This is a genomic window from Planococcus sp. NCCP-2050, assembly GCF_023708025.1.
Classification (GTDB): Bacteria; Bacillota; Bacilli; order Bacillales_A; family Planococcaceae; genus Planococcus.
This window is the reverse complement of the sequence record NZ_BRCX01000007.1, coordinates 1-56824: the sequence shown is the minus strand read 5'-3', so window position 1 is coordinate 56824 and position 56824 is coordinate 1. Positions and strand designations below refer to the sequence as shown.

The following is a 56824-nucleotide window of genomic DNA, read 5'->3' as shown; positions in this document are numbered from 1 at the left end:
ATATTCAAAATGGAAAATATTGCGCTCATACACTTTATCCTTATGGTTTGGGTAATAATTGTACTTATGCACTTTCCCGACAAATTCCAAAACGACACGCGGCAAGCCGGTTTCTTCAAGCACTTCCCGGTAAAGGGCATCGATCAGCATTTCGTCGTCTTCAATGGTGCCGCCCGGAACTTGAAGTCCTGCTTCTGGCTCACCTTTATGTTCAAATACTAATAATTCCCGATTCTCTTCTGGTCCTCTTGTAATGTAAGCAAATACTTTTCGTCTAGTTTCCATGATGCTTCACCCTTTTTTTTTATTCTAATTAGAATACTAAATATTTAGATATTTTACAATCTATATATACCCTCTTTTGTCACAAGTTATTCATAGCTGAGGGAAAAAGTCGAGGTTTCGGATGGTTTAAGAAAGAGAAGAGAAGGAGAGATAAGGTACAATAGGGGTATAAAAGGGTACGGGGGTACAGGGTTATTTTGAAAGGAGAAAACGTAAATGGTATTTGAAGATACTGCTTTACTGAGTCGAATCTTAACTTTATTGACGCTTTCTTTCCACATTATTTATGCGACGATCGGAGTCGGTGTTCCGCTCATGATCATGATTGCGCAATGGGTCGGCATTAAAAAGAATGACGACCATTACATCTTAATGGCTCGCCGCTGGGCGCGTGGGTTTGTCATCACAGTAGCGGTCGGAGTCGTAACGGGTACGGCCATCGGGCTACAATTATCGCTCCTTTGGCCGAACTTTATGCAAGTGGCAGGGAACGTCATTGCGCTGCCGCTGTTCATGGAAGTTTTCGCTTTCTTCTTTGAAGCTATTTTCCTTGGGATCTATCTTTATACATGGGACCGCTTTGAAGACCAGCGAAAACATTTGCTATTGCTGATTCCAGTAGCACTTGGAGCAGCAGCGTCCTCTGTTTTCATCACGATCGTCAATGCGTTCATGAATTCACCGCAAGGTTTTGAAGTGTTGAATGGCGAACTGGTCAATGTCAGTCCGTTCTTAGCTATTTTCAACCCGGCCATGCCGACAAAAGTAGCGCATGTTGTGGCAACAGCTTTCTTAACATGTGCATTCTTGCTTGCATCGATTGCTGCACTGCGCATGATCAGAGGCTCAAACCATATCTATCATAAAAAAGCCTTGCATTTAACGATGAAGCTCGGATTGGTTTTTGCGATTGCAACTGCCATTATCGGAGATTTCTCGGGTAAATATTTGGCTGAATACCAGCCGGAGAAATTAGCGGCTGCAGAGTGGCATTTTGAAACCGAAGAAGGGGCAGATCTCGTCTTATTCGGTGTATTGGATGGAGAAGAACCGAAATATGCGATTCGAATTCCTTATGCGTTGAGCATCTTGGCGCACGGTTTGCCGGATTCAGAAGTTACCGGGCTCAATGAATTTCCGAAAGATGAAGTTCCGCCGCTATGGATCCATTATCTATTTGATACCATGGTTTCCATCGGCATGTGGCTCGCTTTCATCTCTTTTGTGTATTTCGTCGCTTCTTGGCGAGGCTGGAAATTCATCAAGCAGAAATGGTTCCTATGGCTAACCTTGATCAGCGGGCCGCTTGCATTAGTCGCAATTGAAGCGGGCTGGTGGTTTACAGAAGTCGGACGGCAGCCATGGATTTTACGCGGGTATATGACCGTTGAAGAAGCAGCGACGACAAGTGGTCAAGTCGATTTGATGATCATCTTGTTTGCTGGCTTGTACTTTATTCTCGGCATCGGAACGATTGTCGTTCTGCTCCGCATGTACAAACGCAATCCGATCGAAAAAGAATTGGCTGACCGCGAAGCTCAAAGGGACGGTGGAAAAGAATGACTTTAACTTTAGAAATCATCGGGATTTCAGTTCTCTGGCTGTTTCTATTTTTGTACGTCATTGTAGCGTCGATTGATTTCGGCGCCGGATTCTTCAACGCCTATAGTGCTTTTACAAACAAACAGCATATTTTGACGAATATTATCCAGCGTTATTTATCGCCGGTATGGGAAGTGACGAACGTTTTCTTCGTTTTCTTCTTTGTCGGCATTATCGGGTTCTTCCCGCAAACCGCCTTTTATTACGGAACCACTTTACTGGTGCCGGCGAGCATCGCACTTGTCTTGCTCGCGATCCGCGGCTCGTATTACGCTTTTGCGACATACGGTGCGAAGATCAACCATAGAGGCTATATCTATATGTATGGCCTCTCCGGGCTTTTGCTGCCGGCAGCTTTATCGCCGGTGCTTGCCATATCAGAAGGCGGCTTCATCAATATGGTAGATGGAAATCCGCAGCTCGATTATTGGGCCCTGTTTACAAGTCCGCTCATGTGGAGCATTGTCGTTTTAAGTTTGACGGCTGTGCTTTACATTTCAGCCGTGTTCCTGACTTGGTACGCCAATAAAGCTGGGGACATAAAAGCAACCGACCTGATGCGGAAATACGCATTGATCTGGGCAGGACCTGCTATTGTTACTGCAACCGGTATTATATACGAGCTGCGCGGCCACAGCCCGGAACATTACGAAAACTTACTGGGGCTTTGGTGGGCATTCGCGATTTCATTCCTCTTATTCGTCGGAACGGTTTACTTGATCTGGAAGAGAAGAAATTACGGCCTGGCCTTTATTCTCTTGGTCGGACAGTTCTTCACCGCATTTTTCGCATACGGATTCTCGCATTTCCCGTATTTGCTGTATCCGTATTTGACGATTTATGACAGCTTCACGAATGAAACCATGGCGATTGCCTTGATTGTGGCGTTTATTGCAGGGCTTGGGCTATTGCTGCCTTCCTTGTATTTATTGTTCCGCCTGTTCCTATTCGATAAAGATTATGTTAAAGGAAAATCGGATTATCATGCATAAAGGAGGAAACTGATATGCAGGATTTCTTAATATTTTATGCACCATTCATTGTACTGATTGCGTCCATCGTCGTAGGTTTCTGGATTTCTCTGAAAGACGGAGCGGTGACGAAAGACGAACAAAAATAAACCTTCTGTTGAATAAGGCAGAAGAGCTGTTGATGATTTGGCAGCGGGAAGCGCGCGCAGGTTTTGCCTGCCGCGTTTTTTTATTGTATGATAAAGCAATGTGAAATGGAGTGAACACTTTGAAACCAGTACAAAAAAATGATCGGCTGTCTGTCCATGTCGAAGATTTGACGCATGACGGGGCAGGCGTTGCCAAAGTGGAAGGCTATCCGCTTTTCATCCAAGGCGCGCTGCCCGGAGAAGACGTCCAAGTCCATGTTTTGAAAACCTTAAAATCCTATGGCTTTGCCAAATTGATCCAAATAGAACAAGCTTCACCATTCCGCGTGACGGCGCCATGCCCGGTATTTGATACGTGCGGCGGCTGCCAAATCCAGCATCTTTCCTATGAAGGGCAGATGACTTTCAAACAAAAATTAGTGCGCGATGCGATTACCCGCATTGGGAAATTACCGGACGTGCCGGTGCATCCAGTGAAGGGCATGGAACATCCGTGGCGCTACCGAAACAAATCACAGATTCCGTTCGGTACCGATAACGGCCGAGTGGTAGCCGGTTTTTACCAGACGCGTTCGCATCATATTGCGGATACGGATATCTGTTTGATCCAGACCCCAGAAGCAGATGCGATCATGACAGGTTTGAAAAAAAGCTTGCATGAAATGGGCATTGAACCTTACGAGGAAGCAACGCACCGCGGCATGCTGCGCCACGTCGTGGTCCGTAAAGCGCGGGCAACCGGAGAAATCATGGTCGTCCTTGTGACGAAGAAAAAGAAATTCAAGCAAGCGGAACAAGCAGTTGAAAAGATCCGTTCACTGGTTCCGGAAGTGACGTCTATCATACAGAACGTCAATCCTGAAAAGACGAATGTCATTTTCGGTGATGAAACCTTGACGCTTTGGGGCAAAGATGCGATTGAAGACCGGATTGGCGATGTCCGTTTTGAAATTTCCGCGCGTTCGTTCTATCAGATCAATCCGGAACAAACGGAAGTTCTTTACGGTCAAGCACTTGAATACGCTAATTTAACGGGAAATGAAACCGTGATCGATGCGTATTGCGGCATCGGGACGATTTCATTGTTCCTTGCTAAACAGGCAAAATTCGTCATGGGTGTAGAAATTGTTCCCCAAGCCATTGAAGACGCAAAACGAAACGCCGAACTGAACGGCTTTTCCAATACCTTATTTGAAGCGGGTCCAGCTGAACAAGTGATCCCCCGCTGGTATAAAGAAGGGCGCACGGCAGATGTCTTAATGGTCGACCCTCCGAGAAAAGGCTGCGACGAGCAATTGCTTCGAACGATTTTGAAGCAACGGCCGAATCGCGTCGTTTACGTTTCATGCAACCCAGCGACGCTCGCGCGCGACTTGCGCATATTGGAAGACGGCGGCTACCGCACAAAAGAAGTGCAGCCGGTCGATATGTTCCCGCAATCCACTCATTGTGAAGCTGTTGCGTGGCTCGAACTTGCCGAGTAAGCAAGCTGAAGATAAATGAAAAGCAGACGGTCTAGTCAGGATATCCTGCGCTTTCGATGGCCGTCTGCTTTCCTTCTGAATTAGTAAGAGAATGAAAGGAATGAAATTCAACATGACAACTAATTTTTGGCGCGACTTGCCGCGTCCATTTTTTGTGCTGGCGCCAATGGAAGATGTGACGGACGTCGTATTCCGCCACGTCGTCAGCCATGCCGGCAGACCGGATGTGTTTTTCACGGAATTTACCAATACGGAAAGCTATTGCCATCCGGAAGGGATGAAAAGCGTGCGGGGCCGATTGCTGTTTACGGAAGACGAGCAGCCGATGGTCGCGCATATCTGGGGCGATAAGCCGGAATTCTTCCGCCAGATGAGCATCGGCATGGCAGAAATGGGATTCAAAGGAATTGATATTAACATGGGGTGCCCGGTGCCGAATGTTGCCTCGAGAGGAAAAGGCAGCGGCTTGATCCTTCGCCCTGAAGCGGCTGCAGAAATTATTCAGGCAGCTAAAGCGGGCGGATTGCCAGTCAGCGTGAAAACTCGCCTTGGCTATTCCGAGCTTGAAGAATGGCGTGACTGGCTGACGCATGTATTCAAGCAAGACATTGCCAACTTGTCCATCCATTTGCGGACGCGAAAAGAAATGAGCCAAGCGGATGCGCATTGGGAATTGATCCCGGAAATCAAGAAATTGCGGGATGAAATTGCCCCCGATACGTTATTGACCATCAACGGCGACATTCCAGACCGCGAAACCGGTTTGAAACTTGTCGAGCAATACGGTGTGGACGGCGTCATGATCGGCCGCGGGATTTTCAAAAATCCGTTCGCTTTTGAAAAAGAGCCAAAAGAGCATAACAGTGAAGAATTGCTCAATCTATTAAAACTGCATTTGGACCTTCATGATAAGTACCTGGAAGAATTGCCGCGTTCGATGTCGGGACTTCACCGCTTTTTCAAAATTTACGTCAAAGGGTTCCGCGGAGCGGGAGAATTGAGAAACCAATTGATGAATACGAAATCGACAGCTGAAGTGCGCGAATTGCTAAAACAAGCGGAGTTGGCTCCGGTTGAGTAATTGCAGCTAAATAATAAGAGAAAAGCTATCTATCTGCCGCGCGGCAAGGATAGCTTTTCTTTTTGAAAATAGCGGTAAGCCTGAATAAAAACAAAACGAGACATTGTAAAAAGTTGTCACAAATTCTCTTGCTTATAGGTTTTAAATCTCTTTTAGGAAGGGTAAAGAAAAGGGAAGACTTAACAAGGAGAGAATGGACATCATGGAACAAATACCTGAATCAAAATTTGAAGATAAACGTTCGAATGTGATTGAAGAGTTGGTGGCTCAAAACGTGTTCAAGATCAACGGCAGACAGCTTTACGAATTATCTCTTTATGAACTGATGAAAACATATACAGAGAAAGACCAAGTCGGTTAATCCCGGCTTTTTTCATTTGCCAAACGGGTGGACAATGCGGGTGAAGATGGGAGGAAAAAAGATGCATGATAAAAAACTGGAAGCTTACCGGAACGAGCGGCTGGATGAAATGACGCTCGCTGAAATGCAAAAAGAGCTAAAAGAAGGAAAAGTCACTTCCGAAGAGCTCGTTTTAATGTATAAAGAAAATATTTCAATCCGCGATTCTCAAACCAACGCCATATTGGAAATAAACCCGGACGCTCTGCAGATTGCCCAGGCGCTGGATTTCGAAAGGCAGACAAAAGGCGAGCGCTCGCCTTTGCATGGAGTTCCGATTCTGATCAAAGACAATATGGATACGGACGATAAAATGCATACGAGTGCAGGGTCGCTGGCCATGAAAAATCATTATGCCCTTGAAGACGCATTCGTCGTTAAAAAATTGCGGGAAGCGGGGGCGGTCATCTTAGGAAAAACAAATATGACCGAATGGGCAAATTTCATGTCGGATAAAATGACCAATGGCTACAGTTCCCGCGGCGGCCAAGTGGAAAATCCATATGGCCCTTTTGATGTGGGTGGATCCAGTTCCGGTTCGGCTGCTGCGGTAGCGCTCAATCTAGCAGCAGCTTCGATCGGCACAGAAACATCGGGATCCATTATCAACCCTGCAGCCCAGAATAGTTTAGTCGGCATTAAACCGAGCATTGGCCTGATTAGCCGGAGCGGCGTTATTCCGCTCTCCCATACACAGGATATCCCGGGTACATTCGGCCGGACAGTGGAAGATGCAGTGTCGGTGTTTGCTGCGTTAATTGGGAAAGACGCGGAAGATCCCATTACAGCGTTTGCTGATAAGTTTGATGGCTATGATTGGTCGGCCCATTATAAAGAAGATGGGTTAAAAGGGGTAAAACTGGCAGTTCCTCGAGCGCTTTTTGAAGAAGCGATTCCGAACGAACAAATGAAGCTTTTTGAAAAAGCGATGGATGCGCTGCGAACCTGCGGAGCGGAGATCATCGACTCGATTGATTTGGGTGCTGATCAGGATGATCTTGGCTTTGCGGTTCTTCTGCATGAATTTAAAGCGGATTTAAATGCCTATTTGGCAAAATCCAATCCAGAGAATCCGATTCGTTCTATGGATGATGTAATTACTTATAACAACCAGCATGCTGAAACGATGCTGAAATTCGGGCAGAACCTGCTTGAACAGGCGAATGGCATGAGCGGAGAACTGACTGAGCGTGAATACGTGGAAGCTTTAGAGCGAAATCGGTATTTAGCAGCTGAAAACGGAATCAGTGCCACTTTGAAAAGAGCTGGGGCCGACGCACTCCTATTGCCACAGGATTTCGGCTGTAATGTAGGGGCTGCTGCAGGAGCGCCTTCTATAACGATTCCTTTCAGTTTCACAGAAGACAACGAACCTTTCGGGATTACATTTACAGGGAATGCATTTTCCGAACCGGCATTGATCGAGTATGCCTATGCGTTTGAGAAAGCCGTAAATGGACGGAAGAAACCATAAAAAAGAGGCAAAGCTGCTATCGCTTTGCCTCTTTTTTATGTTCTTGAAGAATAGTCCATATTTTTTCAAGGGCTACCACCAAGTCATGTTCATAAGAATGGCTGTTGGAAAGTGTAGCTAGCACACTTTCCATTAATGCATGTCTTGGCTCTTCTGCTACGAGTTCATCGGCCAGGAAAAGGACCAGCTCTTTGGCATCCGGCTCGTCTTCTTGTTGAATGAGTGTTTTTAAATTCTCGCTCAGTTCAGGTATCGTCATTTCGGGCATCGGGGAAGAAAGCGGCAAACTCGTCTTTTGGATAAAGCGGTCATTTTCTTTCACTTGATCGGCAATGGAGGTCTTCAATCTTCTCAACACGAAAGAAGACAGTTCCTGGGTCGGCAATTCATCCCCTGAGGTGATTTTCCAAAGATTGATCAGCTGCTGGATGGAACCGTGAACCGCTGCTGCATTATCCAAGGCATAAGGTTTGGCTTCGTCGCCGAAGACATCGATGATCCGCGTGGCAATCCAATTCAATTCGGTGATATAAACTTCGCGCGCAAATTTCTTTAACTCTTCGTCTTGCGAGTAGAAAATACTTTCGTATAACGCGAAAAGGTTTTTTTCGCGGTTCATCTGAATCCGGATATACAATTGCTCAGCAAGAACATTCAAGTCGCCGAGCGGTTTTCCGACCGATGCTGCTATGCGTTTTTGGCGGATTTCGCTGCCGACAGATTCCATGATGGCGATCAGGCATTCCGTCTTGGAAGAAAAGTAATTATAGAAAGTGCCTTTTGATACGCCGGCTTCATCCAAGATATCCTGGATCGAAGAAGAATTGTATCCTTGATTGATGAAAAGCTTGTACGCCGCGTTCGTAATTTTTTGTTTTTTTGAATTCATGTCATTCACCTTTATACTCATAGTCTAGTTTCATAATAGCCTGAAACCATTTACATATCAATGTTTTTGGACTACCGGTATATTTTTCTTGATTATATTGGACGGTCGGTATAGAATAATGCAATGGAGAAATAAAGAAACACAATCACGCAAGAAATTACGGAGGAATAAAAGAATGAAAGAACAGAAAAAACCGCCTTATGGCATTATTGCCATACTCTTTACTGGAGCTTTTGTGGCAATTTTTAACCAGACTTTATTGAACGTCGCATTGCCGTCGATCATGGCAGATTTTGAAATCGATGCTTCGACCGCGCAATGGCTCGTGACCGCTTATATGCTGGTCAACGGGATTTTGATCCCGGCCAGTGCTTATTTGATCCAACGCTATTCAAACCGCTCGATTTTCATCGTAGCGATGTCGTTATTTGCAGCAGGTACCTTATTAGCGGCAATAGCGCCTGCATTTAGCATCCTTTTAATAGGGCGCATGATCCAAGCGTCAGGTGCAGCCTTGATGATGCCGTTATTAATGAACGTTATGCTTGCAGCGTTTCCAGTTGAGAAGCGCGGACAGGCGATGGGCGTCTTTGGGTTAGTTATGGTCGTAGCTCCGGCTATCGGACCAACGCTTTCTGGATTTATCGTTGAACATTATTCATGGCGCGTGTTATTCTGGATCGTCTTGCCGGTGGCAGTTATTCCACTTGCATTAGGTATCTTTAAACTGAAGAATTTAACGTTCCAAGACCGCAATATCTCGCTTGACACCGGATCCTTGATTCTTTCTACTTTGGGCTTCGGCGGCATCCTTTACGGATTCAGTTCTGCCGGAACAATGGGCTGGACCGATCCAGTCGTCATGACTACGATTGCCGTAGGGATTGTATCGTTAGTCATTTTCATATTCCGCCAATTGAAATTGGATGAGCCTTTATTGCAAATCCGCATTTACAAATATCCGATGTTCGCCTTGTCTTCAGCGATTTCCGTCGTGGTATCGATGTCGATGTTCTCGGCGATGATTTTGATGCCAATCTACATCCAAAGCATCAAAGGGATTTCACCGATCAATTCCGGCTTATTGATGTTGCCGGGTGCTTTAGTAATGGGTGTCATGTCACCAGTAACGGGTCGATTGTTTGACCGCTTCGGCGCAAAAGTTCTTGCCGTTCCTGGATTAGTGATTGTAGCCGCCACCACTTACATGTTCAGCCAGCTTAGCATCGATTCTAGTTTTGTGAATATCATGCTCATCTATACACTGCGGATGTTCGGGATTTCAATGGTTATGATGCCGGTTATGACGAACGGTTTGAACACCTTGCCGATGAAATCGTATCCGCATGGTACGGCAATCAATAATACTTTGCAGCAAGTAGCTGGAGCTGTCGGTTCTGCATTCTTGATCTCCATTATGAATGCCCGCACAGAATCCGCAGCAAAAGATTTAGCTTTAAGCGGAACACCGCCGGAACAAATTTTGAATATGGCGATGCTTGAAGGCATCAACTTCTCATTCTTTGTTTCCACATTCATTGCATTAGTGGCATTGCTGTTGGCTTTGTTTATCAAAAAGCCGACGCGCCCAGCAACGGAAGCGGAAAAAGAAATTGTCTACAAGCAAAAGCAAGTAACCGAATAATCTTAGCCAGCCTGAAAATGGGCTGGCTTTTTTTAGGGCAACGAAACACTAGCGGGCATTCTTCAAAATGTCCAGCTAGGGCGCCAAATATGGTACACTATTAGCATCGAAAAGAAGGTGGAATAAGAGATGAATTTTATAAATGAATTGGATCCAATATGGCAAGAAAAATGGAAAAATGCAGGATTTGAACAAGCAATGCCGATACAAGAGCAGATGATTCCTGAAATGCTTGCGGGCAATGACATCGTAGCCGAGTCTCCGACAGGTTCCGGAAAAACTTTGGCTTACGTACTGCCGATTTTGCAACGCATCAATCCGGAGAAAAAATCCATCCAAGCGATGATAGTAGCACCTTCTCAAGAGTTGTCGATGCAAATCGTCAACGTATTGCGCGATTGGACTGAAGGTACAGACGTTACTGTCACCCAATTGATCGGCGGCGCGAACATGCAGCGGCAGCTGGAAAAGCTCAAGAAAAAACCGGCAATTGTTGTCGGGACCCCGGGCCGTTTGAGTGAATTAGTGAAAACAAAGAAATTGAAAATGCATGAAATCCGGATGTTGGTGCTGGATGAAGGCGACCAGTTGATGGCACGCGAACACCGCAACTTGATGAAGGACTTGATTGAAAAAACACAGCACGACCGCCAGCTTGTATTGGTTTCGGCGACGATTACAGAAGAAGTCGAACTAGTGGCCGATCGTTTGATGAACCACCCGACACGCCTTCGCGTTACTGCGGAAGACATGCCGATGCAAGGGAAAGTCACTCATTCATTCATCAAAGTGGACGAACGCGATAAGACGGATCTGCTCCGCAGAATTTCGCATATTGAAGGAATGAAAGGCTTGGCTTTCGTCAATAACTTGGATCAATTGCTGATGAAAGAAAATAAATTAAAATTCCGCGACGCCAAAATCGTGACTTTGCATTCTGAAATGAACAAAGACCAACGGAAAAAAGCGCTTGATTCGTTCCGTAATGGAGAAGTTTCCATTTTGATCGCAACGGAAGTGGCGGCAAGAGGTTTGGATATTGACGCCGTAACGCATGTTATCCATGTGGATGTGCCGCAATCGGTTGAACAATACATGCACCGTTCAGGCCGGACAGGCCGTGCAGGTGCAGACGGTGAAGTCTTGACGTTGCTCGCTTATGCAGATGAACGGCATTACAAGAAATTCACCAAAGAATTGCCGACAAAACCGGTCCAAAAAATTCTTCATGGCGGCCAATTGGTGGCAGGCAACAGCAAAACAATTTCTGAAAAGGGGAAAAAATAATGACTTTTCAAGAGAAAATGGAACAATACGCAGAACTGACAGTCCATGTCGGTTTAAACGTCCAAAAAGGGCAAATCATTTTGATTAATACAACGACAGATACAGTCGAGTTTACTCGCTTAGTTGTTAAAAAGGCGTATGAAGCTGGAGCCAAACGCGTCCATGTCAATTACGCTGATCCTGTCCACACACGTGACCATTACGAATTGGCGCCGGACGAAGCGTTCAACGAATATCCGGAATGGTCAGTCGTCCAGCGGGATGAAATCATTAAGACCGGCGGTTCATTCTTATGGATTGATGCAGAGGATCCGGATTTATTGACCGGGATCCCGACAAAACGTTTGTCGGACTCACAGAAATCAGCAGGAAAAGCGCTTGAGAATTACCGTCAGGCTGTCGGATCGGATAAAATTGCATGGTCAATCATTGCCATTCCTTCAAAGAAATGGGCTGAAAAAGTATTCCCGAATCTTGAAGGCGATCAGCAAATTGAAGCTCTTTGGGATGCCATCTTTAAAACAGTGCGCATTGGCGAAGGCGATGCGGTCCAAAAATGGACAGCCCATGTAGAACATTTAGAAACCCGTGCTGCACAATTGAATGAAAAACGCTTTGCTAAATTGCATTACACAGCACCAGGCACGGATTTTACGATTTCACTTCCGGAAAAGCATTTATGGCTGACAGGTGCAGCGAAAACGCCGCAAGGCAATTCGTTCATCGCCAATATGCCGACTGAAGAAGTCTATACAGTCCCGACTAAATACGGGGTGGAAGGTTTTGTCCGCAATACAAAACCGCTTGTATACCAAGGGAATATCATTGATGATTTCACGCTGACTTTTGAAAAAGGGAAAATTGTAAAAGCGGTGGCTGGTGTCGGCCAAGAACTTTTAGACGAGATGATCCAGTCGGATGAGGGGGCAGCTTATTTAGGGGAAGTGGCATTAGTGCCGCATGAGTCGCCAATTTCAGACGCCAATATTCTTTTCTATAATACCTTATTCGATGAAAATGCTTCGAACCACTTGGCAATCGGCGATTCGTATCCGACTTGCTACGAAGGAGCGCGCGACCTCGAACGTACGCAATTGGAATCGATCGGGTTAAACACATCGATTGTCCACGAAGATTTCATGATCGGCAGCGGCGAAATGTCGATTGACGGAATTCATGAAGATGGTTCAAGCGAACCGGTTTTCCGGAATGGAAACTGGGCATTTTAAGAGGTGAGCAAATTGAAGAAAACAGGAATCGCGTTGATGCTGCTTTTAATGTTTTTCGGTTCTTCGGTGCAAGCACAAGCAGCTATTAAAATACCAGCGGTCTATGTGGCGTTGGGAGATTCTTTGGCTGCCGGGCAAACACCCAATTCCCAAATTGATGCGGGCTACGCCGACATGATTGCGGGGGAGCTTGCACGCCATCAGCCGGTCGCTTTATTCACAAAAGACCTGGCATTTCCGGGATTTACGACAGAAGATGTATTGGAGAGAATCAAGTCTCCGGAAGCAAAAGAAGTATTGGCTTCAGCCAATATCATCACGCTATCTGCCGGAGCCAATGACTTATTGCGCTTAGTGCAGGTGGATCCAGCAGAGGGGTCGCTGACTTTCCAGCAAATCCAGGCTGATTTTGCGTTGAACCAAGCGCGGCAGAACATGGAAGCTATTTTAGCTGAATTGAAAACAAGAGCTCCGAAAGCGGATGTCTACGTCATGGGCTATTATTTTGCTTATCCGCATGTCCGGGATTCGCAAAAGGAAGGTACAGGCAAGCAACTGGACCGCTTGAATGCGATTTTAAAACAATCCGCTGCGAAAGCAGGTGCACAGTTTATTTCCGTTGACGCCGCTTTTGGTGCATCGCCAACCGATAAAGTGCCGAACCCTGCAGATGTCCATCCGAATTTCATAGGCTATCAAGCGATGGCCAATGCTTTTTTAGACCGTTACCAAAAAGGGTGGAAAGTTGAAAAAAACGAATTGCCTGCACCGAATCCGTTAAGCTTTGAACAAATTCTCCAAGCGCAGGAACAAGGTGCCGCACAAGAAGAGCAGGAGCCAGCGCTTGAAAATACTTCCGCTATGCGTCCATCTGAAGACATGGACGTGGATTATTTAGCTTTGCGTGAAGCTCTTCCTTATATCTGAACCAAAAACAAAGCCGCAGCGATTTTAATCGCTGCGGCTTTGTTTTTTATCGTTTGGAGTTTGGTGTCTTATAAGGTGTCGTATTTCCAGCTTTTCTGCTGTTCATTACTTTTTTAATAATTGGATAGGCAATAGGTGCAATTTTAATTGCCGTCTTCACGATACGTCCGATTCCCATATTCATCGCTCCCATCATAGATTCGCTAGTAAATGATTTCCCTTATTTCGTGAAACGCAAACCTCTTTCATTTTGTTAAGGCATGGGCTAAGAGAATATCTTTGTATTCATGGACGCTGGAAATTAAAACATATTCGGCATTGCCGTGCCAATCATCGCCGCTCGGACCAAATTCAATCGCGCCTTCACCGCCGGTAACCGCCGCATAGTAGCGGGTATCCGCAGCCCCGTGCTGGCCGAACAGGATCGCTTCCTGATCTGTCACCGTTTTAATCGCCTGCTGTAAAGTTTGGATATAAGGATTTGCTTGAGTGGTCGTTAAAGCTGGTGTAGAGCCGCTTGCTTTATACTCCATATCCACGTTTAACGTATCAGCGAGATCAGCCATCTGCCGGATGATTTCTTCTTTGTCTTGGCCCGGCATAAAGCGGATATCATAAGACATCTGGCAAATTTCCGGAACCACATTATAGCGGTCGCCAGCGTTGATGATCGGCAAGTTGACGGAAGGCTGCTCGTAGTATTCAGTAGATTCTTTTCGGAAAGGCAATTCGCCCATAGCCATATGGTATTTCATCGCAGACTCGATGGCGTTGACACCTTCCCATGGACGGCTGCCGTGCGCCGGCTTTCCTTTAAAGGTCAAATCCATTCGTAAGATGCCTTTAGATTGAAGCCCAACTTTTAAGCCGGTCGGTTCACCGCAAATGACGAAATCGCCATGGTAGCCTTGATCAACCAACCATTTCGATGTGTTGCGGCCGCCAATTTCTTCGTCAGTGACAATATGTAGTTGAACCGTTTTCTCCAAGGATGCAGCATCAAGTTCGACAAATGCCTGCATCATCGCCGCTACGCCTGCTTTCATATCAGCGGCTCCGCGGCCGTATAAACGTCCAAGTTCTTCAAACGGCGTAAATTGTTCATTGTGGCCAGGCACGACATCCACATGGCCATTCCATATCAAAGTCTCATCGCCAGAGCCCTTGATTGCGGTAAGCATCATGAAGCCGTTGTTTTCGTGGACTGTGACGGTTTCCCCTTTTTCTTTCAACCAATTGGCACAAAATACTAATGCTTCATTGGCACCTTCTTGGTCATCGCTTTTGATTTTAATCAAATCCTTTAGTAAATCGATCATGTCCTGAGCAGCAAAATGAATTCTTGCTGCTTTCACCACCCTTCAAAATGATTCGTCATTAAAAGTGTACCCTATGAACTGCGCTTAAAACGAATTGCTTTCACAATCGACCTTGTGTACAATGAAAGTTGAAAGAATAGTTATTGTATACACCACAAGGGGAGCTTTTGCTGAGAGTGAACACTTTTGTTCTTACCCTTCGAACCTGTAAGTTAACACTTGCGCAGGGATGTGGATAGAAACCTGCCCTTTATGCGGCGTCAGGATCTGTCCTGGCGCCGCTTTTTATGGTTTTTTTCTGCGGCCCTTCTGGTGATGTGCACAACACAAGGAGGAAGTCATGAGAAATTTACGTGTTTTGTTAATGGTGGAGATTGCGATATTCGGAGCACTCGGGTATGTGCTGGATTTTGTGGCATTTAAAATGCCGCAAGGCGGATCAGTCAGCTTGGTCATGATTCCCATTGTATTGATGGCGTTTAGAAGAGGTACGGCAGCCGGAATATTAACAGGGCTGTTAGTCGGGTTGCTGCAAATAGTAACCGGCGTCATTTCCGTTACGCCATTATCATTTGGTTTTGTCGTGATGCAGGTGATTTTAGATTACCTGGTCGCTTATGGAGTAGTCGGCTTTGCAGGGCTCCTGCGCGGTAATTATTTGAAAGCCCTTCAGCAAGGGAAATCAGGCGGCATGATTGCCGCTGTAGTAATCGGTGTATTGATCGCTTCTCTCCTGCGCTATTTGATGCATGTAATCACGGGTGTATTATTCTTCGGGATGTTTGCCGAAGGGAATGTGCTTATTTATTCGGCTGTCTACAACGCAACGTATATGATTCCCGTGTTCTTATTGGCCGCTGCAGTTTGTTCAGCTCTTTTCACCGCTGCACCGAAATTGGTGGATGCGGAAGTTCAATGAAAAAGTTAAAATGAAAAAAGGGGCAGCCGCTGGAGATGAAATTTCTCCAGCGGCTGTTTTAGTGGTCGGAGGCCCGCAGGATGCGGGTCATGTAAGCGTTGCGACACGATGTCGCGCTTTTAGCTCACCCTTTTCAAACGGGCGCTTCCGCTTTTCATTGTCTAGTCTCCAGCGGCCAGCTTCTTGGGATCTTAATGTGCACGGCTATGAAAATCAGGATTTCGGCCGCCCTGCACAGTAAGCCTGTCGAAGCTTAAATGGCCGTTTCCGCTTTTCTTATTGTCTAGTCTCCAGCGCCCAGTGCCTCGAGGTCGCTTCAACTTTTCCAGTCATGGCCAAGAACGCCATGACCGGAAAAGCTTCCAGCGCTTGTCGGAGGCCCGCAGGATGCGGGTCATGTAAGCGTTGCGACACGATGTCGCGCTTTTAGCTTACCTTCTTCAAACGGGCGCTTCCGCTTTTCGTATGCTATAATTTTTAGTAGACAATTTGAAAGAAGGGTATCAAATGATTGCAACGAATGAAAAAGATATCGAAATGCTGAAGAAAGCGGGGCGCATGGTAGCTGAGATTCGCGAAGCGATGAAAGCAGCGACGAAACCAGGTGTTACCACAAAAGAATTAGATGAATTGGGCGGCAAAATGTTCAAGGAGCTTGGCGGCGTGTCCGGCCCGAAAGCGGAATATGATTTCCCAGGCTTTACATGTATCAGCGTGAATGAAGAAGTGGCCCATGGCATGCCAGGCAAACGCGTCATCAATGATGGAGACATCGTGAACATTGATGTTTCCGGTTCTTATGAAGGCTATTTTGCAGATACGGGCATTTCTTTTGTAGTTGGCGAAGGCCATCCGGAAAAAGAGAAATTATGCCAAGTGGCTGAATCTGCATTTGACCGAGCAATGAGCAAAGTCAAAGCAGGTGCTAAGCTGAACCAAATCGGGAAAGCGGTAGAGCGTGAAGCGAAGCAGCAAGGCCTTTTCGTCATCAAGAATTTGACGGGGCACGGCATTGGAAAATCATTGCATGAAGCACCGCAGCACGTGCTGAATTATTATGATGCATGGGAAACGACGATCTTAAAAGAAGGCATGGTTTTGGCTGTAGAGCCTTTCATTTCCCAAAAAGCAGAGCATATTGTGGAATCTGGCGATGGCTGGACATTCATTACACCTGACCAATCATTGGTCGCACAGATTGAGCATACGGTCCTTGTCACAAAAGGGGAACCGATCTTGCTGACAAAATTAAATTAAACACAAAAAAAGATCCTGTCTATCAGGATCTTTTTTTGATGAGCAGAATGCCTGTTAAGATAACTCCGCTTAAAAATAAAGAAGCGGTTGTGACCAGCAGTTCGTTGGTGCCATGTTTCACGGCAATGCCGATAAATGCCCAAACGAAAACGAGTGCGTATGGAATGTCAAAATGATGGAAGCGAATATGAAGTGCTAACGCAGTTGCTACCGTAAGCATGATGACCGTCCATAACTGATCGCTCAGCCCCCAGCCGCTCCAGTTGTAAAAAGTTAAAACGAAGCTGGTGTTGGCAATCGCGGCGACGCTGAGCCACCCCATATTAATAGAGATCGGAAGGCGTTCCGTCAGTTTACGCTCGGAATTGCTGTATTGCAAATACAAGGCGATCAAGGATACCAAGTAGGCAAAGATCGCTAAAACAGACCAAGCAAAAAACTCATAATGCCATAAGTACAGCCAGGCAATATTAAATACAGCGCTTAAGGTGAAGAATAAAGTGATTTTGAGTGACGGGATTTCTCCTTTTTTATAACGGAGCCAAAACCCGACGATCCAGATAGCCAATAATATGTAAATAACGGACCAAATTGAAAATACATAGCCAGCTGGAGTAAAGAGAACCGGAAGGCGATTGGAAATCTCACCAGTGGTTTGTCCATTAAGCGGCAAAATATTCGCTAGTGAATTTATTACGATGATGCCGATATATGCGATTGTCATCAGCAGTATCCTAGCCATAAGAGATCCCTCCTCATATTTTAGTATACCTGTCAGGAAGCGGTTCAACAAACATCACTTCCAAGAATATTCATAAAAAGGAAGGTTTGTGAATATCGTGTGAGAGTTTCTTCAAAAAGCATTCCTTGCGAAAGTTCGAGTTGTTCCGACATTTTGCAGGAAATGGTATACTTATAAGTGTTTTTAGAAAATTAAGTTTACCAGGGGGTAAAACAATGACGGTTAAATTTCCGGAAGTATGGGATTTGGATGTGTTGTTCCAAGGGGGCAGCGATTCAAAAGAATTGCGGTTACATATGGACGAGGCAACGCCAAAGTTAAATGAATTTGAAAAAACAGCTCAGCGTTTTAAAGCGCCGACATCAACCAGTGATGCTGAAATGGTGGCAAACCTTTTAGAAGAAGTAAATGCGTTGATGCAGCATCTCAGCCAATCGGGTTCATTCATCGGCTGTTTGATGGCACAAAATACAGAAGATAAGAAAGCAGCAATTCTGCAGAGCGAATCGTCTTCGCTGCATGCGCGTTTTGATGCTTCTCTCCAGAAAATCCAACAGGATTTGACGAAAACGGAGGATGCGGTATGGGAGGAATTGCTTGCACACGATTTATTGAAAGAATTCAGTTTCTTCTTAAACGAATGGCGGGAAGAAGCGAAAATGCAGCTTTCCGAAAAAGAGGAGAATTTGATCACAGCCCTCAGTATGGATGGCTATCACGGCTGGAGCCAGCTCTACGATATGTTAGTGGGCGAAATTAAAATCAAAATGACCGTTGATGGTGAAGAAAAGACGATGTCTGTCGGACAAGCCAATAACTTGAGCTCCCATAAAGATGCTGAAATTCGGAAAGAATCTTATGAGAAGTTAGAAGAAGCTTGGACAGATAAAGAGGACTTTTTTGCCAAGACTTTAAATTCGATTGCGGGATTCCGTTTGGAAGTGTATAAAAAACGTGGTTGGAACAATGTCTTGCAAGAGCCTTTGCATATGAACCGCATGAAGCAGGAAACATTGGATGCGATGTGGGGTGCAATCAGCAAGAACAAACAGCCATTTGTAGCATACTTGAATCGAAAAGCAGAAATTCTCGGGAAAGATGGCTTGGATTGGTATGATGTGGATGCGCCTGTAACGGAAAGCACGCAGCAATTTACCTATCAAGAAGGCGCCGATTTCATCTTGGAGCATTTCGGCAAATTCGGGCCGGAGCTGCAAAAATTTGCACTTCAAGCATTTGAAAAGGGCTGGATCGAGGCGGAAGACCGTCCGAACAAGCGACCGGGCGGTTTCTGCACCGAATTGCCGATGGCGGAAGAATCCCGGATCTTCATGACGTATAGCGGATCCATGTCGAACGTGGCGACTTTAGCACATGAACTAGGCCATGCTTTTCATTCTTACGCGATGCACCCAGTCCACGGACTTAACCGATCCTATGCGATGAACGTAGCAGAAACAGCTTCGACTTTCGCTGAAATGATTGTTGCTGATGCAGCTGTGAAAAATGCCCAATCGACAGAAGAGAAAATTGCTTTATTAGAAGATAAAGTACAGCGCAGTGTCGCGTTCTTTATGAATATCCATTCACGCTTCTTATTTGAAACCCGTTTCTATGAAGAGCGCAAAAATGGTGTCGTGTCAGCAGCCCGTCTAAACGAGCTGATGAAACAAGCACAAAATGAAGGCTTTGCAGGCGGCTTGAAATCAACGCACCCGCATTTCTGGGCTTCGAAGCTGCATTTCTATATTACGGACGTGCCGTTTTACAATTTCCCGTATACTTTCGGCTATTTGTTCTCGCTGAGCATTTACGCAAAAGCATTGGAAGAAGGCGCCGATTTCGAAGGCAAGTATATGGCTTTATTGAGAGATACCGCTATTATGACAGCCGAAGATTTGGCGCTTAAGCATCTAGGGGAAGATATCACAAAAGAAGCCTTCTGGGAAAAAGGCATCGCCCTGTGTGTCAAAGATGCAGAAGAGTTTAATGCGCTAACATCTTCTCTCGAATAATATGAATCTATTATTCAACGGCAAGACTTGCTACCTTCGGACGCTTACTGTTGATGATGCGGAGGAGATGGTTCAATTATTGGTGAGAAACCGTGATTACTGGGCCATCTATGAACCGCGCCATCAAGACAGTTATTTTACGGCAGTGGTGCAGCGTGAAAAAATACGGGAATCGATTTACCAGGCACGTGAAAATCGGGAATACAGTTTTGGAATCTTTGAACACGGGACGAATAAAATGATCGGCCATATCTCCATGTACAGCATCAAACGCTTGCCGTTCCTCAGTGCGTTGGTCGGCTATTCAATCGATGAAGCTTTTATCGGCAAAGGCATTGCGACAGAAGCGGTGCGGCTGGTCAACACGTTCGGCTTCGAGCAATTGCGGCTGCACCGGATTGAGGCATACGTGTCCCCGAGGAATATGGGATCAATCCGAGTGCTGCAAAAGACCGGCTTCCTGAATGAAGGATTGTTGCGCGAATTCTTATACATCAATGGTGTCTGGGAAGACCATTATCAATTTGCTTTGCTTGAAAGTGAATTTTGAAAGGGCAAGGCCGCCTATAAAAGATGGTGGAAAGATGTTGTCCGATGGTTTTCAGAATAACAGCATCAGCGAAAGGAAGAGGAGAGATGGATAGAAAAGATTTGTTTTCTTATCATCAATGGGCGACTTTGGAATGTCTTCGGCATGTCCAGTCAATAGGGGGGGACCTCTATACCAAAATTGGCGATAACTCTTTTGAGTCGATCGAAAAAACAGTAGAGCATGTGATTGGTGTGGAAAAACTATGGCTGCTGCGGATGAATGGCGTGGAAAGTCCAGCATTTGAACGTTACGAAGTCTCAACGACGGAAAAAGCGATTGAGGCGTTTATGCTCTTGCATGCTGAAATGGAATTGTATTTCGCATCTCTTGGAGAAGAACAATGGCAGGAAATGCTTTTCTTTAAAAACCTGCGCGGCGATGAGTTTTACAATACGAGAGATGAAATGCTCTTTACGGTCATCAACCATGCTTCTTATCATCGCGGGCAAATCACTTCTTTTCTTCGTCAGTTCGGCAAAGCTGGCATTCCATTGGATTATCTTTATTATAAAAAGCAAAACAAAAACCGCTGAGATTTTCTCAGCGGTTTTCATTTCCATCAACCACAACATCGAGTTTGCCGGTTGTAGGATCTATCACAAGGCCATGGACAGGAACCTTGCTGTCTAGCAGCGGATGGTTTCTCACCATCTGAACACTATGTGTGACGCTTTCTGATACGTCTTCAAAGCCGCGCAGCCATCCTTCCAAGTCGACTCCGGAATATTGCATCATTTCAATGGTTTTCCGTTCAATTCCTCTTGCTTCCATTTTGGATAGAATGGATTGAGGATCGATTGCTGACATTCCGCAATCATGATGGCCGATAATATAAATTTCGTCTGCTTTCAGTTCATAAACAGCTACGATCAAACTGCGCATAATGCCGCCAAACGGATGATTGATAACCGCGCCGGCACTTTTCACGATTTTAACGTCTCCATTTTTTAAATTCATCGCTTTCGGCAGCATTTCAATAAGGCGGGTATCCATGCAAGTCAAAATGACCACTTTCTTGTCTGGAAACTTCGTCGTTATGTATTGCTCGTATTTCTTCTCTTTCACAAACTCATCGTTATAAGCTAAGATATCTTCCAACATCGACATAGTGAATCCTCCTTAAAGTTACTTCTTTTATTTTAAAACAAATTTTCCGAGAACACGACTGTAAACCTCCAATATTCAAAAAAACAGTTTGGAAGCGACGGCTTCCAAACTGTTTAGTAAAAAAAATTAACGAGAGATTTTTTCAATTTTGTTCAGCATGACTAGCGAACGGCCAGTGCCGATTGCAACAGATTCAAGTGGTTGGGGAGCAGTATGTACAGGTACGGAAATTTCTTCCGACAGCCATTGCTGCATGCCTTTCAACAAAGCGCCTCCTCCGGAAATCACAACGCCTTGGTCAACGATATCGCCGGATAGTTCAGCGGGACAGTTTTCAAGAGTAGCCCGGATGCATTCCAAAATAGAAAGCAAGGATTCTTTTAAGGTTTCTTGAATTTCTGTAGATGTTAGCGTGACGGTTTTCGGGAGGCCAGTCATGATATCGCGGCCGCGAATTTCCATCGATTCGGATTTATGCGGAATTAGCGCATAGCCGATTTCTTTTTTGATATTTTCAGCCGTCCGTTCTCCGATCAATACATTATAATGTTTGCGGACATATTGGACAATGTCTTCATCCATACGGTCTCCGGCAACTTTTACCGTATTCGCAGAAACGACCCCACCGAATGAAATAATGCCGACTTCGGTAGTGCCTCCGCCGATATCAACAATTACGCTCGCGATAGGTTCACTGACAGGCAAGTCAGCACCGATTGCAGCGGCAACAGGTTCTTCGATCAAGTGGACACTTTTTGCTCCACTTTGTTTGACAGCATCATGAATGGCACGGCGTTCAACAGATGTGGCTCCGCAAGGGGTGCATACCATGACGTTGGGTTTGCGAAGCGAACCGCCCATTTGCTTGGCTGCTTTTTGCATAACCATTTTCAGCAACTCGGTAGTTACTTCAAAGTCGGCGATGACGCCTTCTTTTAATGGACGCACAACCCGGATCGATCCGGGGGTTTTTCCAATCATTGCTTTTGCGTCTTCGCCGATCGCGATGACTTTATTCGTCTTCGTGTCTAATGCAACAACTGAAGGTTCATTTAAAATAATGCCTTTTGCTTTTGTGTATACTAAAATATTTGCTGTTCCTAAGTCGATTCCGATATCCGTTGAAGAAAACATGCCTAAACTCCTCCTATTATAAAACAATTACCATTCTGCATTTTACCATGTATTAGAAGGGTTCAAAAGCATGCAAAAATAAAATGATACATAAGAAAGGTCTATTGTTGCGGAAAATTACAAAAAGCCAGGTCTATAGATAGAGGATGTAATGGGTATGTAAAATAAATGATTTGAGAATGTAATGAGAAAGTCTTACGGAATTGAAAAAAGCCGCTTTCTCCAAAGGAGAGCGGCTTTTTCTTAAAATCTCTTTTTAGGCATCGGGTCTACTTTTTCTGCATCATGAGAGTGAAGTTCTTTCCCAAGGAAATGCAAAAGGGTGAAGAAAAACAAGAAAATAACGACCATAAAACCAAGTGTGATTGTTACACCTTCTAACATAATGATAACTCCTCTCTGAACTGTAATCATCATTACCCAGTATACATGATATAACGGAAAAAATTAAGTGTCCAATTATTGATGATTAAAAGGCCCAGTTGCCGTTGCGGAAAATGGGTTCGCGGGTGCCATCTTCGAGGATGCCGTCGATATCCATTTCTTCTGAACCGACCATGAAGTCAACATGGGTAATGCTTTGGTTCAATCCATGAGCCAGCAATTCTTCCTGAGACATGGTTTTGCCGCCTTCCAAGCAGAATGCATAAGCACTGCCGATAGCGAAGTGGTTTGAAGCATTTTCGTCGAAAAGTGTATTGTAGAACAAAATATTCGAATTTGAAATTGGCGAGTGATGAGGCACAAGCGCAACTTCGCCTAAGAAATGTGACCCTTCATCCGTAGCGATCAAATTCTTCAACACATCTTCGCCTTGCGCTGCAGATGCATCGACAATTTTGCCGTTTTCAAAAGTGATTTTGAAGTCATCAATGATATTGCCGCCGTAGCTCAGGGGTTTTGTACTGGATACAAAGCCGTTGACGCCCGTTTTATCCGGCACTGTGAAGACTTCTTCAGTCGGCATATTCGCCATGAAAGTTTTTCCTTTTTCATTGACCGACCCGGCTCCGCACCATAGATGGCCTTTTGGAAGCGCCACTTCCAAATCGGTTTTGAATGAAGTGTAATGAAGCTTCGCATATTTTTTGCCATTTAAATAATCCACTTTTGTGTGAAGGGTGTCATTATGTTTTACCCATTCTTCAATCGGTTTAGACAAATCTGCCCGGACTGCCTTGAAAATGGCATCCCATAAAGCATCCACTTGCTGATCTTCCGGCAAGTCTGCAAATACTTTTGCTGCCCAAGCTTTTGAAGGCGCTGCCAAAACAGTCCAACTGATTTTATCGGACTGGACGTATTGGCGGTATTTCTTCAATCCTGTTCCCACAGCCTTTTGATTGGCAGCAATTTTCTTCGGATCAATGCCATTCAATAAATCAGGGCTTTGTGAAATAATGCTGATAAATGCAGCACCTTGTTCTGCAAGCTGTTCGCGCTCTTGAATTTTCCACTCTGGATATTCAGAGAAAGAATCTTCAGGAGCCAGTTCATAACGAAGGCGAGAGATTTCATCGTCGTTCCAATCTACGTGCACTTGCTTAGCGCCAGCCTCATAAGCTTGTTTTGTGATAAGCCGGACTAGCGGTGCGGCATCAAGGGAAGCGGCAATATACAATTGTTGTCCAGATTGAATATTTACCCCCACTTTTACCGCCAATTCTGCATATTTTACTAATTTTTCATTAAAAGATGTCACGTAAATCTCTCCTTTCATCATTATTATATTAGCAATCTTCAGTCATACACTGCAAGGTTTATCATCACTTTGCCCATTTATACTTGCAATTATAAAAACAAAAGTTTATGATATAAACAAATGTTTGAAAAGGAGGGCGAGGAATTGAATCAAAAAGAAGCAGAACTCTTAGCTTTGATTCGCCGGGATCCTTATTTATCACAGCAAGAGATGGCTGATGCAATGAAACTTTCCAGGCCGTCAATTGCAAATTTAATATCAGGATTGATCCGGGAAGGGAAGATTCTCGGAAGAGCATATGTATTGCCAGAAGAAGGAACGATCATTTGCATCGGTGGAGCAAATGTCGACCGTAAATTCAAAATGAAGAAAAAGGCGATTATGGGTACTTCGAATCCGGCTTCAGCTACCGGAAGTGTCGGCGGTGTAGCACGCAATATTGCTGAGAACCTAGGCAGGCTAGGCCACGAAGTGAAATTATTATCGATTGCTGGAAATGATTCCGAGTGGAAATTGATCGAAGAAGTATCATCTCCATTTATGTCGACAGATTTGACCAAGTCCTTTGATGAATTTTCGACAGGTACGTATACAGCTGTTTTAGAGCCGGATGGCGAAATGCTGTTGGCTATGGCGAATATGGACATTTATGAAAAAATGACGCCAGCTTATGTTGCCCGAAATGAAAATGCCTTACTCGCAGCTTCATGCATCGTCATCGATTTGAATTGTCCAAAGGAGACGATCGAGTATGTTCGCAAGCTCGCAAAATCACGAGATATCCCACTGGCGGTCATCCCGGTTTCGGGTCCGAAAATGGAGCGCCTTTCCGAAGATTTGACCGGAATCACCTGGCTTGTATTGAACCGCGATGAAGCGGAACAATACTTGGGAAAATCGATTGAAACGCCAGCAGATTGGCAAAACAGTGCAAAGAAACTGCAGGAATTGGGAGCAGAAAATGTGTTGATTACTGGAGGCAAGGATGGCGTCATTGCCGCAAACCATTTGTCAGTCCAGCATTTCGATGCCTTTCAGGCAGAAACGCTGCAAGATGTAACCGGTGCAGGCGATGCATTTTCGAGCGGCGTTATCCACAGCTTCCTGCATGGCAGGGAGTTTGATGAGACGATCCATTCCGGCTTGATGAATGCAACAAAAACTTTGCAAAGTGAAACAACCGTAAGAACTGAACTTACTGCAGAGCAGTTAAAAAAAGAATTGGAGGAATTAAAATGACAACAATGATTTCATATTCAAAAGAAGTACAAGAAGCAATGGACCAGAAAAAACCGGTGGTAGCACTTGAATCGACGATTATTTCACATGGTATGCCTTATCCGCAAAATGTAGAAACAGCGCGCATCGTTGAACAAATCATCCGCGACAACGGAGCAGTTCCAGCTACAATCGCTATCATGGACGGCCAAATTAAAATCGGTTTATCTGATGAAGAACTTGAACTTTTAGGGAATAGCCCGGATGTAGCAAAAGTTTCGCGCCGCGATCTTGGCCAATTGATTGCGACGAAAAAAATCGGCGCAACGACGGTTGCAGCTACCATGATTTGTGCGGAATTGGCAGGCATCCGTGTCTTCGCTACCGGCGGAATCGGCGGCGTGCATCGCGGTGCTGAAACGACGATGGATATCTCGGCAGACTTGGAAGAATTGGCGACAACTGGAGTTGCGGTGGTCTGTGCGGGTGCGAAATCGATTCTTGATATCGGTTTGACTTTGGAATACTTGGAGACAAAAGGTGTGCCGGTCATTGGCTATCAAACAGATGAAATGCCTGCTTTCTATACACGTTCAAGTGGCTTCGGTTTGACGTTCAGTGCAGAAAACCCGGAAATCTTGGCGCAAGTTTTGAAAGCGAAATGGGATCTTGGATTAAAAGGCGGGGCAGTCGTTGCGAACCCGATTCCTGCAGAGCACGCACTCGAAGATGAATTCATCAATGGCATCATCGACCGTGCAATGGTGGAAGCTGAAGAGAACGGCATCAAAGGAAAAGACACGACGCCATTCTTGCTTGGCAAAGTAAAAGAATTGACTGAAGGAACAAGCCTTGTTGCCAATATTGAATTGGTAAAACACAATGCAGAAGTTGGCGCTAAACTGGCTGTTGCATACAACCAACTATAAGAAAAAAGAAACATTCAACGACGGAAGCCCGTGAGGAAAAGCATTGCTTTTCCTCACGGGCTTTTTTGTTTTGGAGATGTTTTCAAGTAACAAGGAAAAGGGTAGTTAAAAATAAGGAGCTGAAGAAGATGAAAACGGATGTATTCATTAGCGGAGGCGGCATCGGCGGATTGACATTAGCCCTGAAGTTGGTGCAGCGCGGAGTCGATGTTGTGCTGGCTGAAAGGCTTTCGAAAAAACCTCCTACCTATAAAGGGGAATTGCTGCAGCCCAAAAGCATGCAAATATTCGACAGTATCGGAATTTATGAGGAAATCTGCGATCGATCCAATGAAATAAAAGTGCTGGATATGCTCGAACTGTCCAGTACCTTAAAAGTCCAGGACCAGTCGTTCATGGATTATAGCGTATTGCCAGGTAAATACGATGCCGCTTATATGGTCCACCATGAAGAACTGAAATCCATCATCTTAGAGGCGGCTTTAATGTTTTCAAACTTCCATTATTTTAATGGGACAACCTGCAAAAGCTTAACCGAAAATACAGCCCTTCTGCAAAAGGGCAAAGAAACATTTGAAGTGGAAGCCCGCTTTTTCTTTGGAGCGGAAGGACGGGCATCTGTTACTCGGAAGTCGATGGGCATCGAAGTAAAGCAAACGACGTACAACCATCATTTCCTGACTGTTTCTTTTCCGAGGGCAAAAAATTTCAAAGACGGAAAAATCATCTCTACATACAATCGATTCCTTGGGCTATTCCCATTGCCGGATAATATGGTGAGAAGTGTTTATTTGATTCCGGAAGGGGATTATAAAGAGCTGAAAGAAAAACCGATCAGCCATTTCCATAAATTATATACAGATTTGGCGCCTGTAGTAGACGGTTATGTGCAGCAACTGACCGATTGGAAGAAAATACAGTTGATGATTCCCATCATGTATCATGCTTCTTCTTACGTTAAAGACAATAAAGCGATTATTGGAGATGCTGCGCACGCTGTTCATCCGATGGCCGGGGAAGGAATGAACATGGCCATTCAAGATGCTGATATTCTAGGTGAATTGGTAGCGGATATGAAAGAGACCGGTAAATTAGATCCTTCCAATCTGAGTTGGTACGAAAAGGTCCGTTATAAGCGGGCAGACCATGTAATTCAACTGAGCCATTTGGCGGCATTAGCTTACTCATTTCCATTTAAACCCGTCAGTTATTTGCGGAAAAGAACATTTGAGCGCATGGAAGAAGACCCAATCCTTCACTTTAAGCAAATGTTGAACGTTTCTGGCCTTGGCATGTGGAAAGAAAATGTCCGTGACCGTTTTATCCAAGGAGGCATCATGCCGATCCGCATAAGAGATTTACCGCCAAGCACAAAAGAATTAAAGTATTTCACCCGAGAAGATGATTACCCATGGAAAGTGGAGGGACTCCTATGATAGACGTAATGAACATGTTCAAAGCAAGAATGTATATGAAACGGAATGAGCCATTTCTCTATAGCTGGCATGCTTATGTCGGCTACGAGTTGGATTTATTTAAAGCCTTCGAACGGCCGATGTCGAAATTCGATGTAGCGGATGCCTATCAATTAGATGAAAACTTATTGGACCAATGGGTCAGCGTAGGCTTATCGATCGGCCATCTGAAAGAGGCAGGCAGAGGACGCTATAAGATCAGCAATGTCTGGAAGCTGCCAAAGCCGAAAGGGAATTATTCTTCAGGCGTTCTGTTAAAAGAAATGATGGAATTGCATATTCCCACTCTTTTAAGCTATCCCGAAATGATGCGGAAGCAAAGCCGCAACCATTTTGACGAAGAAAAGCACGCACCGACAGTTGCGGAAACGAGCCGTCTCCTTGAAGTGTTAGCCTTGCCCAAAATGTCCAAGAAAATCAGGGAGAATGATTGCAAGACGGTATTGGATATCGGATGCGGCGAAGCGGGCTATATCCAAAAGCTCGCAGAACGCTTTCCGAATACCGAGTTCACCGGGATTGAAATCAGCCCGGCAGTAACTGAAAAAGCTCAAGAAAACACGAAAGACAATGAAAACATCACCATTGAAAATGCGGATTTATGGAATTACCATCCGGAACAGCAGCAGGATATGGTCATGATGAACAATGTCATCCACTATATCGATTTGGAAAAACGGCAGGAGCTCTTTGCCGAACTTGCTAGCTGGCTAAATGACGACGGCATCCTTTCAGTTGTGACACCGATTGCCGGAAGTGTAGAAGATCCCCCTTTTGCAAATGTCTTCAATAGCTTCTTTTCCTCCTTCGACAATCTCTACCGTTTGCCGACAAGAGAAGAACTGGCAGAATGGGGAGAACAAGCTGGCCTTCAGATGCTTGGCATCAAAACTGTCATCAAGGAAGGCAGCTGGTATATTGCACAATACCAAAAGCGAAGCTGAAAGGCCTGGTAGATTCGCTTGAGGACTGGCCTTATAATAAAAACAAACCCCCGAACCTTGGCAGACGCCTGGTTCGGGGGTTTTGAAATTATTTGCGCAATGAGCCAAGTTCTTTAGCGATGGCCTGCATTTCGTTTGGTGTAATATTGTCGCGGCTTTTCACCATTTCATATAAATCGAGCAGATCTTCATACTGGGAATCATTGAAATGCTCAGATTTCATCGCATCCACATTGACCATGCGCAATTTTGTTTTGATCTCTTCGATCATAAAAGTAATATTTTCATTTGAAGGTTTTGATAGATCCATGATGGGTTCCTGCCTTTCGAAGGGTATAACCCATCATTTCACTGTTCAAAAAAAAAGTCAATTGCCAGCCCGGGCTTCCGCTTTTTCTTCTTTTACTTTTTTGACAATGCGTCTTGTTTCGAAAGCGATGACTCCGGACAAGCCGAGCAATCCGATTAAGTTCGGGATCGCCATAAGTCCATTCATGATATCAGAGAACATCCAGATCAAATCAAGTGAAACTGTAGCTCCTACAAAGACCATTGCAATGAAAGCAATGCGGTAGACAATCAGAAGAGCTGGGTTTTTGAATAAATACTGGAAACATTTTTCGCCGTAGTACGACCAGCCAATGATGGTGGAAGAGGCGAAGAAAATCAATCCGATAGCTACAACAATCGGCCCAATCGGACCTAGGAACTGTTCGAAAGCAGCAGTTGTCAATGCAGAACCTTCCAGGGATTTATCCGTGTACATGCCTGACATGACAATCGTGATACCTGTGATCGAACAGATGATCAATGTATCGATAAACACTTGTGTCATGGAAACGAGTGCCTGGCGTCCAGGCATATCCGTTTTAGCAGCAGCAGCTGCGATAGGAGCAGATCCGAGACCCGCTTCGTTCGAGAATACTCCTCGAGCAACACCGTAGCGGATTGCTGCACCGATTGCACCGCCGACAGCCGCTTCGCCCGTAAAGGCAGAACTGAAGATGGTCGTGATGGCTGGCCAAATAAGCTCAAGATTCGTAAGCATGATGGCAGCTCCTGCAATAATATAGAACAAGGCCATGACTGGAACGAAATAAGATGTAACTTTCCCGATCATCTTAACGCCGCCCAAGATAACTGCCCCAGCAAATAATGTAAGAATAATGCCCGTGACCCAAGTCGGCACGTTGAACGTGTCGCGTACGATGGCAGCTACTGAGTTTGATTGGGTGCCGTTTCCGATGCCGAAAGCAGCAATCGCTCCGAAAATCGCGAATAATACGCCAAGCCATTTTTGTTTCAAACCATGTTCAAGATAATACATCGGTCCGCCGGCCATTTGCCCGTTAGCATCTGTAATCCGGTATTTAACGGCCAGAACCGCTTCGCCGTATTTCGTCGCCATACCGAAGAATGCAGAGAACCACATCCAAAATACAGCTCCTGGTCCACCTAGCACAACAGCTGTTGCCACTCCGACAATATTACCGGTACCAACAGTGGCTGCAAGAGCAGTGGATAAAGCTTGAAAGTGGCTGATGTCCCCTTCAGAAGTCTTATCCTGATTTTTAGTGAAGACCAGCTTTAATGCATATGGCAGCATCCGAAGCTGAAGGAGGCCTAAGCGGACTGTCAAGTAAATACCTGTTCCGACAATCAGGACCAGTAAAGCTGGACCCCATATAAATCCACTTATCTCGCCCAAAATATTTTCTAATTGCGTCATTCTCTCATCCCCTTTAGGTATATAGTCTAGTTTGGCTGTTAAAATATTACCTCCTAAGATTTAATATTCCGAAAAATTAAACCGAGAGTCAAGACTTTTTTTAAAAATAAAAACGGATGAAAGTTTAAAATTATGAAATAGAGGGAAATTCCATAAGAGATGTAAGTATCATATTCGATTGGGAGGAATTTAGGATGAGCCAAAACAAATTATTAACAGGGTTATTAGTAGGAGCAGCAGTGGGGATTATTGTATCCCTCTTCGACAAAAATACACGAAACGATGTAATGGACAAATCTAAGAAATTATCAAGCAATGCAAAATACTATGCATCAAACAGAGATGAACTAGTGTCAGCTGTACAGCAGCAGACGGAAAGAGTTCAAAATCTATATGCCCGCATTTCCGATGATGCTTCTTATGTGGGAGAAAAAGTCAACGAACTTAAAGAATTGACACCACATGTGAAAGATATGGCTTTAGAAACGAAAGAAGCATTTGTTGATACGAAAGATGCAGTTCTTGATTCAAAAGATGATGTTTTAACTGCCTTGAAAGAAGAGAACCCTTCTGCTTCTTCATCTTTAACAGATGACAGCAATTCATCATCTAATTCAAGTTCTGCAAAAAACGGGTAATTCCAATTATTAAGGAATCCCGGCAATCCGAAGAGCGTTCGAACAATTTGCAAGTGAGCCATGACGTAACCACGCTCAAAGGCTTTTTGAAAGAACTTGGCAAACGGATTAAAGAAATAGATGTTCAAGGACTGGGAGCGCAATTAGCGTTCTTTTTCCTGTTGTCTATTTTTCCTTTGCTCATTTTCCTGGTTACATTATTGCCTTATCTAAATCTTTCGTCAGACCAAATCTATGGCTTTTTGCAAGAAGTAGCTCCGGCTGAAGTCTATGCCATTATCGAGGAGACATTGCAGGATATTATGACCAACCAAAATGGCGGGCTGCTGTCATTCGGGATCATCGCAACGATCTGGTCGGCCAGTTTAGGGATGGATGCACTCATTAAATCGCTGAATTATTCTTACGGGGTAGAAGAGAACCGGCCATTCGTTATCGCTCGCGCTATGTCGATCCTTTCGACGATCCTTATGATTTTCATCATGATTGTGGCACTCGTCTTGCCGATTTTCGGCCAGCAAACCGGGATCTTCCTTTCTTCTTTTTTAGGTTTGGAAGATAGTTTTCTAGAAGTATGGAGCCAATTGCGCTTCACGATACCGCCTTTAATCATCTTTGCAGTATGTTCGGTCATCTATTGGGTAGCGCCGAATATCCGGCTGGATGTGCGAAGCGTTATGGTAGGAGCTGCTTTTACATCCATTGGGTGGATCACTGTTTCCTATATTTTTTCCCTCTACATCAATAATTTCGCTACTTTTTCTGCCACTTACGGCAGTATCGGAGGCATTATCATGCTGATGATCTGGCTTTACCTATCGGCGATGCTGTTACTGGTCGGCGGCCAGATCAATGCCGTAATGCAGGGCAGGCGAAACAGCCTAGATCGGAAGCAGAAAGAAAAGCATTCATAAAAACGATTACGATCAAAAAAGCTTCTCCGCCATCAAAATGTGATGGCGGAGAAGCTTTTTTACTGGATGTTCTTATTTTTCATCTTCTGGACGTGATTTAAATTGCTGCATTTTCTCATCAAGATCATCAACCATAGCGATTAAGCGATCGATATCTTCGAGTTCAGTGTTTTCTGGTTCAATGGCATCAAGGACTTCTAAAAACATATTCAATCGCTGTTTCATGTAAGATACTTGCTGCTCTTTATTCGTAATGGATTTCCCCATTGGATACACCTCGTTTCGCTTGTTAATAGTAGCTGAAAAAGAGAGGGATTTCAACAATATATAGGCTAAATTAATTATTTATTAATTTTATCTATTTAGAATATTTACTTAACTTATTTTTTATGTTAAGCTGATGTTAATTAAATGAGAGGGGAGGCCGAAGTGAATCGTCGAAACCAATCATTGTAGAGGACAAAGGAGGGGGTTCGAACATTTCACCGGCAGCTTAGCCGAAGAAATTAATTATGGGTATAACAAAATTGGATATTATGAAAACATAAAGGTTCAGCCGCATTCTGTCATACAGATACGGACTGAACCTTTTGTGGTTGAATATTCAAGTGGATGGAACCAATTCATACGTTTCGATGATTTCGATTGAATCTTTTACACTTTGAACCATCGAGCAATTCTTCCGGGTCAATTCCATGACGCGCCCCATCTTGTTTTCATCGATATTTCCTTTTAAGGTAAAGTGAATATGCACTTTTGAAACCCGATCGGCTTCTTCCTCGACGCGCACCACTTCTTTCACTTCAATTTGAATATCTTCTGCCGGCATCCGCATTTTCTCCAATACTTTCCGCATCACCCCACCGCTGCAAACAGCAAGCGACGAAACTAACAATTGAAAAGGGCGGAACCCATATTGTTCATTGCCGGATATCGCGATTTCTCCAAAAGGCAATTTTCCAGTAAATCCGTTTTCATTCATTGAATAATTCATTTAGTTAACGCCTCCTTATGGTAAAATTGTAACTGAATTCTTACCGAAGTTAAACGAACCCGCTTTATCAAGGAGGCATCCATGAAAACATTTGTAAAAAGCGACCGCGCCAGGTTTTGGATATTGGTCGCAATTGTATCGATTTCAGGTTTTTCCCAGGGCATGCTATTGCCGCTGATTGCGGTTATTTTTGAACAGGACGGCATATCGTCAACCCTGAATGGCCTCAGTGCTACGGGCTTGTACATAGGAACATTGATTATCGCGCCTTTCATGGAACCGCAATTGCGGCGCTTCGGCTATAAGCCGTTGATTCTCCTTGGCGGAGGGCTGGTTATTGCCTCGCTGCTCTTATTTCCTTTATGGAAAAGCGTATTGTTCTGGTTTATTTTACGGGTATTGATTGGAATTGGAGACCAAGCTTTGCATTTCTCTACACAAACTTGGATTACGAGTTTTTCACCTCAGCACCGTTTGGGCAGAAATATCGCCATCTACGGCATGTCCTTTAGTGTAGGGTTTGGAGCAGGGCCATTGTTTGTGCCCTTGGTCAATATTTTTGAGGCGCTGCCCTTTATCATTTCAGGCATCCTTTGCCTGATTGCCTGGTCATTAGTGTTCTTTTTAAGAAATGATTTTCCAGAAGTATCAGGTGGCAGTATGGCAAGTACTGGAACCTTTGGGCGTTTTAAAGCGGCAATCATTATCGCTTGGGTCGCATTTTTGCCGCCGCTCGGATACGGTTTTTTGGAAGCTTCCTTAAATTCCATCTATCCCGTGTATGCGTTGAGGCAGTCGATTGATGTCGGAATGGTTTCGATCATGCTTGCTGCGTTTTCATTGGGGGCTATTGCTACTCAATTGCCGCTCGGAAGTTTAAGCGACCGGTATGGCAGAAGAAACGTTTTGATTGTTGCTTTATCCGGTGGAGCTCTCGTGTTTGGAATCGGCAGCTTTTTCGAAGAATATGCCTGGGTCACCGTCGGTTTTTTTGCCTTGGCAGGAATGTTTGTCGGCTCTACTTTTTCGTTGGGCATTTCCTTCATGGCCGATTTGATGCCAAAAGACTTGCTTCCGACCGGCAATTTGCTTTGCGGCATCGCATTCAGTATCGGCAGCTTGACTGGACCATTCTTGGGCGGACTTTTTGTCCAATATTCGGGTGGGCTCAGTTTCTTATTATTGATCGCCGCCATGCTGCTTGTCATTTTCTTGGTTATTTTACTTTTTGGCGGAAAGAAAAAAGAACCGGCAGCGGAATACAGTTAAATGGAAAAAGGCACGGAAGCTTTGATGGCTTCCGTGCCTTTTCTTATTGTCTAGACTTCGGCAGCCAGATTCTTGGGTCATAAGACGAATCTACACGGCTGCCTTCGCTTTTCTTATTTCAATACCAGTTTTGTCACCGATTCCACTTGCGCGGTTTGCGGGAACATGTCGACCGGTTGAATGTATTCGATCTTGTAGATCTTCGTCAATTGCTGCAAATCTTTTGCTAATGTAGAAGGGTTACAGGAGGTGTAGACGAAACGCTTCGGTTTAACTTTCAAGATAGTCTGGATCAACGAGTCACCAAGGCCGGTACGCGGTGGATCTACAGTCAATACGTCAGGCGTATAGCCATCCGTACGCCAGATTTCCAGCCATTTTTCTGCACTGCCGGTAACGTATTTCGCCGTATAGCCCAACTTTTTCGCATTGGCTTTCGCATCCACAACACTTTCATGGATCAAGTCCATGCCGCGTACTTCCTTCGCACGGTCGGCGAGCCACATTCCGATAGTCCCTACACCGCAATAAGCATCGACGACGGATTCTGTACCTGTCAAATCAGCTGCGCGTTTAATCTCATTGTAGAGGGTCACAGTCTGTGTCGGATTCAATTGGAAGAAAGCCCGGGCAGATAAATCGAAAGACAGTTCGCCGAGTTTCTCGTGAATCGTATCTTTCCCGTATAGGGTGAAAGTCTCTTCGCCAAAAATTAAAGATGTTTTTTCTTTATTGACATTTTGGACGATGGACACGATTTTCGGATCCAAGTTTTTAAGAAGTTCTACCAGGAATTCTTTTTGTGGAATTTTAGCGCGCGTCGTAATCAGGACAATTTGGATTTCTCCTGTTTCCACTCCCGTACGGACAACAATTGTGCGGATGATGCCTTTCATCGTTTTGCCGTCGTAGATCGGAATCTTTAAATCTTCCAATACGCGTTTTACGTCATTCGTAATGCGGGTCGTGTTCGGATGTTGGACGATGCATTGTTCAATGTCCAATAATTGATGGGATCCTTCTGCAAACAGCCCGGCAATTACGCGATTTCCTTTCAAGCGTGTTTGGAACTGGCTTTTATTGCGGTAATACCATGGATCTTCCATGCCAATCGTTTTTTCGATCTGGACATTGACCCCTTTTAAATAGCGCTCCAATGCTTGAACGACCAAATCTCTTTTTTCAACCAATTGCTGGCCATACGTCATATGCTGCAATTGGCATCCGCCGCATGAATCGTAGATCGGGCAAGGCGGCGTCTGGCGATGGGGAGACGGTTTACGCAATTTTAAAATGCGGGCTTCGGCAAAATTCCGTTTGATATTCGTGACTTGCGCGGTGATTTCTTCGCCAGGCAATGCGCCTTGAACGAAAATGACATTGCGTTTAAAGAAACCGATGCCTTCACCGTTGATTCCTAGCCGTTTAATCGTTAAAGGGAACTTTTGGCCTTCCTCGATTATGGGTTTATCGTTCATTTTTTCACGTCCTTTTTGTAATCATCCCTCCATTATAGTCTTATTTATAGATATCAGCCAGTGCCGATTGCAGATCGGGAAAATCGAATTGAAATCCGTGCCGTTCGAGTACTTTCGGAAGAACACGCTGGCCTTCAAGAACGAGCCGGCTCTTATCCCCGAGTACCGCTTTTAGTGCAAACCCGGGAACTGGAATCCAATGGGGTTTATTTAGCGTTTTGCCAATCTGTTTGCCGAAATCTTTCATCGTTTTCGGGTTCGGGGCGGTGACGTTAAAGGGGCCGGAAAGCCCAGGGGTTTCGATGGCGAATTGGATGGCCCTTGCCGCGTCCTTAACATGTACCCATGAAAGCCACTGTCTGCCGCTGCCGACAGTGCCGCCAACAAATAATTTATAAGGCAAAGCCATTAAAGGGAGGGCCCCGTCTTTTTCTCCAAGGATGATGCCGAACCGAGCAAATGCTACTCTCACCCCATAAACGGAAGCGTGGTCCGCTAGTTTTTCCCAATCGATCACCGTTTTTGCCAAGAAATCATTTCCTCTGTCGCCTGAAGCTTCTGTATAGGTGACAGTCGTGGAAGCAGGGTAAATTCCAATCGCGCTTGCATTGATTAATACTTGCGGCTTTTTCTTCAGCTGATCGATGATGCGGATCAGCTCATGCGTCGATTCAATGCGGCTCCTGTAAATCTCTTTTTTCTGTTCGTCGCTCCACCGGCCGTCATTGATCGAACTGCCGGCAAGGTTAATGATGGCATCGATTCCTTCAAGTTCACGTTCAGGCGCACTTCCGGCTTTTAGCCATTCAACATACTTCGTGTTTGGGGTAGAAGGTTTCGGGTTTCGGGTCAAAATGTAGACGATGTGTCCACCCTCATGGAAAAGCCTTGTCAATTCTTTGCCGACAAAGCCCGAACCGCCTGTAATTGCTATCTTCATCATCATCCCTCCTGTTTCTACTATAGTACCCACAATCCATGCAATTAAGCTCTCAAAAGGGTATAATAATGGAGGAAGAGAGGTGCCGGTAAATGCCGATTATTTCGAAAATCACACAAGGCAAAAAGAATCCTGAAAGGTACAATATTTTCTTTGAGGATAAATTTGCATTCAGTGTCGATGAAGCGGTACTTGTTAGGTATCAGCTCACCAAAGGAAAAGAACTGGACCAATGGACAATTGAAGAAATGGCTTTCGAAGACCAAATTCGCAAAGCCTACAATAAAGCCCTTCATTACCTTGGCTTTCGGATGCGAAGCGAAGGGGAAGTGCGGACGAAACTGAAAGAAAAAGAGTTTGGGGAAGCTGTCATCGATGAAGCCATCAAAAAGCTGTATGAGCACAAGTTTCTCGACGATCGGGCTTTTTCAGAAGCATTGATGCGGACCCAAATGAATTCAGGCAAAAAGGGACCGCGAGCCATCCAGCAGGATATGCAAAAGAAGGGGATTGATAAACAGATGCAAAAAGAAGTTTTAGATTCCTATACCGAAGAAGAGCAGCTGGAGATTGCCAGAGGGCTCGCCGAAAAGATTGCCGCTAAAGAAAAAATGAAAACCCCGAGCCAGGTGAAACAGAAAATCAGTGATTTCCTGATGAGAAAAGGGTATTCCTATACCTTAATCAGCCAAGCCATCGAAGGGTTGGAACTTGAAAAAGACGAAGACCAGTGGACCGATATCGTCATCGAACAAGGCGATAAATTGTGGCGGAAGCACAGCCATAAATTGACGGGCTACGATTTGAAATCAAAAGTTAAGCAAGGCCTTTATCAGAAAGGCTTTCCTGCAGAAGTGATCAATGACTACTTGGATAAAAAGGAGCAAGAAAATGACGGATGACAAACGCTATAGCCAAATGGATGAAAATGAATTGCGCAATGAAATTGCCAGACTGAAAGAAAAAGCAAGAAAAGCGGAGCAATTGGGCATCATTAATGAATTTGCCGTGCTGGAGCGAAAAGCTGTAATGGCGGCTGCTTATTTGATGGATCCGAAAGACTTCAAAAAAGGCGAAGTCTATCGCATCGAAGGAGATCCGAATGTCTATTTCCAAATCGACTATTTAAAAGGCCGATTTGCTTGGGGATATCGTATGGGTGGAGAAAAGCATACAGAAGCGCTGCCGATTTCCATGCTGCGGCCGTTAAAAGAAGGGAAGTAAACCGATGAATGAAACGACTGATCAGCTAGTGATGGAATTGCTTGATAAAAACGCGAATCTCTCAGAAGAAAAGGCACGGACTTGGATTGAACTGCTCGTCTCGGATTTTGAAGCCTCTTATGCCAAAGCAGGCTATGATTACCAAGGCACAGCAGTTGTAGAAAAAGTCATTCGCCAATGGATTTCAAGCTACGGCGATAAAATCCATGAATTTGCCGGGACCAATCCCAAATACGCACATCTTCTAGAAGATTAGAAAAACGCACACAATGCTGTGTGCGTTTTTCTATGGTTTGCTAGTTGTGGCTAAAGTCGAGTTTTTTCCTTAACTTATCTTCGCTGAAGATCCAGCCTGTATAGGAATTGAGGACTTTGCATTTTTCATCTAGATGTGCAACTGCCACGAATGGATAATAATCGTTGCTCCGGTAGCGAAGGTCGATCAGGCGCACTTCATAGATGGCATCGTATTTTGTGATTTCCCAGCGGTAGAGCGGAGAAAAAGAGACGAAAGCTGCCAGATTCTTGTCTTTCATGGCTGCCTGGAATAAGTTCGAATCAGGCAGCGGCTTTTTCATGAACTTGTCGTAAATATTGATTGAACGTCCGTAAGCACGGCCGACGTAATGGTGAGTTGCCGTATCAGCAGCGATGCGCCATTGAAAAAAGCGCATCGTCGGAGCGACAATAATATTTGTCGTACCCGGAATGGTATGCTGTACCGCTTTTTTAACCGCATGTTGGACAGCAAATCGGGCTACATAATAGAAAAACAGGACGATGTATAAAATCGCCATGGTCCATACAGGATTTGCACCAAATGCCCAACACATCAAAGCGAGTAAATGTGCTCCGAATATGATGGGATCAAAAGTATTAATTACACCTAAAGCAACCCATTTATTGGAAATCGGCCGCAATGCCTGCGTTCCATATGAATTGAAAATGTCGACAAATACATGCAAAAATACAGCTAAAAATGTCCAAAGCCATAAATGGAGAAGATTGGCTTCTGGGAAAATCAGCCATAAAGCGCCCGAAATTAAAATCGGCCACAGCAAAACGGCCGGTATGGAATGGGTCACTCCACGGTGATGGCGGATATAGACTGCATTGTCTCTAAGTTTAAGAACCGTATCGATGTCCGGCGCCTGTGAACCGATGATGGTTCCAGCAATGACTGCTGTTGTGGTAATTGTGCTTCCGGCGACTGCCGGGTCTGCCATGGCAAGGCCGCCAAGGGCTATTCCCATGACGATGTGCGTTCCGGTGTCCATAGGCGCGCCCCCTCTCTCATCATATAAAAGCGTCGTCTTAATTTTGTTTCTGACTTACACTCGTTAACGCACTTTATTACAATATATACCCGCTATGAAAGGCGGATAATCAAAACGAACGGAGGCAATCCCCATAGAATTCAATAAAAGCTTATTTCAACAAGATTTAATTCAGTGGTTTGCAGCAGAGAAACGAGATTTACCTTGGCGTCGGACAGCCGATCCCTACCAAATTTGGATTTCTGAAATTATGCTGCAGCAAACACGGGTGGATACCGTCATCCCATACTATAAACGCTTTGTCGAAAAATTTCCCACGTTATATGATTTGGCAGCAGCAGATGAAGAAATTCTGCTGAAACAATGGGAAGGGCTCGGCTATTATTCACGCGCCCGAAATCTCCAAGCCGGAGTAAAAGAAGTTGCGGAGAAATATGATGGGATTGTTCCGTCAAACCGTCAGGACATTTCCGCCTTAAAAGGTGTCGGCCCTTATACTGCCGGAGCCGTTCTGAGCATTGCTTACGGCATCCCGGAACATGCAGTGGACGGGAACGTGATGCGCGTTTTGTCAAGAATTCTCTTGATCGAAGAAGATATCGCCAAACCGAAAACCCGGAAAGTTTTCGAAGAAGCGGTAACTGAAATCATCAGCCATGAAGATCCATCTTCTTTCAATCAGGGACTGATGGAATTAGGTGCGCTGATTTGTACACCGACTTCCCCGAAATGTTTGCTTTGCCCGGTGCGGGAGCATTGTGCAGCTTTTCATGAAGGAAAACAGCAGGAGCTGCCGATCAAGACAAAAGCGAAAAAGACGAAAGCGTATCAATTCGCTATGCTCGCCATCGAAAAAGGCGATAAAGTTTTAATGGAGAAACGCCCATCAACAGGATTGCTTGCAAATATGTGGCAATTCCCGATGCTGGAAGTGACTGCAGAAACACTTCCGCTTGAAATTGAAGAGCAGCTTTCTGAGAGTTTCGCGGGTGAAGTACAATCGGTAGAAAAATTTACTTCTTTTAAACATGTGTTTTCTCATTTAACATGGAATGTGGATGCTTACACAGCAAAAGCAGGGAACTTAACGTTGCCTGCCTATATGAGATGGGTGACAACTGAAGAATTGGAGTTGCTTCCGATTGCAGGTCCGGCCCAGAAAATGAAAACAGCTTTATTACAAAAAGGAGATGGTTGAACATGGCAGAACAAAAAGTGGCATTAGTAACAGGGAGCAGCCGAGGATTAGGAAAAGCTTTGGCTATTGCACTCGCTGAACAAGGCTATGATATTGTGGTCAATTACGCGCGAAGCAAAAGTGCAGCGCTTGATACGGTAAAAGAAATTGAAGCAAGAGGACAAAAAGCATTATTGGTCCGTGCGAATGTCGGAGACGTCGATAAATTGCGCGCCATGTTCGAAACCATCAAAGAAGAATTTGGACGCTTGGATGTATTTGTTTCGAATGCAGCATCCGGCGTTTTGCGCCCGATTATGGAGCTTGAAGAAACGCATTGGGACTGGACGATGAACATTAATGCAAAAGCGATGCTGTTTGGTGCGCAGGAAGCAGCGAAATTAATGGACAAAGGCGGAAAAATCGTCGGTGTCAGTTCTCTTGGATCGATCCGTTATTTGGAAAATTATACGACAATCGGCGTGTCAAAAGCTGCCGTGGAATCGATTACGCGTTATTTGGCCGTAGAACTTGCGCCAAAAGGAATTTCGGTCAATACAGTTTCTGGCGGCGCACTGGATACGGAAGCATTAAAACATTTTCCGAACCGCGAAGAATTGTTGAATGATGCGCGCGTCAACACGCCTGCTGGCCGCATGGTGGAAATTGATGATATGGTGAAAACCGCTTTATTCCTGATTTCAGACCAGGCCGATATGATCCGCGGACAGACGATCATAGTCGATGGCGGACGCTCAGTCATGTTGTAAGCCTTTAGCTTAGCCGGCTTTTTACTGTATGTTTTCAGAATTGATTGATATAATGATGAAATAGCAGAAAATATATAAACGGCTTAGACGAAAAGGTGTGATAGACATGGCGGTTCCCACTGAGGGAGAAACGATACAGATCCACAGTTACAAACACAACGGCCGAATCCACCGTGTCTGGCAAGAAACAACGGTATTGAAAGGAACGAACAACATCGTAATTGGTGCAAATGAGCGGACGATGGTAACCGAATCCGATGGAAGAACATGGATTACGCGGGAACCTTCCATCTGCTATTTCCATGCGGAGCATTGGTTCAATATCATTTGCATGCTTCGTGACGACGGCGTTTATTATTATTGCAATGTCAGTTCTCCATTTGTTTATAATAACGGATCATTGAAGTATATCGACTATGATTTGGATGTTAAAGTGTTTCCTGATATGTCGTACACCTTGCTGGACGAAGATGAATATGAAGATCATAAAAGGCAGATGGGCTATCCAGAAGTGATCGATCAAATCCTCCACCGGAACGTGGAGAAATTGATCGGCTGGATTAAACAGCGAAGAGGCCCCTTTGCCCCGGACTTCATTGAAGTTTGGACGAGCCGCTATGAATTCCATAGGCAGTACCGGCTCACTGAGTAAAATGAAAACCTGTTGCCAGCCAACAGGTTTTTCATTTTGAAGAGATTGGAGTGAACAGATTGAGCCCGACAAAACGCTATATGCAATTTGTAAAACCGTATTATTGGCAAATTGCGTTAACCATCGTTATTGGGATTTTTAAATTCGCGATTCCCTTATTTATTCCGCTGCTGATCAAAATCGTGATTGACGACATTATCGGAGCAGAAGGGCTATCGAGCGATGAAAAACTGACCCAGCTGTATTTATGGCTGGGTGGAACGGCGATCTTATTCTTTCTATTGCGTCCGCCTATTGAATATTACCGGCAGTATTATGCACAATATGTCAGCAATAAAATCCTGTACGACATCCGGCAGCATCTGTACGGACATCTGCAGCGCTTAAGTCTGCGCTACTACGCCAACACACGTGCAGGTGAAATCATTTCGCGCGTCATCAATGATGTGGAGCAAACGAAAAACTTTGTGATGATCGGATTAATGAATTTGTGGCTAGATCTTGCGACGATTTTAATCGCGATCGGCATCATGCTGACAATGGATGTGCCGCTGACAATCGTAGCGCTCTTGGCATTCCCGTTCTATGCATTCAGCGTCAAGTACTTCTTTGGAAGATTAAGAGATCTTACCCGGGAGCGTTCACAGGCACTTGCCAATGTGCAGAGTTATTTGCATGAACGCGTCCAGGGAATGAGCATCATTAAAAGCTTTGCCTTAGAAAAGCACGAACAAAAGATTTTTGATGAAACGAACGACGGATTTTTAGAAAAAGCGATTGACCATACAAAATGGAACGCGAAAGCATTTGCGGTCGTTAATACGATTACCGATATCGCCCCGTTACTGGTCATCGGCTATGCAGGATACCAAGTCATCCAAGGAAACCTGACATTGGGTACGATGGTTGCCTTTATCGCTTATATCGAACGCCTTTACAATCCGCTTCGCCGTCTGGTCAACTCATCGACGACATTGACACAATCTTTTGCTTCGATGGACCGCGTCTTTGAACTTGTCGACGAAGAATACGAAGTGACGGATAAAGAAGGGGCGAAGGATTTAGGGATTGTGGATGGCAAGCTTGAGTTCAGAGGGGTTTCCTTCCATTACAATAATGGAGAAACCGAAGTGCTCTCAAACTTGAATTTCACGGTGAAGCCTGGTGAAACTGTAGCCTTTGTTGGAATGAGCGGCGGCGGAAAGTCAACGATTGTTTCGCTTATCCCTCGTTTTTACGATGTGACGGAAGGCGCCATTTTAATGGATGACCATGACTTGAAAGATGTCACCATCCATACGCTGCGCGACCAGATCGGGTTGGTTTTACAAGATTCCATCCTTTTCAGCGATTCGGTTAAATCCAATATTTTAATGGGGAAACCAGGAGCCAGCGATGAAGAAGTCATCGCAGCTGCTAAGGCAGCGAATGCACATGACTTTATCGAAATGCTTCCAAACGGCTACGATACAAAAGTTGGCGAACGCGGTGTGAAATTATCAGGCGGCCAAAAACAGCGCATCGCGATTGCGCGCGTTTTCCTGAAGAATCCACCGATTTTAATTTTGGATGAAGCGACTTCTGCCTTGGATTTAGAAAGCGAAGCGCTGATCCAGGATTCCTTGGAGCGGTTAGCCCATGACCGGACGACATTGATTGTCGCCCATCGTTTATCAACGATTACCCATGCTGACCAAATTCTTGTGATTGACCACGGGAAGTTAGAAGAAAGAGGCACTCATGATGAACTGATGAAAAAACAGGGAGTGTACTATAATTTATTTCAAGTTCAACATTTTAATTGATAGTTCTTTAGACCCTCGGACATTTCGAGGGTCTTTTTTTGATATGTATCATAAAAAGAGCTTTATATCTTAAAAAGCTATTGCAATAATACTAATTTTACGTATAATAAAAACACATAGAATTTTCTGATTTAATCAGCGATTATAAGGGGTGACACCATGAGAGAACGGAAAACCATACTGGACGTTAAAGAATTGAAGACATCTTTTTTCACAGATGACGGAGAGATTCCAGCTGTAGACAATATTAATTTTCATATACGCGAAGGCGAAGTTCTAGGCATCGTCGGTGAGTCAGGGTGCGGGAAAAGTGTTACATCTTTATCGATTATGGGCCTTGTGCCAAGCCCTCCCGGAAAGATTACAGGGGGAGAAATTTTATTTCAAGATAAAGATTTGACGAAATTGAGTGAGAAAAAAATGCGTGCGATCCGTGGGAATGATATCGCAATGATTTTCCAAGAGCCGATGACATCGCTCAATCCTTTGTTCACGATCGGCGATCAGCTGCGTGAAGCGATTAAAATCCACAAACGCGACTGGTCAAAAAAACAGATCCAGGAACGGGCAGTCGAAATGATGAAATTGGTCGGCCTTCCCCGTGCGGAAGACTTGATGAAAGAATATCCTCACCAATTGTCCGGAGGGATGAGGCAGCGTGTCATGATTGCCATGGCTTTGCTGTGTGATCCGAAAGTCTTGATTGCGGACGAACCGACAACTGCACTTGACGTAACCATTCAAGCCCAAATCTTAAAGTTGATCAAAAACTTGAACGAAACCTTAAATACGGCTGTCTTGTTGATCACCCATGATTTAGGGGTTGTGGCAGAGACTTGCGAACGGGTCATCGTCATGTACGCAGGAAAAGTAGTGGAAGAAGGGCCAGTACATACCATTTTCAAAGATCCGCAGCATCCTTATACAAGAGGGCTGTTAGAGTCTGTTCCGGATATGCGTTTTAAAAAGGAACGCTTGTATTCAATTCCAGGAAATGTGCCGAAGCCGGGATCGATCCGGACCGGCTGCAAATTTGCTGCCAGATGTGAATTTGCATTTGACCGTTGCATAAACGAAAATCCTGACCTCTACCAGACAGCGGATGACCATCAAACCCGCTGCTTCCTATTTGATCCGAAGGAGGTTCAGGCTCATGACCGAACCGTTGTTAAAAGTTGAAGGCTTAAAAAAATATTTCCCGATTAAATCAGGGATTCTTGGGCAAGTGAAAAATCATGTGAAAGCTGTCGATGACGTTTCCTTCGTGGTCCATGAAGGCGAAACGCTTGGGATCGTTGGAGAATCAGGCTGCGGAAAATCCACTACTGGCCGCATGTTGATGCGTTTGCTTGAGCCGACAGAAGGCAAAGTGTTTTTTGATGGCCAAGAGCTGACAAATCTTTCAAACCATGAAATGCGAAAAGCGCGAAGAGACATCCAAATGGTTTTCCAGGATCCGTACGCTTCATTAAATCCGCGGCATACGATTGAAAAAATCTTGATGGAGCCGTTGAATGTCCACGAAATCGGTGATCCGAAAGAGCGCAAAAAGAAAGTCCATGAATTTTTGGAGATTGTCGGTTTGAGCAGTTACCATGCAAAACGCTATCCACACCAATTTAGTGGGGGACAGCGCCAACGCATCGGAATTGCCCGGGCATTGATGACGAACCCAAAATTGATCATTGCCGATGAGCCGGTTTCAGCTCTGGATGTATCCATTCAAGCGCAAGTTCTCAACTTAATGCAGGATCTGCAAAAAGAGTTGAAACTTACTTATATCTTCATTGCCCATGACCTAGGAGTTGTTCGCCACATTAGCGACCGGGTAGGCGTTATGTATTTAGGGCAGATGGCGGAATTGGCTGATAGCGAATCGCTGTATGAGAAGCCGCTCCATCCCTATACTCAAGCCTTGTTATCCGCAGTTCCAGTGCCGGATCCGGATTTTGTCCGGGAGCAAGTAGTGATCAAAGGAGATGTGCCGAGTCCGGCAAATCCGCCGAGCGGATGCAGATTCCATACTCGCTGTCCATTCAAGATGGATATTTGTGAATCCACGGTGCCTATTTTTGCGGAAGTTGAGAAAGGTCATTCTGTAGCCTGTCATCTTTATAAAGAGTCCAGGCCGCAATGATAATATATAACACAAAATGGAGGGGTAGATTTGAGAAAGAAAAAGCTCGTATCACTGGCAATTTTGATGCTTCTGTTGATTTCCACGGCTTTGTTTGGCTGTAGTTCAGGCGATTCTTCTGGCGATAACGGCGGGGATAGTGGAGATAGCGGCGACAGCGGAGATTCTGCTGAAGAAAAAGTATTGATTTTCGGCCGAGGCGGAGATTCCGTATCACTTGATCCGATTGCAGTAACAGACGGTGAATCTTTTAAAGTTACGAAAAACATTTTTGATACATTAGTGAACTTTGGTGAGCAAGATACAGAAATCCATCCTGCCCTAGCGACAGAATGGGAAGCTGCTGAAGACGGTTTGACTTACACGTTCCAATTGGAAGAAGGCGTTAAATTCCATGACGACACTGACTTCAATGCAGAAGCTGTTGTGGCGAACTTTGAGCGTTGGGCTGCTGGAGATGCAGATAAATTCCCGTACTACGCTTCAATGTTCGGCGGTTTTGGAGATGAAGAAGGCCACGTAATCGAATCAGTTACTGCAACTGGAGATTATGAAGTTGAATTCAAATTAAAACGTCCACAAGCACCTTTCTTGAAAAACTTGGCAATGAGTCCTTTCGGAATTGCTTCACCTACAGCTTTTGAAGCTGCTGGAGACAAATTTGGAGACCAGCCAGTAGGTACAGGTCCATTCAAATTTGTTGAATGGAAACGCAATGACTCAGTTACAATCGAAAAATTCGATGGTTATTGGGTTGAAGGCGAACCGAAGCTTGACCAAGTCATCTTCCGTTCAATTCCTGATAACTCAGCTCGCTTGAACGCATTATTGTCAGGTGAAATCGATTTGGCAGACGGCATCACGCCATCTGATTCCGAAACAATCGAAAACGATGAAAACCTACAATTATTCGAACGTCCATCAATGAACGTCGGCTACCTTGGGTTGACAGTTACACGTGAACCTTTCGATGATCCTAAAGTTCGTCAAGCAATGAACTATGCAATTGATAAGCAAGCGATTGTTGATGCATTCTTCGAAGGCCGTGCAGATGTAGCGGCAAACCCGATGCCATCAGTAATCAGCGGATACAATGAAGATATTGATCCTTACCCATATGATCCAGAAAAAGCGAAAGAATTATTAGCTGAAGCAGGTCTTCCAGACGGTTTCGAAATGGAACTATACGCAATGCCGGTTCCACGTCCGTATATGCCGGATGGCCAAAAAGTCGCTGAAGCGATTCAAAAGAATTTGGCTGATATTAACGTAAAAGCTGAAATCGTTTCATTCGAATGGGCTACTTACCTTGAAAAAGCTGCAAATGGAGAAGCGGATGCTTTCCTATTAGGTTGGACTGGGGATAACGGCGATGCCGACAACTTCCTATATGTATTGCTTGACCAAGACAATATCGGTTCAAACAACTACACATACTACGAAAACCAGGAATTGCATGATCTGTTTATCCAAGCACAAACTGAAGTGGATGAAGAAGTACGAAATGACTTGTACAAACAAGCTCAGGAAATCATCCATGAAGACGCTCCATGGGTACCGCTTGCGCACTCTACACCGTTGTTAGCTGGCGGCAAGAATGTTGTGAACTTCAAAGCGCATCCAACTGGCTCTGATAAATTGGCTTCTGTAGATTTAGAGTAGGCTTTTTAAGAGGAGAGGTCGTCATGATTTCTCCTCTTTTTTCTTAGTTTAGATACATACTGCAAGAGATGGAGAGGTGAAGAAAGTGCTTCACTATATAGGGAGACGCATTTTACAATTGATTCCTGTACTTTTAGGGATGACATTTATCGTATTTTTGATTATCCGGGCAATTCCGGGTGATCCGGCTCAAGTCATCTTAGGGCAACAAGCATCTGAAGAAGCGATTAAGTCTCTCAGAACAACTTTAGGTTTAGACAATCCTTGGTATATCCAATATTTTGATTATCTAAAAGGGTTGGTTACAGGAGATTTAGGTGAATCGCTAAGAACTCGTACTCCAGTAATGGATGAAGTTTGGCCGTATTTAGCTGCCACAATCGAGCTATCTGTTTTCGCCATCATTATTGCGGTTATTATCGGCATCAATGCTGGCATCATCTCTGCTTGGTTCCAGAACTCTTGGTTCGATTACTTAGCAATGATCATTGCATTAATCGGCGTTTCTATGCCAATTTTCTGGCTTGGCCTTATGAATCAATGGATTTTCTCCATTGAATTAGGGATTCTTCCGACAACTGGCCGGGAAAATGTTCGGGACCCGGTAGAAGTCATTACGAATTTCTACGTTATCGATACAATCCTGACAGGGCAGTTTGATCAATTGTCTACGGTATTGAAGCATTTGGTTTTACCGGGAACAGCTTTAGCGACAATCCCGATGGCCATCATTGCCAGAATGACCCGTTCAAGCATGCTTGAAGTAATGCGTTCGGATTATGTGCGAACAGCTCGCGCGAAAGGCCTAAAAATGTTCTTCGTCGTTTACAAGCATGCATTGAAAAATGCGATCATTCCGGTTTTGACTATTATCGGTCTTCAAATGGGCTTGCTATTGGGCGGCGCTATTTTAACAGAAACGATTTTCGGCTGGCCGGGAATCGGACGCTATATCTATGAAGCAATCGGCTTCCGAGACTATCCAGTCATCCAATCTGGAATTTTGATTGTTGCGTTTATCTTTGTCATGATCAACTTATTCGTGGATCTTCTATATAGTTTAGTTGACCCGCGCATCAAATACGATTAAGGAAGGAGGAGTTCTTAATGGCTAATGCTGTAGCAAATAAAAACGACGTACAGATCGAAAAAGTGGCAGGCCCCTGGAAAGAGGCATGGCGCGGATTCAGAAAAAGCAAAGTAGCGGTAGTCGGGATGGGCATTGTTATTTTCTTCATTTTGCTCGCTATTTTCGGTCCGCTTTTTACACCGCAAGGCATCAATGAACAAAATCTAGGCAATCGCCTTTTACCTCCTTCCAGTGATCATTGGATGGGAACGGATGATTTTGGCCGCGATATTTTATCGAGAATCGTTTACGGTGCAAGAATTTCCCTTTGGGTAGGATTCCTAGCTGTTATCGGTTCTGTAGTGATTGGAAGTATTTTAGGGATCTTGGCAGGATATTACGGGAAATGGGTAGATACCATCATTTCACGCATTTTTGATATCATGTTGGCATTCCCAAGCATCCTTCTTGCGATTGCGGTTGTATCTGTACTTGGACCATCACTCCGCAATGCGCTTATTGCAATTGCGATTATCAACGTACCGAACTTCGGGCGTTTGATCCGTTCGAAAGTACTGAGCATCAAGGAAGACGAATACATCATGTCGGCTAAAGCGATTGGCATGAAAGACAACCGGATTTTGTTTTCTCATATTTTGCCGAATTCCATGGCTCCGGTTATCGTCCAAGGCACATTAGCGATTGCAACAGCTATTATCGAAGCTGCTGCTCTCGGATTTCTTGGGCTTGGTGCACAGGCGCCAGATCCGGAATGGGGAAAAATGCTGGCAGATTCCAGATCGTATTTGACAAATGCTCCTTGGACTATGATTTTCCCAGGGGTGGCTATCATGTTAACGGTTCTTGGATTTAACTTAATGGGAGACGGGCTGCGCGATGCACTCGATCCTCGAATGAAATCATAATAAAAAAAGAGTGGCCAAGGAGAGTTTCTCCTGGCCACTCTTTTTTATATTGCCTTTAAATGACATCTTCTAAATCGCTCTCTATTTCGTCCGCATGGAAATTATGATAGGAAACAATCAACAAGTCCAAATGTTCAAGCTGTTCTTCATAATCCAGAATGGCTGAAAGCACGTGCATTAAATGATAGATGGAGAATTCATTATCATTTTCTTCTTGAGCGAGATTGATTTCTTTTACAAATATTGACATTACTTCATTTCGTTTAATAGCAGCTTCCGGTCCGAGAGCCAAATTATGTTCCGGCTTCAACTTGCCAACATACTTCATATAAAGCTGTTCGTGATACCCGGCAAGCCTTTCTAACTGCTCCTGGACCATCATATGAAAATGTTCCGGAAGCTCGGTCAGTTTGTTTTCAAAGCGGTGAAGCCTTTTAAGTACTTCCAAACTTTTTTTCGATGTTAGGATCATTTGCCGGTACATCACCAATTTACGGGCTTTAACATATTGCTGCTTTTTGGTATAGCTGCGTTCTTCTTTGTAAAACGTATACCATTGGTCAACTTTCGATAATTTATCTTCTAATTTGTCGATATCGTCTTTTATCGACGTATAGTCTGATGTATGGAGAATAGAAACCCGAATCCAGCGGATCACTTCTTCGCTCACATCATGAATCGAGGCAAAAAGGCGATTCTCATATTTAGGAGGCAAAAAGATCAGGTTGACCACAAAAGCAGCTAATATTCCAAGCAATATCGTAAGGAAGCGCAGCGTTGCCAGTTCCAAGAAATTTTGATCATGGGCTTCCATGATGATGATCAGCGTAACCAACGTTAAAGGAACCGGTTTATCCAACTTCAGCTTTAGCATGATGACAATAGCCAAAACAGCTGCTAATCCAATGGTCAAATAATTGGTGCCGATCGTCAAAACGAATACAAAAGCAATGACAGCACCGATCAAGTTTCCGTAAATCTGGTCAAGCACGGTCAAGAATGATCGGTAAATGGAAGGCTGTATAGCGAAAATAGCAGCGATTCCGGCGAAAAGCGGGGAAGGCAATTGCAAAATATCTGCAAGAAATAAGGCGAATGAAATCGCGATTCCTGTTTTAAATATACGAGCACCTAATTTCATAAAATCACCCACCCCTTTCCTTAATTAATCACATCCGGTTTAAAGCTGGCGGAAAGCTTCGCGCACCGCTTTAATGGAAGTTTTCACATCTTCTTCAGTGTGTTCAGTCGTTAAGAACCAAGCTTCATATTTTGAAGGCGCCAAGTTAATGCCCTGTTCAAGCATCAGTTTAAAGAAGCGGCCAAAAATCTCGCCGTCACTCGCTTCTGCTTGTTCGTAATTTTCCACTTTTTGATCGGTAAAGTAAATAGTCAAAGCACCTTTTAACCGGTTGATGGTAATCGTAACACCGAATTCTGCTGCGGCTGAAAGTATGCCTTCTTCCAATTGGCGGCCAAGTTCATCCATCTTCTCGTAGACGCCTTCTTCACGAAGAACTTCAAGACATGCAATCCCTGCTTGAATTGACGCTGGGTTGCCGGCCATAGTTCCTGCTTGATAAGCAGGTCCAAGAGGGGCAACCGTCTCCATGATTTCTTTCTTGCCACCGTATGCCCCGATTGGCAAGCCGCCGCCGATGATTTTCCCTAAAGCTGTTAAATCAGGTGTTAAACCAAGAAGATCCTGGGCGCCGCCGTAATGGAAGCGGAAAGCTGTGATGACTTCATCATATACGATCAAAGCGCCTTTTTCTTTGGCGATGCGGTGCACTTCTTCCAAGAAGCCTTTATTTGGCTCCACGATTCCAAAATTCCCGACAATTGGTTCTACTAAGATACACGCGATTTGTTCTCCCCATTTATCCATAGCCTCAGAAAAAGCAGCTGGATCGTTGAAAGGAATCGTAATCACTTCTTCGGCAATCGTCTTAGGAACTCCTGCAGAATCAGGGGTGCCAAGCGTGGCAGGGCCAGAACCGGCAGCGACTAATACCAAGTCAGAATGCCCATGGTAGCAGCCAGCGAATTTCATGATTTTTGTCCGGCCCGTATAAGCGCGGGAAACACGGATTGTCGTCATAACGGCTTCAGTACCGCTATTCACAAAACGGACTTTGTCCATTTTCGGCATTGCTTCTTTCAGCATTTTCGCAAAAGTGATTTCATGGCGTGTCGGAGTTCCATATAATAAGCCGGTTTCCGCAGCATGAGTAATGGCTTTTGTGATATGCGGGTGGGCATGACCAGTAATAATCGGACCGTAGGCAGCAAGGTAATCGATGTATTTATTGCCATCGACGTCCCAGAAATAAGCGCCTTTTGCACGCTCCATTGCCACCGGCGAACCTCCGCCTACTGCTTTATAAGAGCGCGACGGGCTATTGACTCCGCCAACGATATGTAATAATGCTTCTTCATGCAATTTTTCAGATGTAGAATGGTTCATTTTTTATAGCCTCCTAATATTGTCTACTCTTCATTGTAGACAATATTAGGGGAGAACGCCAAAGAAATTGAATATAGCGCTGCTGTCCGTTACGATAGATAGTAGAAAAGGAGTGGTAAAGATGACAACATTAGAAGGTTTGCAAGCACCAGATTTCTCATTGAAAAATGAAGCAGGCAACACAATCGCTTTAACTGATTTTGCAGGAGATAAGTATGTGGTCCTTTATTTTTATCCGAAAGATATGACTCCAGGCTGTACGACTCAAGCTTGTGATTTCCGGGATGCTGAGAAAGATTTCTCCGAACTGAACGGGGTGATTTTGGGCGTTAGTGCAGATTCGGAAAAACAGCACGGGAAATTCATTGAAAAGCATGGATTGCCATTTTCTTTATTAGTGGATGAAGACCATGCGGTTTCAGAAAAATACGGTGTCTGGGTGCAAAAGAAAATGTACGGCAAAGAATTCATGGGCATTGAACGTTCAACTTTCCTGATCGATCCAACCGGAACGATTGTCAAAGAATGGCGGAAAGTGAAAGTGGACGGCCATATCGAAGAAGTACTCAATACCTTGAAATCTTTGACGAATCAATAAAGGGGCGGAAATTATGGAAGTGCTTTTTACTTTTGTGCCAAAAGAGCATCAGCAGGAAATGCTGAAAGAACAATTTCCGGAAGTGGAGTTCCACTTTACTTACCATGATAAATCACGTCTTTCCGATGCGGATGTCATCGTGACATACGGGGAAGATTTAGCTGCTGAAGACATCGAAGAAGCGGTAAATTTAAAATGGATCATGGTGGCAAGTGCCGGAGTAGAAAAAATGCCGCATGAGGCAATTCTCGAAAAGGAAATTACCGTATCGAATGTGCGAGGCATCCATAAAACACCGATGGCTGAATCGGTGTTGGCGCATTTGCTTGCGATTAAACGCTCGCTTCCGGCCATTTACGAAAGGCAGCAGCAGAAAAAATGGGACCGGAAAATCCGTTCAAGCGAATTAGCTGGATCCACAGCATTGATTATCGGCCCGGGTGCTATTGGCGGTGAAATCGGCCGTTTGCTGCAAGCTTTTGGTGTTTCTACCATAGGCTGCAACCGTTCGGGAAAACAAGCCGATTATATGGATGAAATGGTGTCATTTGATAATATCCTGAAGGCGCTGCCAAAAGCGGATACGGTTATTTCAGTAGTGCCTAGCACCGAAGAGACAAGAGGAATGCTTGGCAGCGAACATTTCAAAGCGATGAAACAGGATGCAATTTTTATGAACTTCGGAAGAGGAGATCTTGTATCGGATGAAGTTTTGATAGAGGCATTGAAGAATGAAGAAGTCGCCTATGCGGTATTGGATGTTTTTGAGCAAGAACCGCTGCCTGAAGACCATCCTTTATGGGAGATGGAAAATGTGGTGGTTTCACCGCATGTATCCAGCCATTCCGGCCGCTACGTTGAACGGGCATTAGAGATTTTCGCACCTAACCTGAAAAAATGGTTGGAAAATAATTCGGATCTTACAAACCTAGTCAATATGGAAAAGGGGTATTGAATGTGAAAATCTATACGAAAACAGGCGATAAAGGCACAACTTCCCTCGTATATGGCACTCGGGTTGCGAAAAATGACGCACTTGTTGAAGCGTATGGCACCTGTGATGAAGCCAATTCAATGATTGGCCTTGCAATCGGGCATATGAATAATGAATTCTTTGAGGAAAAAGAACAATTGGAATCCATTTTCCATGAAATCCAGACTACTCTATTCCATGTGGGAGCTGAACTTGCAACGCCTGCCGGAAAAGAAGTGAAGTGGAAGCTCAAAGAGGAAGATATTACAAAGCTCGAGCAGTGGATCGATCAATACGATGCAGAAGTGCCAGCACTCAAAAACTTCATTTTGCCTGGTGGCCATCCGTCAGGAGCTGCACTCCATGTCGCGCGCACAGTGGTCAGAAGAGCGGAAAGAGCAGCGATTTCCATCGGGGATTCAGTGTCGCCGAATGTATTGGCCTATTTGAACCGGTTATCCGATTTTCTATTCGTTGCAGCCCGGTTGATCAATCAGCGTCTTGGGAAAATCGAAAAAGGCCTTCATCAGTCTTAAATGACTGATAAAGCCTGCAAAGCTTGATAATATAGTGATTTCTTGACATGCACCCTCTTTTTTAAGTACACTAATTATAACGATTATAATATAAGAATATTTATGAAGTGAGGTGCACAGCGATGTCTGACGGACAACTAAAGGACGCGCTTGATGCTTTGAAGTCTACAGGTGTGAGAATCACTCCACAACGCCATGCGATTTTGGAGTATATGATTCATTCTACAATGCACCCAACAGCGGATGACATTTATCGCGCGCTTGAGAAAACTTTTCCTAATATGAGCGTTGCAACTGTTTATAATAATTTACGGGTATTCAGAAAAGCCGGTTTGGTGAAAGAATTGACTTACGGCGATTCTTCCAGCCGTTTTGATTTTGTAACCAACGACCATTATCATATGATCTGCAATGATTGCGGAAAAATAGTGGATTTCCATTACCCAGGACTGGATGAAGTGGAGCATCTTGCTTCGCATGTAACAGGATTCCAAGTAGACTATCATCGTCTTGAAATTTATGGAACCTGCCAGGAATGCTCGGAAAAAACTGCAAAAGCCCAATAATCGACGAGCATGTTTCTCATGCTCGTTTTTATTTTGCCGATTTGCTGCAAAAAAAAATCGCCGGAGCAAGTGAATAGCTCCGGCGATTAGCAGTCATTATAGTTTAGAATTTTTCTTATTGTAATCGACATCGAATTCTTTTCCTTCAAGAGCAGGATCCATAGTCAATGGTTCACGGCAATGCATGCACATGTCTACACGGCCAAGCATTTTTGTATGTCTTCCGCAATTCGGGCATTCAACGGGGATGGTTTTCATCGAGAGCAATCCGATCCATGCATAGACCCCTGTACTGCCGACGATGGCAATAAGGCCAAGCAGCATGAAGATCACCATCACAACCGGATGGCTTCTAAAATAGATCCCGACATACATAATGACAATACCAATGAAGATCAACGACAAGGCAAAAGTCCGAATGCGATTGATTTTATTTTTATAAGGTTTCATTATTTATTTCCTCCTTGCATCCATCATACTATATCATAAATGCATCGAAAAAGTGATAATGATTCATAGATGCAGGAATCTAAAAGAAATATGTCGAAATAAAGAATACATGGGCCGGTTTGAATTAAAATGAATGGGCTAATATATCCGCATGTCCGATAGAACGCAAGGAGTGAAATTCAATGGAGCAGATTCTTAGACCGATTTACCAGGAACGTGCCAGCCAGGAAAGTACGTTGGGTGTAATAGTAGTTGAGAAAAGAGAAAAGGTCAGCCCGATTACGGATACATTCGATACAATTCTTTTAATTATTACAAAAGAGAATGAAACTTCGGTATTCACCAAACATTATACGTATCTCGATAAAAAGGCTGCTATGCACATTATTACGGAAAGGCAATTGCATAAATGGCTGTTGCTGGGAACCAACCGGAAAATTGTAGACTGGCTATTCCATGGAAAGATTATCTACGACCGCAATGAATTCATGGAAAAGCTGAAACGGGAATTGAAAGATTATCCGTTCTACGGAAGAAAGATTAAAATGGGGATGGAGTTCGCAAAATTAATCCGCCGTTATTTAGAAGGTAAAGTGTTCTTTGAAGAGAAAAATTATTTGGATGCTTATCATCATATTGTGGAATCGCTGCATCATTTAGCTCGATTAGCTGTACTTGAAAATGGTTTGCCGCCGGAAGTGACTGTGTGGACTCAAGTGAAACAAATGGAGCCCGCAATTTACAAATTATACGAAGAACTTGTAACAAGCGATGAATCCATTGAAAAAAGATTGGAACTTTTATTCTTAGCAAGTGAATTTTATATCCATTCACGGACAAATGATGGCGCAAAGCATATCCAAGAAATAATGGCAGGCAAAGAACAGTGGACGATCCAGGAACTGCATGAACAAGAAGAGCTTCGGAATTATTCATCGGACTTAGAGGTGTTTATCGAATACTTGGTCGATAAAGAATTGATTTTTGTAAAAAGTATAAACACGAAAAGTGATGGAATCTTCCATAGATATTATTACTTGAAAAGTTAATTGCGAGAAAAGATTTAAAAAGAGCCAGTTTTTCCGAGAAGGGCAACTGCTCTTTTTTATTTTAATTAATGAAGCATATATAGAAGGAAAATGATTTAAGAATGCTTTCAGAATAAGGGGATTTAAGTATTTTCATTTTTTTCGTAGAATCTGTTGACAAAGAAGTAGGATCCATATTATGATAATACACGTCGCTAAGAGATAAACGATTTCACAAGAAAATAATTATTGTGAAAAAGCGCTTGACTCTTTTGAGAAGCGATGATAAATTAGAGAAGTCGCTTTTACAGGACGGCAAAACATGAACCTTGAAAACTGAACAGCAAAACGTCAACGAAAGACGTCACGAGCGCCTTGGCGCGAGAACGGCTTTTGCGAGGGTTGCCTTTGGGCAATCGGAGCAAGGCTGCTTCCATCACCGGGTGCCCGTGACTTACATTACTGATCAGGCTTTGCCAGATCAAAGCGAATCGTGCGTCTTTTTAAAAAAGGCGACGATGCGCCAGCATTGAGCAATCAATACTACTCTATAATGGAGAGTTTGATCCTGGCTCAGGACGAACGCTGGCGGCGTGCCTAATACATGCAAGTCGAGCGGAACACTTGGAGCTTGCTCCAAGTGTTTAGCGGCGGACGGGTGAGTAACACGTGGGCAACCTGCCCTGCAGATCGGGATAACTCCGGGAAACCGGTGCTAATACCGAATAGTTTGAGGCCTCTCCTGAGGCTTCACGGAAAGACGGTTTCG

59 protein-coding genes, 1 rRNA gene and 1 riboswitch (1 of these 61 cut by a window edge) are annotated in these 56824 nt (G+C 44.4%); of the genes, 41 read left to right on the top strand and 19 right to left on the bottom strand.

Annotated features, from left to right (window positions below; genetic code table 11):
- Positions 1-285, bottom strand: partial view of an NUDIX hydrolase gene (locus tag NFU07_RS16415; protein ID WP_235198582.1) — the 5' portion only. The gene continues 144 nt to the left of window position 1, outside the view; only the first 285 of its 429 coding nucleotides appear in the window; it begins with the start codon at positions 283-285; its stop codon lies beyond the left edge, outside the window.
- Positions 286-501: 216 nt separating this feature from the next.
- Here NFU07_RS16415 and NFU07_RS16410 point away from each other — a divergent pair, with 216 nt between their 5' ends.
- From NFU07_RS16410 to NFU07_RS16385, 7 genes are all read left to right on the top strand, one after another.
- Positions 502-1848, top strand: coding sequence for a cytochrome ubiquinol oxidase subunit I (locus tag NFU07_RS16410; protein ID WP_235198583.1), 1347 nt, complete (start codon positions 502-504; stop codon positions 1846-1848).
- Entirely contained in the window at positions 1845-2879 is a 1035-nt protein-coding gene (locus NFU07_RS16405) for a cytochrome d ubiquinol oxidase subunit II (RefSeq protein WP_251480099.1), read from the top strand. The genes NFU07_RS16410 and NFU07_RS16405 overlap by 4 nt, the downstream gene beginning before the upstream one ends.
- Positions 2880-2893: 14 nt before the next feature.
- Complete coding sequence (gene cydS / locus NFU07_RS17790; RefSeq protein WP_397443516.1) at positions 2894-3007, top strand: cytochrome bd oxidase small subunit CydS family protein; 114 nt, start codon at positions 2894-2896, stop codon at positions 3005-3007.
- A gap of 119 nt (positions 3008-3126) precedes the next feature.
- Entirely contained in the window at positions 3127-4491 is a 1365-nt protein-coding gene (rlmD, locus tag NFU07_RS16400) for a 23S rRNA (uracil(1939)-C(5))-methyltransferase RlmD (protein ID WP_251480096.1), read from the top strand.
- A gap of 112 nt (positions 4492-4603) precedes the next feature.
- Positions 4604-5572, top strand: a complete 969-nt coding sequence (locus NFU07_RS16395; RefSeq protein ID WP_251480093.1) for a tRNA dihydrouridine synthase — start codon at positions 4604-4606, stop codon at positions 5570-5572.
- 202 nt (positions 5573-5774) lie between these two features.
- On the top strand, positions 5775-5933 hold the full coding sequence (locus NFU07_RS16390) for a Fur-regulated basic protein FbpA (RefSeq protein ID WP_234398963.1): 159 nt from the start codon (positions 5775-5777) through the stop codon (positions 5931-5933).
- Between the two features lie 61 nt (positions 5934-5994).
- Entirely contained in the window at positions 5995-7446 is a 1452-nt protein-coding gene (locus NFU07_RS16385; RefSeq protein ID WP_251480089.1) for an amidase family protein, read from the top strand.
- 16 nt (positions 7447-7462) lie between these two features.
- On the opposite strand, the gene NFU07_RS16380 is transcribed toward NFU07_RS16385, so the two are convergent.
- Positions 7463-8335 (bottom strand): TetR/AcrR family transcriptional regulator, encoded by an 873-nt coding sequence (locus NFU07_RS16380; protein WP_251480087.1) that lies wholly within the window; start codon positions 8333-8335, stop codon positions 7463-7465.
- 175 nt (positions 8336-8510) lie between these two features.
- On the opposite strand from NFU07_RS16380, the gene NFU07_RS16375 reads away from it, so the two are divergent.
- The 4 genes from NFU07_RS16375 to NFU07_RS16360 all read left to right on the top strand — a co-directional run bounded on the left by NFU07_RS16375 (position 8511) and on the right by NFU07_RS16360 (position 13423).
- Positions 8511-9980 (top strand): DHA2 family efflux MFS transporter permease subunit, encoded by a 1470-nt coding sequence (locus NFU07_RS16375; RefSeq protein WP_251480083.1) that lies wholly within the window; start codon positions 8511-8513, stop codon positions 9978-9980.
- A 129-nt stretch (positions 9981-10109) separates the two neighbouring features.
- A complete protein-coding gene (locus NFU07_RS16370; protein ID WP_251480080.1) occupies positions 10110-11267 on the top strand; it encodes a DEAD/DEAH box helicase in 1158 nt (385 codons plus the stop codon).
- The gene (locus tag NFU07_RS16365) at positions 11267-12496 is read left to right on the top strand and encodes an aminopeptidase (protein ID WP_251480075.1); all 1230 of its coding nucleotides are present in this window, start codon (positions 11267-11269) and stop codon (positions 12494-12496) included. The genes NFU07_RS16370 and NFU07_RS16365 overlap by 1 nt, the downstream gene beginning before the upstream one ends.
- 12 nt (positions 12497-12508) lie before the next feature.
- Positions 12509-13423, top strand: a complete 915-nt coding sequence (locus NFU07_RS16360; RefSeq protein ID WP_251480072.1) for an SGNH/GDSL hydrolase family protein — start codon at positions 12509-12511, stop codon at positions 13421-13423.
- A 46-nt stretch (positions 13424-13469) separates the two neighbouring features.
- On the opposite strand, the gene NFU07_RS17720 is transcribed toward NFU07_RS16360, so the two are convergent.
- Positions 13470-13601, bottom strand: coding sequence for a hypothetical protein (locus NFU07_RS17720; RefSeq protein WP_260107733.1), 132 nt, complete (start codon positions 13599-13601; stop codon positions 13470-13472).
- 67 nt (positions 13602-13668) lie between these two features.
- Complete coding sequence (locus NFU07_RS16355) at positions 13669-14742, bottom strand: M20 family metallopeptidase (RefSeq protein WP_235199266.1); 1074 nt, start codon at positions 14740-14742, stop codon at positions 13669-13671.
- A gap of 147 nt (positions 14743-14889) precedes the next feature.
- A riboswitch (TPP riboswitch) is annotated at positions 14890-14989 on the top strand.
- A 93-nt stretch (positions 14990-15082) separates the two neighbouring features.
- On the opposite strand from NFU07_RS16355, the gene thiT reads away from it, so the two are divergent.
- Together thiT and map are read left to right on the top strand one after the other, a co-directional pair.
- Entirely contained in the window at positions 15083-15661 is a 579-nt protein-coding gene (gene thiT / locus NFU07_RS16350) for an energy-coupled thiamine transporter ThiT (RefSeq protein ID WP_251480069.1), read from the top strand.
- Between the two features lie 507 nt (positions 15662-16168).
- Positions 16169-16918 (top strand): type I methionyl aminopeptidase, encoded by a 750-nt coding sequence (gene map / locus NFU07_RS16345; RefSeq protein WP_235198591.1) that lies wholly within the window; start codon positions 16169-16171, stop codon positions 16916-16918.
- A 22-nt stretch (positions 16919-16940) separates the two neighbouring features.
- On the opposite strand, the gene NFU07_RS16340 is transcribed toward map, so the two are convergent.
- A complete protein-coding gene (locus tag NFU07_RS16340) occupies positions 16941-17660 on the bottom strand; it encodes a tryptophan-rich sensory protein (protein WP_251480066.1) in 720 nt (239 codons plus the stop codon).
- A 215-nt stretch (positions 17661-17875) separates the two neighbouring features.
- Here NFU07_RS16340 and NFU07_RS16335 point away from each other — a divergent pair, with 215 nt between their 5' ends.
- The 3 genes from NFU07_RS16335 to NFU07_RS16325 all read left to right on the top strand — a co-directional run bounded on the left by NFU07_RS16335 (position 17876) and on the right by NFU07_RS16325 (position 20800).
- Positions 17876-19675: a M3 family oligoendopeptidase gene (locus NFU07_RS16335; RefSeq protein WP_251480063.1), complete on the top strand. Its 1800-nt coding sequence runs from the start codon at positions 17876-17878 to the stop codon at positions 19673-19675.
- Position 19676: 1 nt separating this feature from the next.
- A complete protein-coding gene (locus NFU07_RS16330; protein ID WP_251480059.1) occupies positions 19677-20225 on the top strand; it encodes a GNAT family N-acetyltransferase in 549 nt (182 codons plus the stop codon).
- 86 nt (positions 20226-20311) lie between these two features.
- Positions 20312-20800 carry a DinB family protein gene (locus tag NFU07_RS16325; protein WP_251480055.1) on the top strand — a complete coding sequence of 163 codons (489 nt, stop codon included), beginning with the start codon at positions 20312-20314 and terminating at the stop codon, positions 20798-20800.
- Between the two features lie 7 nt (positions 20801-20807).
- Here the strand turns inward: NFU07_RS16325 and NFU07_RS16320 are convergent, their stop codons facing one another.
- From NFU07_RS16320 to NFU07_RS16305, 4 genes are all read right to left on the bottom strand, one after another.
- Positions 20808-21374: a beta-class carbonic anhydrase gene (locus tag NFU07_RS16320; RefSeq protein ID WP_251480051.1), complete on the bottom strand. Its 567-nt coding sequence runs from the start codon at positions 21372-21374 to the stop codon at positions 20808-20810.
- Between the two features lie 126 nt (positions 21375-21500).
- On the bottom strand, positions 21501-22508 hold the full coding sequence (mreBH, locus tag NFU07_RS16315) for a rod-share determining protein MreBH (RefSeq protein WP_251480048.1): 1008 nt from the start codon (positions 22506-22508) through the stop codon (positions 21501-21503).
- A gap of 243 nt (positions 22509-22751) precedes the next feature.
- The gene (locus NFU07_RS16310; RefSeq protein ID WP_235198596.1) at positions 22752-22892 is read right to left on the bottom strand and encodes a hypothetical protein; all 141 of its coding nucleotides are present in this window, start codon (positions 22890-22892) and stop codon (positions 22752-22754) included.
- 85 nt (positions 22893-22977) lie between these two features.
- Positions 22978-24210 (bottom strand): aminopeptidase, encoded by a 1233-nt coding sequence (locus NFU07_RS16305; protein WP_251480045.1) that lies wholly within the window; start codon positions 24208-24210, stop codon positions 22978-22980.
- A 144-nt stretch (positions 24211-24354) separates the two neighbouring features.
- Here NFU07_RS16305 and NFU07_RS16300 point away from each other — a divergent pair, with 144 nt between their 5' ends.
- From NFU07_RS16300 to NFU07_RS16285, 4 genes are all read left to right on the top strand, one after another.
- Positions 24355-25449 carry a carbohydrate kinase gene (locus NFU07_RS16300; RefSeq protein WP_251480042.1) on the top strand — a complete coding sequence of 365 codons (1095 nt, stop codon included), beginning with the start codon at positions 24355-24357 and terminating at the stop codon, positions 25447-25449.
- Entirely contained in the window at positions 25446-26357 is a 912-nt protein-coding gene (locus NFU07_RS16295) for a pseudouridine-5'-phosphate glycosidase (RefSeq protein WP_251480040.1), read from the top strand. The genes NFU07_RS16300 and NFU07_RS16295 overlap by 4 nt, the downstream gene beginning before the upstream one ends.
- A 128-nt stretch (positions 26358-26485) precedes the next feature.
- Entirely contained in the window at positions 26486-27793 is a 1308-nt protein-coding gene (locus NFU07_RS16290; RefSeq protein ID WP_251480037.1) for an FAD-dependent oxidoreductase, read from the top strand.
- On the top strand, positions 27790-28776 hold the full coding sequence (locus NFU07_RS16285; RefSeq protein WP_251480034.1) for a class I SAM-dependent methyltransferase: 987 nt from the start codon (positions 27790-27792) through the stop codon (positions 28774-28776). Before NFU07_RS16290 ends, NFU07_RS16285 begins: the two co-directional genes overlap by 4 nt.
- A gap of 88 nt (positions 28777-28864) precedes the next feature.
- On the opposite strand, the gene NFU07_RS16280 is transcribed toward NFU07_RS16285, so the two are convergent.
- Complete coding sequence (locus NFU07_RS16280; RefSeq protein ID WP_235198601.1) at positions 28865-29086, bottom strand: DUF1128 domain-containing protein; 222 nt, start codon at positions 29084-29086, stop codon at positions 28865-28867.
- A gap of 57 nt (positions 29087-29143) precedes the next feature.
- Entirely contained in the window at positions 29144-30505 is a 1362-nt protein-coding gene (locus NFU07_RS16275) for an alanine/glycine:cation symporter family protein (protein ID WP_251480031.1), read from the bottom strand.
- Positions 30506-30699: 194 nt separating this feature from the next.
- On the opposite strand from NFU07_RS16275, the gene NFU07_RS16270 reads away from it, so the two are divergent.
- Positions 30700-31143, top strand: a complete 444-nt coding sequence (locus NFU07_RS16270) for a YtxH domain-containing protein (RefSeq protein WP_251480028.1) — start codon at positions 30700-30702, stop codon at positions 31141-31143.
- A 53-nt stretch (positions 31144-31196) separates the two neighbouring features.
- A complete protein-coding gene (locus tag NFU07_RS16265; protein ID WP_309296790.1) occupies positions 31197-32057 on the top strand; it encodes a YihY/virulence factor BrkB family protein in 861 nt (286 codons plus the stop codon).
- A 72-nt stretch (positions 32058-32129) separates the two neighbouring features.
- Here NFU07_RS16265 and NFU07_RS16260 read toward each other — a convergent pair whose 3' ends face one another.
- Positions 32130-32324 (bottom strand): SE1561 family protein, encoded by a 195-nt coding sequence (locus tag NFU07_RS16260; protein ID WP_052652402.1) that lies wholly within the window; start codon positions 32322-32324, stop codon positions 32130-32132.
- Between the two features lie 337 nt (positions 32325-32661).
- On the bottom strand, positions 32662-33051 hold the full coding sequence (locus NFU07_RS16255; protein WP_251480022.1) for an OsmC family protein: 390 nt from the start codon (positions 33049-33051) through the stop codon (positions 32662-32664).
- Between the two features lie 81 nt (positions 33052-33132).
- On the opposite strand from NFU07_RS16255, the gene NFU07_RS16250 reads away from it, so the two are divergent.
- Positions 33133-34320, top strand: coding sequence for an MFS transporter (locus tag NFU07_RS16250; RefSeq protein WP_251480019.1), 1188 nt, complete (start codon positions 33133-33135; stop codon positions 34318-34320).
- Between the two features lie 113 nt (positions 34321-34433).
- Here NFU07_RS16250 and rlmD (NFU07_RS16245) read toward each other — a convergent pair whose 3' ends face one another.
- Positions 34434-35798 (bottom strand): 23S rRNA (uracil(1939)-C(5))-methyltransferase RlmD, encoded by a 1365-nt coding sequence (rlmD, locus tag NFU07_RS16245; protein ID WP_251480016.1) that lies wholly within the window; start codon positions 35796-35798, stop codon positions 34434-34436.
- Between the two features lie 40 nt (positions 35799-35838).
- On the bottom strand, positions 35839-36738 hold the full coding sequence (locus tag NFU07_RS16240; RefSeq protein WP_251480013.1) for a TIGR01777 family oxidoreductase: 900 nt from the start codon (positions 36736-36738) through the stop codon (positions 35839-35841).
- A 92-nt stretch (positions 36739-36830) separates the two neighbouring features.
- On the opposite strand from NFU07_RS16240, the gene recX reads away from it, so the two are divergent.
- Genes recX through NFU07_RS16225 form a run of 3 tightly spaced genes read left to right on the top strand, consistent with a single transcriptional unit; the run spans position 36831 to position 38218 of the window.
- A complete protein-coding gene (recX, locus tag NFU07_RS16235) occupies positions 36831-37640 on the top strand; it encodes a recombination regulator RecX (RefSeq protein ID WP_251480010.1) in 810 nt (269 codons plus the stop codon).
- Positions 37630-37962, top strand: coding sequence for a YfhH family protein (locus NFU07_RS16230; protein ID WP_235198610.1), 333 nt, complete (start codon positions 37630-37632; stop codon positions 37960-37962). The genes recX and NFU07_RS16230 overlap by 11 nt, the downstream gene beginning before the upstream one ends.
- 4 nt (positions 37963-37966) lie before the next feature.
- On the top strand, positions 37967-38218 hold the full coding sequence (locus NFU07_RS16225) for a YfhJ family protein (RefSeq protein ID WP_251480007.1): 252 nt from the start codon (positions 37967-37969) through the stop codon (positions 38216-38218).
- Positions 38219-38258: 40 nt separating this feature from the next.
- Here the strand turns inward: NFU07_RS16225 and NFU07_RS16220 are convergent, their stop codons facing one another.
- Positions 38259-39239 (bottom strand): metal-dependent hydrolase, encoded by a 981-nt coding sequence (locus NFU07_RS16220; RefSeq protein WP_251480004.1) that lies wholly within the window; start codon positions 39237-39239, stop codon positions 38259-38261.
- A 127-nt stretch (positions 39240-39366) separates the two neighbouring features.
- Here NFU07_RS16220 and mutY point away from each other — a divergent pair, with 127 nt between their 5' ends.
- The 9 genes from mutY to nikC all read left to right on the top strand — a co-directional run bounded on the left by mutY (position 39367) and on the right by nikC (position 49437).
- A complete protein-coding gene (gene mutY, locus NFU07_RS16215; protein ID WP_397443744.1) occupies positions 39367-40437 on the top strand; it encodes an A/G-specific adenine glycosylase in 1071 nt (356 codons plus the stop codon).
- A 2-nt stretch (positions 40438-40439) separates the two neighbouring features.
- Positions 40440-41186, top strand: coding sequence for an enoyl-[acyl-carrier-protein] reductase FabL (gene fabL / locus NFU07_RS16210; protein WP_235198614.1), 747 nt, complete (start codon positions 40440-40442; stop codon positions 41184-41186).
- Positions 41187-41292: 106 nt separating this feature from the next.
- Complete coding sequence (gene ntdP / locus NFU07_RS16205) at positions 41293-41838, top strand: nucleoside tri-diphosphate phosphatase (protein ID WP_052652382.1); 546 nt, start codon at positions 41293-41295, stop codon at positions 41836-41838.
- Between the two features lie 59 nt (positions 41839-41897).
- Positions 41898-43643: an ABC transporter ATP-binding protein gene (locus tag NFU07_RS16200; RefSeq protein WP_285835974.1), complete on the top strand. Its 1746-nt coding sequence runs from the start codon at positions 41898-41900 to the stop codon at positions 43641-43643.
- 159 nt (positions 43644-43802) lie between these two features.
- On the top strand, positions 43803-44822 hold the full coding sequence (locus NFU07_RS16195) for an ABC transporter ATP-binding protein (protein WP_251480002.1): 1020 nt from the start codon (positions 43803-43805) through the stop codon (positions 44820-44822).
- Positions 44797-45780 carry an ABC transporter ATP-binding protein gene (locus tag NFU07_RS16190; protein ID WP_235198616.1) on the top strand — a complete coding sequence of 328 codons (984 nt, stop codon included), beginning with the start codon at positions 44797-44799 and terminating at the stop codon, positions 45778-45780. The genes NFU07_RS16195 and NFU07_RS16190 overlap by 26 nt, the downstream gene beginning before the upstream one ends.
- Before the next feature lie 30 nt (positions 45781-45810).
- Entirely contained in the window at positions 45811-47442 is a 1632-nt protein-coding gene (locus NFU07_RS16185) for an ABC transporter substrate-binding protein (protein ID WP_251479999.1), read from the top strand.
- Positions 47443-47527: 85 nt separating this feature from the next.
- Positions 47528-48532, top strand: a complete 1005-nt coding sequence (locus tag NFU07_RS16180; protein ID WP_251480180.1) for an ABC transporter permease — start codon at positions 47528-47530, stop codon at positions 48530-48532.
- Positions 48533-48549: 17 nt separating this feature from the next.
- Positions 48550-49437 carry a nickel transporter permease gene (gene nikC / locus NFU07_RS16175; RefSeq protein ID WP_235198618.1) on the top strand — a complete coding sequence of 296 codons (888 nt, stop codon included), beginning with the start codon at positions 48550-48552 and terminating at the stop codon, positions 49435-49437.
- Positions 49438-49492: 55 nt separating this feature from the next.
- Here nikC and NFU07_RS16170 read toward each other — a convergent pair whose 3' ends face one another.
- Positions 49493-50578 (bottom strand): FUSC family protein, encoded by a 1086-nt coding sequence (locus tag NFU07_RS16170; protein ID WP_251479995.1) that lies wholly within the window; start codon positions 50576-50578, stop codon positions 49493-49495.
- 39 nt (positions 50579-50617) lie between these two features.
- Positions 50618-51904 carry a glutamate-1-semialdehyde 2,1-aminomutase gene (locus tag NFU07_RS16165; protein ID WP_251479993.1) on the bottom strand — a complete coding sequence of 429 codons (1287 nt, stop codon included), beginning with the start codon at positions 51902-51904 and terminating at the stop codon, positions 50618-50620.
- 121 nt (positions 51905-52025) lie between these two features.
- On the opposite strand from NFU07_RS16165, the gene bcp reads away from it, so the two are divergent.
- The 4 genes from bcp (at position 52026) to perR (ending at position 54577) form a co-directional block, all read left to right on the top strand.
- Positions 52026-52502, top strand: a complete 477-nt coding sequence (gene bcp / locus NFU07_RS16160) for a thioredoxin-dependent thiol peroxidase (protein ID WP_251479990.1) — start codon at positions 52026-52028, stop codon at positions 52500-52502.
- 13 nt (positions 52503-52515) lie between these two features.
- The gene (locus tag NFU07_RS16155) at positions 52516-53457 is read left to right on the top strand and encodes a D-2-hydroxyacid dehydrogenase (RefSeq protein WP_251479987.1); all 942 of its coding nucleotides are present in this window, start codon (positions 52516-52518) and stop codon (positions 53455-53457) included.
- A 2-nt stretch (positions 53458-53459) separates the two neighbouring features.
- Entirely contained in the window at positions 53460-54011 is a 552-nt protein-coding gene (locus NFU07_RS16150) for a cob(I)yrinic acid a,c-diamide adenosyltransferase (RefSeq protein ID WP_251479984.1), read from the top strand.
- A 122-nt stretch (positions 54012-54133) separates the two neighbouring features.
- On the top strand, positions 54134-54577 hold the full coding sequence (gene perR, locus NFU07_RS16145; protein ID WP_052652364.1) for a peroxide-responsive transcriptional repressor PerR: 444 nt from the start codon (positions 54134-54136) through the stop codon (positions 54575-54577).
- A gap of 96 nt (positions 54578-54673) precedes the next feature.
- Here perR and NFU07_RS16140 read toward each other — a convergent pair whose 3' ends face one another.
- The gene (locus NFU07_RS16140) at positions 54674-55027 is read right to left on the bottom strand and encodes a YgzB family protein (RefSeq protein WP_251479981.1); all 354 of its coding nucleotides are present in this window, start codon (positions 55025-55027) and stop codon (positions 54674-54676) included.
- A gap of 182 nt (positions 55028-55209) precedes the next feature.
- On the opposite strand from NFU07_RS16140, the gene NFU07_RS16135 reads away from it, so the two are divergent.
- Both NFU07_RS16135 and NFU07_RS16130 read left to right on the top strand, forming a co-directional pair.
- Positions 55210-56076: a nucleotidyltransferase-like protein gene (locus NFU07_RS16135; protein WP_251479979.1), complete on the top strand. Its 867-nt coding sequence runs from the start codon at positions 55210-55212 to the stop codon at positions 56074-56076.
- A 529-nt stretch (positions 56077-56605) separates the two neighbouring features.
- Positions 56606-56824 (top strand): 16S ribosomal RNA (locus NFU07_RS16130); the annotation flags it as partial.

Excerpts from the sequence above, each read along its gene's own strand:
- NFU07_RS16230 (WP_235198610.1), top strand. The coding sequence starts at position 37,630 with ATGACGGATGACAAACGCTATAGCCAAATGGATGAAAATGAATTGCGC.
- NFU07_RS16250 (WP_251480019.1), top strand. The coding sequence starts at position 33,133 with ATGAAAACATTTGTAAAAAGCGACCGCGCCAGGTTTTGGATATTGGTC.
- nikC (WP_235198618.1), top strand. The coding sequence starts at position 48,550 with ATGGCTAATGCTGTAGCAAATAAAAACGACGTACAGATCGAAAAAGTG.
- NFU07_RS16310 (WP_235198596.1), bottom strand. The coding sequence starts at position 22,892 with ATGTTAGAAGGTGTAACAATCACACTTGGTTTTATGGTCGTTATTTTC.
- NFU07_RS16260 (WP_052652402.1), bottom strand. The coding sequence starts at position 32,324 with ATGGGGAAATCCATTACGAATAAAGAGCAGCAAGTATCTTACATGAAA.
- NFU07_RS16190 (WP_235198616.1), top strand. The coding sequence starts at position 44,797 with ATGACCGAACCGTTGTTAAAAGTTGAAGGCTTAAAAAAATATTTCCCG.
- NFU07_RS16390 (WP_234398963.1), top strand. The coding sequence starts at position 5,775 with ATGGAACAAATACCTGAATCAAAATTTGAAGATAAACGTTCGAATGTG.
- recX (WP_251480010.1), top strand. The coding sequence starts at position 36,831 with ATGCCGATTATTTCGAAAATCACACAAGGCAAAAAGAATCCTGAAAGG.
- NFU07_RS16410 (WP_235198583.1), top strand. The coding sequence starts at position 502 with ATGGTATTTGAAGATACTGCTTTACTGAGTCGAATCTTAACTTTATTG.
- NFU07_RS16195 (WP_251480002.1), top strand. The coding sequence starts at position 43,803 with ATGAGAGAACGGAAAACCATACTGGACGTTAAAGAATTGAAGACATCT.
- NFU07_RS16335 (WP_251480063.1), top strand. The coding sequence starts at position 17,876 with ATGACGGTTAAATTTCCGGAAGTATGGGATTTGGATGTGTTGTTCCAA.
- NFU07_RS16320 (WP_251480051.1), bottom strand. The coding sequence starts at position 21,374 with ATGTCGATGTTGGAAGATATCTTAGCTTATAACGATGAGTTTGTGAAA.
- fabL (WP_235198614.1), top strand. The coding sequence starts at position 40,440 with ATGGCAGAACAAAAAGTGGCATTAGTAACAGGGAGCAGCCGAGGATTA.
- rlmD (WP_251480016.1), bottom strand. The coding sequence starts at position 35,798 with ATGAACGATAAACCCATAATCGAGGAAGGCCAAAAGTTCCCTTTAACG.
- NFU07_RS16165 (WP_251479993.1), bottom strand. The coding sequence starts at position 51,904 with ATGAACCATTCTACATCTGAAAAATTGCATGAAGAAGCATTATTACAT.
- NFU07_RS16370 (WP_251480080.1), top strand. The coding sequence starts at position 10,110 with ATGAATTTTATAAATGAATTGGATCCAATATGGCAAGAAAAATGGAAA.
- ntdP (WP_052652382.1), top strand. The coding sequence starts at position 41,293 with ATGGCGGTTCCCACTGAGGGAGAAACGATACAGATCCACAGTTACAAA.
- NFU07_RS16255 (WP_251480022.1), bottom strand. The coding sequence starts at position 33,051 with ATGAATTATTCAATGAATGAAAACGGATTTACTGGAAAATTGCCTTTT.
- NFU07_RS16280 (WP_235198601.1), bottom strand. The coding sequence starts at position 29,086 with ATGGATCTATCAAAACCTTCAAATGAAAATATTACTTTTATGATCGAA.
- NFU07_RS16380 (WP_251480087.1), bottom strand. The coding sequence starts at position 8,335 with ATGAATTCAAAAAAACAAAAAATTACGAACGCGGCGTACAAGCTTTTC.
- NFU07_RS16355 (WP_235199266.1), bottom strand. The coding sequence starts at position 14,742 with ATGATCGATTTACTAAAGGATTTGATTAAAATCAAAAGCGATGACCAA.
- NFU07_RS16240 (WP_251480013.1), bottom strand. The coding sequence starts at position 36,738 with ATGAAGATAGCAATTACAGGCGGTTCGGGCTTTGTCGGCAAAGAATTG.
- NFU07_RS16135 (WP_251479979.1), top strand. The coding sequence starts at position 55,210 with ATGGAGCAGATTCTTAGACCGATTTACCAGGAACGTGCCAGCCAGGAA.
- NFU07_RS16275 (WP_251480031.1), bottom strand. The coding sequence starts at position 30,505 with ATGACGCAATTAGAAAATATTTTGGGCGAGATAAGTGGATTTATATGG.
- NFU07_RS16405 (WP_251480099.1), top strand. The coding sequence starts at position 1,845 with ATGACTTTAACTTTAGAAATCATCGGGATTTCAGTTCTCTGGCTGTTT.
- map (WP_235198591.1), top strand. The coding sequence starts at position 16,169 with ATGATTGCAACGAATGAAAAAGATATCGAAATGCTGAAGAAAGCGGGG.
- thiT (WP_251480069.1), top strand. The coding sequence starts at position 15,083 with ATGAGAAATTTACGTGTTTTGTTAATGGTGGAGATTGCGATATTCGGA.
- perR (WP_052652364.1), top strand. The coding sequence starts at position 54,134 with ATGTCTGACGGACAACTAAAGGACGCGCTTGATGCTTTGAAGTCTACA.
- NFU07_RS16340 (WP_251480066.1), bottom strand. The coding sequence starts at position 17,660 with ATGGCTAGGATACTGCTGATGACAATCGCATATATCGGCATCATCGTA.
- NFU07_RS16270 (WP_251480028.1), top strand. The coding sequence starts at position 30,700 with ATGAGCCAAAACAAATTATTAACAGGGTTATTAGTAGGAGCAGCAGTG.
- NFU07_RS16285 (WP_251480034.1), top strand. The coding sequence starts at position 27,790 with ATGATAGACGTAATGAACATGTTCAAAGCAAGAATGTATATGAAACGG.
- NFU07_RS16290 (WP_251480037.1), top strand. The coding sequence starts at position 26,486 with ATGAAAACGGATGTATTCATTAGCGGAGGCGGCATCGGCGGATTGACA.
- mreBH (WP_251480048.1), bottom strand. The coding sequence starts at position 22,508 with ATGTTTTCTTCAACGGATATCGGAATCGACTTAGGAACAGCAAATATT.
- NFU07_RS16385 (WP_251480089.1), top strand. The coding sequence starts at position 5,995 with ATGCATGATAAAAAACTGGAAGCTTACCGGAACGAGCGGCTGGATGAA.
- NFU07_RS16325 (WP_251480055.1), top strand. The coding sequence starts at position 20,312 with ATGGATAGAAAAGATTTGTTTTCTTATCATCAATGGGCGACTTTGGAA.
- NFU07_RS16220 (WP_251480004.1), bottom strand. The coding sequence starts at position 39,239 with ATGGACACCGGAACGCACATCGTCATGGGAATAGCCCTTGGCGGCCTT.
- cydS (WP_397443516.1), top strand. The coding sequence starts at position 2,894 with ATGCAGGATTTCTTAATATTTTATGCACCATTCATTGTACTGATTGCG.
- NFU07_RS16225 (WP_251480007.1), top strand. The coding sequence starts at position 37,967 with ATGAATGAAACGACTGATCAGCTAGTGATGGAATTGCTTGATAAAAAC.
- NFU07_RS16295 (WP_251480040.1), top strand. The coding sequence starts at position 25,446 with ATGACAACAATGATTTCATATTCAAAAGAAGTACAAGAAGCAATGGAC.
- NFU07_RS16170 (WP_251479995.1), bottom strand. The coding sequence starts at position 50,578 with ATGAAATTAGGTGCTCGTATATTTAAAACAGGAATCGCGATTTCATTC.
- NFU07_RS16365 (WP_251480075.1), top strand. The coding sequence starts at position 11,267 with ATGACTTTTCAAGAGAAAATGGAACAATACGCAGAACTGACAGTCCAT.
- NFU07_RS16375 (WP_251480083.1), top strand. The coding sequence starts at position 8,511 with ATGAAAGAACAGAAAAAACCGCCTTATGGCATTATTGCCATACTCTTT.
- NFU07_RS16395 (WP_251480093.1), top strand. The coding sequence starts at position 4,604 with ATGACAACTAATTTTTGGCGCGACTTGCCGCGTCCATTTTTTGTGCTG.
- bcp (WP_251479990.1), top strand. The coding sequence starts at position 52,026 with ATGACAACATTAGAAGGTTTGCAAGCACCAGATTTCTCATTGAAAAAT.
- NFU07_RS16155 (WP_251479987.1), top strand. The coding sequence starts at position 52,516 with ATGGAAGTGCTTTTTACTTTTGTGCCAAAAGAGCATCAGCAGGAAATG.
- NFU07_RS17720 (WP_260107733.1), bottom strand. The coding sequence starts at position 13,601 with ATGGGAATCGGACGTATCGTGAAGACGGCAATTAAAATTGCACCTATT.
- NFU07_RS16140 (WP_251479981.1), bottom strand. The coding sequence starts at position 55,027 with ATGAAACCTTATAAAAATAAAATCAATCGCATTCGGACTTTTGCCTTG.
- NFU07_RS16330 (WP_251480059.1), top strand. The coding sequence starts at position 19,677 with ATGAATCTATTATTCAACGGCAAGACTTGCTACCTTCGGACGCTTACT.